Below are 56,911 nucleotides of genomic sequence, written 5' to 3'. Positions count from 1 at the left end.
CCTGCCGGGCTCCGAGCGCGCCAAGTACCTCTTCCGCATCGCCCGGATCATCCAGGAGCGCTCCCGCGAGCTCGCCGTCCTGGAGACCCTCGACAACGGCAAGCCGATCAAGGAGACCCGCGACGCCGACCTCCCCCTGGTCGCCGCGCACTTCTTCTACTACGCGGGCTGGGCCGACAAGCTCGACCACGCGGGCTTCGGCGCGAACCCCCGCCCGCTGGGCGTCGCGGGCCAGGTCATCCCCTGGAACTTCCCCCTCCTGATGCTGGCGTGGAAGATCGCCCCCGCGCTCGCCACCGGCAACACCGTGGTCCTCAAGCCCGCCGAGACCACCCCCCTCTCCGCCCTGTTCTTCGCGGACATCTGCCGCCAGGCGGGCCTGCCCAAGGGCGTCGTCAACATCCTTCCGGGATACGGCGACGCGGGCGCCGCGCTCGTCGAGCACCCCGACGTGAACAAGGTGGCCTTCACCGGCTCCACCGCCGTCGGCAAGGCGATCGCCCGCCAGGTCGCGGGCACGGACAAGAAGGTGACCCTCGAACTCGGCGGCAAGGGCGCGAACATCGTCTTCGACGACGCCCCCATCGACCAGGCCGTCGAGGGCGTCGTCACCGGCATCTTCTTCAACCAGGGCCAGGTCTGCTGCGCGGGCTCCCGTCTCCTCGTCCAGGAGTCGATCCACGACGAGCTGCTGGACTCGCTCAAGCGCCGTCTGTCCACCCTCCGCCTCGGCGACCCCCTGGACAAGAACACGGACATCGGCGCGATCAACTCCGCCGAGCAGCTGTCCCGTATCACCTCGCTCGTCGAGCAGGGCGAGGCCGAGGGCGCCGAGCGCTGGTCCCCGGCCTGTGAACTCCCCTCCTCCGGCTACTGGTTCGCCCCGACGCTCTTCACGAACGTCACCCAGGCGCACACCATCGCGCGCGACGAGATCTTCGGCCCTGTCCTGTCCGTCCTCACCTTCCGGACCCCCGACGAGGCCGTCGCCAAGGCCAACAACTCCCAGTACGGCCTCTCCGCCGGCATCTGGACCGAGAAGGGCTCCCGGATCCTCGCCGTCGCGAGCAAGCTGCGCGCGGGCGTCATCTGGTCCAACACGTTCAACAAGTTCGACCCGACCTCGCCGTTCGGCGGTTACAAGGAGTCGGGCTTCGGCCGCGAGGGCGGTCGCCACGGCCTGGAGGCGTACCTCGATGTCTGAGAAGACCGACAAGACCGAGCAGCAGCGACTGAGCGTCTTCAAGACCTACAAGCTGTACGTGGGCGGGAAGTTCCCGCGTTCCGAGAGCGGCCGGGTGTACGAGGTGACGGACTCCAAGGGCAAGTGGCTGGCCAACGCGCCCCTCTCCTCCCGCAAGGACGCCCGTGACGCGGTGGTCGCCGCCCGCAAGGCGTTCGGCGGCTGGTCCGGTGCGACGGCGTACAACCGCGGTCAGATCCTCTACCGCGTCGCCGAGATGCTGGAGGGTCGCAAGGACCAGTTCGTCCGTGAGGTCGCGGACGCGGAGGGCCTGTCGAAGTCCAAGGCTGCCGCGGTCGTCGACGCGGCGATCGACCGCTGGGTCTGGTACGCGGGCTGGACCGACAAGATCGCCCAGGTGGTGGGCGGCGGCAACCCGGTCGCGGGTCCCTTCTTCAACCTGTCCACCCCGGAGCCGACGGGCGTCGTCACCGTCCTCGCGCCCCAGGAGTCGTCCTTCCTGGGCCTGGTCTCGGTGATCGCCCCGGTGATCGCGACCGGCAACACGGTGGTCGTGATCGCGAGCGAGAAGTCCCCACTCCCGGCGCTGTCGCTGGGCGAGGTGCTGGCCACGTCCGACCTGCCGGGCGGTGTCGTCAACGTCCTCTCCGGCAGGACGGCGGAGATCGCCGCTCCCCTCGCCGCGCACCAGGACGTCAACGCGATCGACCTCGCGGGCGCGGACGACGTACTGGCGAAGGAGCTGGAGATCGCCGCGGCCGACAACCTGAAGCGGGTCGTCCGTCCACAGGCTGTGGATTATTCACGGACGCCCGGCATCGAGCGCCTGACGGCCTTCCTGGAGACGAAGACGGTCTGGCACCCGACGGGCGCGCTCGGCGCCTCCGGCTCGTCCTACTGAGCGGTTCCCCGTGCCCCGTCCCGGGGCACGGGGAAGCTCACCCCTCCCGGCGACTCACACACCCCCCAGCAACCCCAACGCCTGTCCCGCCACCGGCACGCTCCCCACCGACTGCGCCTGCGCCAGCGGCCCCGTCAGGGCCCGCGAGGTCAGCGGCTTGAAGTCCGCGAGCTGGGTGCCCACCCCGTTGTCGAGCGGGTCGACCCCCGTGCCGGCGAGCGGGTTGGGCTTGAGGCCCGCGATCGGACCGGTGACATATCCCACCGAGCCGGTCAGGACCCCCAGGCCCGCCTGCGGGTCGAGGTGTCCCAGCGAGGTCGGCTGGGTGCGCGTCAGATCCACGGCGGGGGCCGCGTCCGCGACGGCCGGACTCGCGGCGGCGGCCGCACCGGCGGCGACCACCCCGAGCGCGACGGCGACGCGCGCGGTGGTGCGGGCCAGGGGGGTCTGTTGGTGTGCGTGTCGCGCCATCGGATGTCCTCTTCGGTGAGCGTGAGCGAATGCGGGCGGAGAGCAACGGGAATCGCACGCAGAGTAGTTGAACCAGATGCCGCCGCGGGCGGCGATGGCGGCGGATTCCCCTGTGCGGGTCAACAGACATACGGACGTAACCCCGATAATCCTTCGGGATAATGTTCCGGAGGCCCGCCGAAGCGCGGCGTGGCCCGGCCGAGTCACAGAAGGTACAGAGAATTGGGTTCCCATCCTCCGATACCCACCCGTGTGGTGCTGCTCTGCGGCCCCTCCGGCTCTGGAAAGTCCCTTCTCGCGGCCGACTCCGGACTCCCCGTGCTCCGCCTCGACGACTTCTACAAAGAGGGCACCGACCCGACGCTCCCCCAGGTCGAGGGCAGCTCCGACATCGACTGGGACCATCCGCAGTCGTGGGACGCGGACATCGCGGTCGCGGCGATCGAGGAGCTGTGCCGTACGGGACGTACGACCATTCCCGTCTACGACATCTCGCTGAGCGCCCGTACCGGCGCGGAGGCGCTGCACATCGAGCGGACGCCGCTGTTCATCGCGGAGGGCATCTTCGCCGCCGAGATCGTCGAGCGCTGCCGGGAGCTGGGGATCCTGGCCGACGCGCTGTGTCTGTCGCGCGGCCCGCTGACCACGTTCCGCCGCCGCTTCCTGCGGGATCTGCGGGAGGGCCGCAAGTCGGTGCCGTTCCTGCTGCGCCGCGGCTGGCGCCTGATGCGCTCCGAACGTTCCATCGTGGCCCGGCAGAGCGCGCTGGGCGCGCACCCCTGTGACAAGGCCGAGGCCCTGGGCCGACTGGCCGCGGCTGCCGCAGGACGCTGCACGGCACCGGCGTAGTCAGAGTCCCTGCGCGAGGACACGTGAGGAGGCCCCTCGCCGAAGGGGGCCACCACACGAAAAGAGGCCCAGGCGGACCCCCCGTCCGCCCGGACCTTTTCTCGTTTCCCCCGTGCTCCTCAGGGGTCCCCCGACCCCGTTGGTTTTCCCCCCGGTACTGCTCCCCCGTACCAACCGGTACTACCGGTTGCCCGCTCCCCCACAGACCTTCAGGCGACGAGCTCCCCGAAGGACTCCTCCTCGTCACGGCCGAAGCTGAGGACCTCGTCCTCACGCATCCGGCGCAGCGACCGCCAGATGCTCGACTTCACCGTGCCGACACTGATGTCGAGGATCTCCGCGATCTCCGGGTCCGTGCGGCCCTCGTAGTAACGAAGGACCAGCATGGTGCGCTGGAGTTCGGGCAGCCGGGCCAGCGCCTGCCACAGCACGGCGCGCAGCTCGGTGCCGCGCATCGCGTCCGTGTCACCGGCGGTCTCCGGCAGTTCCTCGGTCGGGTACTCGTTCAGCTTGCGGCGGCGCCACGCGCTGATGTGCAGATTGGTCATGGTGCGGCGGAGGTAGCCCCCGACCGCGGCCTTGTCACTGATCCGGTCCCAGGCCCGGTACGTCGAGAACAGCGCGCTCTGCAGCAGGTCCTCGGCCTCGAAGCGGTCCCCGGTCAGGTGGTAGGCGGTTGCGTACAGGGAGGCGCGGCGCTCCTGGACGTAGGCGGTGAACTCCGCCTCCGACACCGAGCGACGTTCCCCCGTGGCCTCCCTGTACGCGGCTCCCCCGTGAGCTCCCCCGTTACCGCCGTTCTCCCCCGTGAAGGCGTCAACCACCGTCATGTACGTGGTGTGCTGACGCCCGGTGCCGCGAGCGCACCCCCGCCCGCTCACGGCACCGGACTTCTCCGAACCCCTGACGTCGTGGAGCCGCGTGACAACTGCGCTAGTGCTGGTGCTGTGCAGCGTGTTCATCTCGCGCCCCCCGTCGTGGAGTTCCGGTTCTTCGGTTCTTTCCGTCGTGCTGTGTTGCCGTCTTGCCGTCGTGCTCTCTTGCTTGTGTCGAAAAGCTTGCCCGGGCCACTTCATGGCCGTGTCCGCCGACTGTCACAGACCTGTCACAGGGCCCCTCCCCAGGCGCGTCACGGCACGATCACAGCGCGGTCACAGAGGAGCGCGGTACGGCTACGCGGACGCCCTTCGGGCGCCTCCTTCTGTGCGGGAGATGAGTGGGAGCGCTCCAACTGTCGAAAGAGTCCCTCGCCATGGGCCAGAATGACGTTCGTGCCTTCCCTGTTGCTGATCGAGGACGACGACGCCATCCGGACGGCCCTGGAGCTCTCTTTGACGCGCCAGGGACACCGGGTGGCCACCGCTGCCACCGGCGAGGACGGTCTGAAGCTGTTGCGTGAGCAGCGGCCGGATCTGATCGTGCTGGACGTGATGCTGCCCGGCATCGACGGGTTCGAGGTGTGCCGGCGCATCCGGCGAACGGACCAGCTGCCGATCATTCTGCTGACCGCGCGCAGCGACGACATCGACGTCGTGGTCGGACTCGAGTCCGGTGCCGACGACTATGTCGTCAAGCCCGTGCAGGGGCGGGTGCTCGACGCCCGTATCAGGGCCGTGCTGCGGCGCGGGGAGCGCGAGGCCAACGACGCGGCGACGTTCGGTTCCCTCGTCATCGACCGTGCGGCCATGACGGTCACCAAGAACGGCGAGGATCTGCAGCTGACGCCCACCGAGCTGCGGCTGCTCCTGGAGCTGAGCCGCCGGCCCGGACAGGCGCTGTCCCGCCAGCAGTTGCTGCGCCTGGTGTGGGAGCACGACTACCTGGGCGACTCGCGGCTGGTGGACGCGTGTGTCCAGCGGCTGCGCGCGAAGATCGAGGACGTTCCGTCCTCGCCCACCCTGATCCGTACGGTTCGCGGAGTCGGCTACCGACTGGACACTCCTCAGTGACCCCACCGCACGACGAGCTCCGCGGCTGGGCCGCGGCGCGCCGGGCGATCCTGGCGGGGGTGCGCTTCACGAGTCTGAGACTGCGGCTGGTCGTGGTGTTCGGACTCGTCGCGCTCACGGCCGCCGTGTCGGCGTCGGGCATCGCGTACTGGCTCAACCGCGAGGCCGTGCTGACGCGTACGCAGGACGCGGTGCTGCGCGACTTCCAGCAGGAGATGCGCAACCACGCGAGCATGCTGCCGGTGCACCCGGCGCAGGACGAACTGCAGCGCACGGCGGGCCAGATGGCCAACAGCAGCCAGCGCTTCAGCGTGCTCCTCGTCGCCCAGGACGGCACCGGCAAGACGGTCATCGGCAACTCCGCGCTGGACACCTTCACGCTGGACGACGTACCCAAGTCCCTCCAGAAGGCCGTGAACAAGGAGCAGTCGCTCTCCTCGAACAACAAGTCGGCCTATCACCTGTACTGGCAGCGCATCACCGACCACGACAAGCCGTACCTGGTGGGCGGCGCGAAGGTGATCGGCGGGACGACGACCGGCTACATGCTCAAGTCCCTGGAGCCCGAGGCCAAGGACCTCAACTCGCTGGCCTGGTCGCTGGGCATCGCGACCGGCCTGGCCCTGATCGGCTCGGCGCTGCTCGCCCAGGCCGCCGCGACGACGGTCCTCAAGCCGGTGCACCGCCTCGGCATCGCGGCCCGCCGTCTGGGCGAGGGCAAGCTCGACACCCGGCTGCGCGTCTCGGGTACGGACGAACTCGCGGATCTCTCCCGTACGTTCAACCACACCGCGGAGTCCCTCGAGAAGCGCGTGGACGACATGAGCGCCCGCGAGGAGGCGTCCCGCCGCTTCGTGGCGGACATGTCCCACGAACTCCGTACGCCGCTCACCGCGATCACCGCCGTGACGGAGATCCTGGAAGAGGAACTCGACGCGGAGACCGGCAGTGTCGACCCGATGATCGAACCGGCCGTCCGGCTGGTCGTCAGCGAGACCCGCCGCCTCAACGACCTGGTCGAGAACCTCATGGAGGTCACCCGCTTCGACGCGGGCACCGCCCGGCTGGTCCTCGACGACGTGGACATCGCCGACCAGATCACCGCGTGCATAGACGCGCGTGCCTGGCTGGACGCCGTCGACCTGGACGCCGAGCGCGGCATCATGGCGCGCCTCGACCCGCGCCGCCTGGACGTGATCCTCGCGAACCTCATCGGCAACGCGCTGAAGCACGGCGGCAGTCCGGTCCGTGTCTCGGTCCGCGTAGAGGCCGACGACCTGCTCATCGAGGTCCAGGACCACGGGCCCGGCATCCCCGAGGATGTCCTCCCGCACGTCTTCGACCGCTTCTACAAGGCGAGCGCCTCCCGCCCGCGCTCCGAGGGGAGCGGTCTGGGTCTCTCCATCGCCCTGGAGAACGCGCACATCCACGGCGGCGAGATCACCGCGGCCAACGCGCCCAAGGGGGGCGCCGTCTTCACGCTCCGCCTCCCCCAGGACGCCTCGGAGCTGCTCGCCGACGACGAGCGCGAGCGCGGACGGAACGGGAACGGTACGGAGGGCAGCGCCGGATGACGACCTTGGTACGAGGCCGAGACGGGCGCCGACGGACGCCTCTCGCTTCTCTCTCCCTCCTCTCCCTCCCTCTCCTCACCGTCCTGCTCGCGGGCTGCGGTATCCGCTCCACCCAGGTCCCGACGGACTTCGGCCCGGCGCCGTCCCGGGTCCCGTGCGCGCTGTCCGGCCAGGACATCACCACCCAGTCCTCCCGTGGCATCCCGGTCCAGGTCTTCCTGATCTGCTCCGGGCAACTGGTGACGGTCGACCGGTCCGTGCGGATTCCCGACGGTACGGCGGAGGGGGCGCGGCGGGTTCTGGTGGCGCAGGGGCTCCTCGACGAGCTCGCCGAGACGCCCTCCACGCCCGAGCAGCAGGCCGGCTACACGACCGATGTGCGGGGCGGGATGACGGTGAGCGGGCCTCGGCCCAAGGACCCCGAGGCCGCGCTCCGTCTCAGCACCCCTCCCCAGGACCTGACTTCGGCCGCCCTCGCCCAGATCATCTGCACCTTCTCCGACTCCGCCGCCGCGCAGGACGACGGTTCGGTCATCCTCGGCGGGCCCGACGCCACCCCGTTGCGCAGCTACGAGTGCCCCACCGACGTCCGCGCCAACCCCACCACCAAGTCCCCGCCGTCCACGAAGGTCGCCGGCGCGTAGTCAGGGGCGCGGGGATCCGGGGCGAAGCCCCGGGCTCAGGGGCGCGGGGAACTGCGCGGCCCGCCCCCACCGGCCCGCGGCCGAACCCCTACGCGCGGCGCCGAACCCCAACGCGCGGCGCCGAACCGTTCCCGCTCCGCCCCGTACGTGTGGCGCATCCCTCACCCCTCAGTCCCAAGCTCACCGACAACCCGGAACCGATCCTGCCGACCCCCGCGTCTTGGGAGGCGTGCAACGTCAAGGCGAAGGCGGCGGCAGCGCCGTGACCCGCGTCCGTGCGGCAGGAGCTCTCCTCCTCGTCGCACATCTCGCGCTCGTCGCCTGGATCACCCTGCGTCCCTTGGACGTCCCCTGGGTGAGCCCCGCCAACCTCCGCCCGTTCGCCGGCATCAGAGCCGATCTCGCGCTGGGCCCGACGGAAGCCGCCCGCCGGATGGGCGAGGGTCTCGGCCTGCTCGCCCCGCTCGGAGTCCTGCTCCCCATGGCCGGCGGCAAGCTGACGGCGTCCCCGCTCGGCTCCCTCGTCCGCACGGTCGCCGCGGGCGCCCTGATCTCGCTGGGCATCGAACTGCTGCAGACCGGCGTTCCCGGCCAGGTCGTGGACGTCGACTCCCTGCTGCTCAACACGGTCGGCGTCGCCCTGGCCCATCTCGCGATCGTGCCGGCCGCCAGGGTCAGGCTCCGCCGCCGGGCCGAGACCCGGCGCCGCGCGGCCCTCCCCCGGGAGGACACGGCTCAGGGTCGGACCCCGACGATTCCCAGGGTCGGCATCGCCCCATAGAGCGACGCTTCGCCCCCTTCGTCACCGTAGCGTTGAAGACATCGAAGCCGGAGACATCGAAGAAGACGCCGAAGAAGACGTCGATGTCCCAACACCCCGGCATCCCGCCACGGTTCACGAAGGAGCCATCATGACCGCCCTTGCCCGCCCCACCAACGGCCGCATGATCGGCGGAGTGTGCGCAGCGCTGGCGCGGCGCTTCGGCACCTCCGCGACCACGATGCGCGTGATCTTCGTTCTCTCCTGCCTGCTCCCGGGCCCGCAGTTCCTGCTCTACATAGCGCTGTGGATCCTGTTCCCCTCCGAGGACAAGGCCCGCACGGCCTGGTGACCCCCGGCCTCCACCCACGGCATGACACGCCGGTGGGGCGCACCCCCAACAGGGTGCGCCCCACCGGCGTTCGTACAGGCGAAAGACCGAAACAAGCGGAAGGCGTCAGCCGAGCGGCAGCCCGTTCACCGGCAGACCGTGCGTCGGCAGGCCCTGCAGCGGCAGCCCCCCGAGCAGCCCGGCCACCGGCGCCGCCGGCCCGTCGGCAAGGACCTTCGCGACGGCGGGCTGGGCCGCGGCCACCCCCGCGCCGAGCGCGCCCTGCCCCTGAGTGAGCGCTTCTCCCGCACCCGGGAGCGCCGCCGCGGCGTTCTGCGCGGGCAGCGTCTGGGTAACGGTGTCCAGCGCCTGGGAGGCATCCGGCACGGCCGGGGCGGCGTTCGCGGCGCCCGCGCCGACGGCGGCGAATGCGGCACCGAGAGCGGCGACGCCGAGGGTCTTGGCAGCAGACTGCTTCATATTGAATGCGTCCTTGGATCCGTGTGACGGGGATGTGAGCGGTCCAAAAACGTAAACACGCCGAGCCACCCTCCGCAAACATCAGAAAGCAGCCGAGTCATGGAGAACAAGTGAAGACCCGGCTGCTTTTCGCTCCTCCGATCAGCCCTGTTCCCCCACGGAACCGCTGGTGGAGGCGGTCTGCTGGAACAGCCATTCGGACTTGAGTTCTGCATATCCAGGCTTGATCACGTCATTGATCATGGCCAGTCGTTCATCGAAAGGAATGAATGCTGACTTCATAGCATTGACAGAGAACCACTGCATATCATCGAGCGAATAACCGAACGCCTCGACCAGGTGCTCGAATTCGCGCGACATGCTCGTCCCCGACATGAGCCGGTTGTCCGTGTTCACGGTCGCCCGGAAGTGCAGGCGCCGCAGCAGACCGATCGGGTGCTCCGCGTAGGAGTCGGCGGCGCCGGTCTGGAGGTTGGAGCTGGGGCACAGTTCCAACGGGACGCGCTTGTCACGGACGTACGAGGCCAGCCGTCCGAGCTTCACCGAGCCGTCCGCCGCGACCTGGATGTCGTCGATGATCCGCACACCGTGGCCGAGCCGGTCCGCACCGCACCACTGGAGCGCCTGCCAGATGGAGGGGAGCCCGAAGGCCTCGCCCGCGTGGATGGTGAAGTGGTTGTTCTCGCGCTTGAGGTACTCGAAGGCGTCGAGGTGACGGGTGGGCGGGAAGCCCGCCTCGGCGCCCGCGATGTCGAAGCCCACCACACCCAGGTCGCGGTAGCGGTTGGCCAGTTCGGCGATCTCCAGGGCACGGGCCGCGTGCCGCATGGCGGTGAGCAGGGCGCCGACCCGGATGCGGTGACCGTTCTCCCGGGCACGCCGTTCGCCCTCCCGGAAGCCCTCGTTGACGGCCTCGACGACCTCTTCGAGGGTGAGCCCGGTCTCCAGGTGCTGCTCGGGCGCGTAGCGCACCTCGGCGTAGACGACCCCGTCCTCGGCGAGATCCTCGGCGCACTCGGCGGCGACCCGGACCAGCGCCTCGCGCGTCTGCATGACGGCGCAGGTATGGGCGAAGGTCTCCAGGTACCGCTCCAGGGACCCGGAGTCGGCGGCCTCGCGGAACCAGACGCCGAGTTTGTCGGGGTCGGTCTCGGGGAGCCCGGAATAGCCGGTCTCCTGGGCGAGTTCCACGATCGTCCCGGGGCGCAGGCCCCCGTCGAGGTGATCGTGCAGCAGGACCTTGGGCGCCCGGCGGATCTGTTCCGAGCTCGGGGTGTTCCGGATCTGGCTCGTCATTTTCGCACTGTAGCCCCTACGCGCGTAGATCTCCTGTCGTGCCGTCCGTCGATACGTAACGGTGACCAGGCGGACGGGTGGCGTACACGGTCACTTCTGACACTGTTCTGTCATGGCACAGCAAGCGACGCCGGTTCGCAGGGCCCGGCTGGGGAGGACGATCGGCCCGGAGCCGACGGCCGTCAGCGGAGTGGTTCTGCTGCTCCCGGGCGGCGACGAGGTCTCCGCGCGCAGACCGTCCCCGATGTTGGCGACCGCCTCCGTACGCGCGCTCGGCCGCCGGCTCATGCGCGCGGGACACGCGGAAGGCCTGGCCGCCCATGTCGTGCACTACCGCTTCCGCGGCTGGAACGGCAGCGAGGCGCATCTCGCGAACGACGCGTCCTGGGCCGCCGACGAGGTCGTACGCCGCTACGGAGACGTGCCGGTGTGCCTCGCCGGTGTGGGCATGGGAGGCCGGGCGGCGCTGCGCGCGGCCGGGCACACCGCCGTCAACTCCGTTCTGGCGCTCGCCCCCTGGCTCCCCGAGGACGACGTGGCGGCGCCACCCGAACCGGTGAAGCAGCTCGCCGGGCGGCGCGTGCTGATCGTGCACGGCACCAACGACGAGCGCACCGACCCGGAGTTGTCCTTCCGGCTCGCGGCGCGGGCGAAGAAGTCCAACCGGGACATCTGCCGGTTCGAGGTCCACTCCGACGGGCACGGGTTGCACCAGTACCGGTCCGAAGTGCATGCGCTGGCGGAGGACTTCGTGATGGGGGCGTTGTTCGGGCGCGGGTTGGCGCGGCCGTTGGAGGATGCGTTGGCTGCTCCGCCGCCGTTGGGGTTGCGGATGCCGCTTGCCTCCGGCTTCGGGAAGGCGTTGCGTCGTTAGGTTGGGTTTTGTCTGCGGCACGGTGGGGGCTTGTCGCGCAGTTCCCCGCGCCCCTAAGACAGCGGCACTGCTCGTGCCGTCAGTCAGGAAGGAGCCGTCCCCTTCGCGACAGTAGGAACCTTTTGAAGGCTGCCACCGGGGGCGTGTCCGGGTGGCCGTCCAGCCATGCCACGCCGATCTCGCGGACCGCTCTCGGGGCCGTGACCGTCAGTTCGACCACCCCTGGGCGGGGCACGGCCGGTGGGGGCAGGAGGGCGACTCCGAGGCCGGCGGCCACCAGGCCCCGTAGGGTCTCGGCCTCCTCGCCCTCGAAGGCGATGCGGGGCTTGAAGCCGGCCTCCTGGCAGAGGTCGTCGGTGATGCGGCGCATGCCGTAGCCGGGTTCGAGGGTCACGAAGGTCTCGTCGGCGGCCTCGGCGAGGCGGATGCGCTTGCGGGCGGCGAGGCGGTGGTCGGCCGGCACGACGAGCCGGAGCTTCTGCTCGTCGAGGAGGCGGCCCACCAGGTCGGGCGCGTCCGGCACCGGCGAGGTGAGGCACAGGTCCAGCTCGCCCGAGCGCAGCCCCTCCAGCATCGCCTCGCCGTAGTTCTGGACGAGGCTGAAGCGGACCCGGGGGTGGTCGGCGCGGAAGGCGCGGATCAGGCCGGGGACGGTCTCCGAGCCCATGGTGTGCAGGAAGCCGAACGCGACCTTGCCGGTGGCCGGGTCGGCGTCCGCGCGCACCTCCTCGGCGGCGCGCTCGATCTCGGCGAGGGCCCGCTCGACGGAGGAGAGGAACGTACGGCCCGCGGGGGTGAGGGAGACCGTGCGGCCCCGGCGTGCGAACAGCTCGACGCCCAGGTCCTGTTCGAGCCGGACCATGGCGCGCGAAAGGGTCGACTGGGGGACCCGCATCTCCTGCGCGGCGCGTGTGACGTGCTCCGTGCGGGCGACCCCGGCGAAGTACGCGAGGCGTGGGGCGAGCAGCCTCGACATGCCCGCGCTGTCTTCTGTGTCACTGGACGGTGACAGGTGAGGCCCTGACCTTTGCTGATGCACCATGGGAACGATTATGGCGATTCCATGCATTGGACGGATGAACGGCGGCTCTTTAGTTTCGAAGTATGCCTTCCGCCAGTACCGGGGCGTCCACCACCGTGGGCGCCACCTCCTCCGTCACGTCCCCCACCGCCGCCGTCGACTCCCGTCTCACCCCGGGTGGGCCCGGCTACCGCCGCATGAGCTTCGCGCTCTTCCTCGCGGGTGTGGCGACCTTCGCGCTCCTCTACTCCACGCAGGCCCTCCTCCCGCTCGTCTCCACGGACTTCGGGGTCAGCGCGAGCGAGGCGAGCTGGACGGTGTCCGCGGCGACGGGTGCGCTGGCACTGTTCGTCCTCCCCATGAGCGCGCTGTCGGAGCGGTTCGGACGGCGTACGTTGATGACGGCGTCGCTGGCGGTCGCGGTGACGGTCGGGCTCCTGGTCCCCTTCGCCCCGTCGATCGGCGCGCTGGTCGCGCTGCGGGCGGTGCAGGGCGCGGCGCTGGCGGGCCTTCCGGCCTCCGCGACGGCCTATCTGGCGGAGGAGGTCCGCCCCAAGGCCCTGATCACGGCGATCGGCCTCTTCGTGGCGGGCAACAGCGTCGGCGGGATGAGCGGCCGGGTCATCACCGGCTGGGTCGCGCAGGAGTGGGGCTGGCGGGTGGCCGTCGCCGCGATCGGGATCATCGCGGTGGCCTGCGCGGTCGCCTTCCGTATGCTCCTGCCCGCGCCGAAGCACTTCACGCCCGGCTCGCTGCGGCCGCGGGTGCTGGCCCGTACGGTCCGTGACCACCTCGCGAACCCGCTGCTGCGCCGGCTGTACGCGATCGGCGCGCTGTTCATGATGGTCTTCGGCGGGGTCTACACGGTGATCGGCTACCGCCTGACCGAGGCCCCGTTCTCCCTCCCCCAGGGCATCATCGGCTCGATCTTCCTGGTGTACCTGGTCGGTACGGTGTCGGCGTCCACGGCGGGCAGGCTGGTCGCCCGCCTGGGCCGACGCGGCTCCCTGTACCTGGCGGGCGGCACCACGACCGCCGGCCTGCTCCTCTCCCTGGTCGACTCCCTGCCCCTCGTCCTGCTCGGCCTGGTGCTGATCACCGCGGGCTTCTTCGCGGGCCACGCGGTGGCGTCCTCGTCGGTCAGCCACACCGCCAAGCAGGGCCGCGCCCAGGCCTCCGCCCTCTACCAGTCCGCGTACTACATCGGCTCCAGCGCGGGCAGCACGCTCGGCGCGGTCGCCTTCCACGCGGGCGGGTGGGCCGGGACGGTGGCACTCGGACTGTTCGCGGTCCTCGGCGTCGTCACGATCACCCTGCTCGGCTCCCACGCGGCCCGCACCCAGCCCCACCGCGAACCGGCCCTGGCACACTGAGCGTCCCTGACACTCCTACGTTCCCCCTGGGGGTCCGTTCTCTGGACGCCCTGAACTCCTTCGAGCAGCCGGGAGTGAAGCGGGCGGTGTGCAGCGGCAATTGCTCATGTCCGTGAAGCAATTGGTCTGAGCTCCGCTTTTTCCCACTCCGGGGGCCATTGTCAGTGGGCTGCGGTAGCTTCCGAAGTGCCGGCGCAACGACGCGACGGTGCGACGGGAACGGCCACAGGGGTGGGTTGGCTATGAGCGACGGTACGGCGACGACAGATCTGGACGTGCGGCTGGAGAAGCACCGGGTCGAGCTGACCGGGTACTGCTATCGGATGCTCGGCTCCTCCTTCGAGGCGGAGGACGCGGTGCAGGACACGATGGTCCGCGCCTGGCGGAGCTACGACAAGTTCGAGGGCCGTTCGTCGATGCGGTCCTGGCTGTACCGGATCGCCACCAACGTCTGCCTCGACATGCTGAACGCGGGCAACCGAAGGGCGCGTCCGATGGATCTGAGCGGTCCCTCACCCCTGGCCCAGGCGGCGCTCACCCCGCGCCCGGACAACACCTGGCTGGAGCCGGTGCCCGACGCGCGCGTGCTGCCCACGGTCAGTGACCCGGCCGAGGCCGCGGTGGCCAAGGAGTCGGTGCGTCTCGCCTTCATGGCCGCCCTGCAGCAACTGCCGCCCAAGCAGCGCGCCGTGCTCATCCTGCGCGAGGTCCTGGCCTGGAAGGCGTCGGAGGTCGCCGAGCTGCTCGGGACGACGGTCGCCTCGGTCAACAGCGCGTTGCAGCGGGCCCGCGCGACCCTCGCGGAGAGCGACGGCGCCGAGGCCGCCGTCTCCGACCCGCTCGACGAGGAGCAGCAGAAGCTGCTCGAGCGCTATGTCGCCGCGTTCGAGGGGTACGACATGACGGCGCTGACCGCGTTGCTCCACGAGGACGCGATCATGACGATGCCGCCGTTCGACCTGTGGCTGCGCGGCACCGGCGACATCACCGGTTTCATGACGACCCTCGGTGCCTCCTGCGCGGGTTCGCGCCTGCTGCCGGTCGCGGTCAACGGTCTGCCGGGATTCGCGCACTACAAGCCGGATCCGGAGGAGGGCGGCTTCAGTGCCTGGGCGATCCAGGCCCTGGAGATCTCAGACGGTCGCATCACCGGGTTCCACTGCTTCCTGGACACCAAGCGCTGGTTCCCGCTCTTCGGCCTCCCCCTCCACCTCGAAGCAAAGTCCGACTAGATCGAGAAGCAGGAGGAGGGACGGGTCCGGGGCGCGCAGACGGACACGGCCCCCAGCCCGGCGGGCGGCGAGCTGCATCCTGGCCAGGGCGTCGACGGTGGCCAGGCCGGGTGGACCGAGGCCCCCGACATCGCAGACCACCACCCCGGCACCGCTCGCCGCCAGCCGCGCGCGCACGTCGTCACAGAGCCCCGGCACCTGGTCACGAGTGACGGGGCCGGGCAGCACGAGTACGGCGGGTGTCGTGGCGTCCACGGTCAGTAGACCGGCCGGGGGCACGGAACTCATCGCGGAGAACCGACCGGTTCGAGCCGCGCGCCCGCAAAGGATCACATTGACCTGCGCCCCTCCCGCCCCAGAGGGTTGGGTGTATGCCCCATGAATCAGCGCCTTCCGTGATACCCGACGGCCTCCTCCACGCGAAGGAGGCACCGTGCAAGGCGTGCTGACGGGCTTCGCGGTCATCGCCGTCGTCATCGGGGTCGGTTACGTCATCGGACGCCGCGGCTATCTCGGGGAGAACGGGCGGGAGGTGCTGACGAAGCTCGCCTTCCACGTGGCCTCCCCCGCGCTGCTGTTCACCACGCTCGCCCGGGCCGACCTGTCGGTGATCTTCTCCAGCCGGCTCCTGGTGACGGCGATGAGCACGGCCGCGGCGGCCGGCGTCTTCGTCGCGATCGGGGTCGTACGCGGCTGGGGCGTGGGCCGGACGACGATCGGCGCGCTCTGCTCCAGCTACGTCAACTCGGGCAACCTCGGCATCCCGATCGCGGTGTACGTGCTGGGGGACGCCTCGCTCGTCGCGCCCGTACTGCTCTTCCAGCAGATCATGGTCACGCCCATCGCACTCACCGTCCTCGACCTGTCGGGGGACGGCGAGAAGGGCTCTCTGTGGCAGCGGCTGATCACTCCCCTGCGCAATCCCATCGCGGTCGGCTCGCTGAGCGGGGTCGCGGTGTCGGCGACCGGTCTGACGCTGCCGGGACCGGTCATGGACCCGCTCACACTGATCGGCAACATGTCGGTGCCCGCGGTCCTGCTGGCGTTCGGCATCTCGCTGTGCGGCAGCACGCTGCCCGGCCGGGGCGCGGACCGGTACCCGGTGCTGCTGTCCGTCGTCCTGAAGTCGGTGGGCCAGCCGCTGGCCGCCTGGGCCCTGGCCGTGGGCCTGTTCGGGCTGCACGGCGCGCCGCTGCTCGACGTCGTGGTCACCTCGGCGCTGCCCGCCGCCCAGAACCTCTTCACCTACGCCTCGCGTTACCGGGTCGGCGAGACGCTGGCCCGGGAGTCGATCCTGCTGTCGACGATCCTGTCGGTGCCGGTGCTGGTGGTGATCGCGGCCGTACTCGGCTGACGGCACGCGAAAGGGGCCGGCGCAGACGCGTCGGCCCCTCCACCGCCGTACGGAATCAGCTGCCGGACGGGGCAACTGCCGTACGGAGTCAGGCGATACGTTCCAGCACGACCGGCGCGGCCTTGAAGTCCGTGCCCGCGGCCGCGATGTCGTAGGAACCCTCGACCGACTCCAGGGCGTACTCGAAGCGCTCGGGGGTGTCGGTGTGGAGGGTCAGCAGGGGCTGGCCCGCGGTGACGGTGTCGCCGGGCTTGGCGTGCAGCTCGACGCCCGCGGCGGCCTGCACCGGGTCCTCCTTGCGGGCGCGGCCCGCGCCCAGGCGCCAGGCGGCGATGCCGATGTCGTAGGCGTCCAGACGGGTCAGGACGCCGGAGGACGGGGCCGTCACCACGTGCTGCTCGCGGGAGGTGGGCAGCGCGGCGTCCGGGTCACCGCCCTGCGCGGCGATCATGCGGCGCCAGACGTCCATCGCGGAGCCGTCCGCGAGGGCCTTCGCCGGATCGGCGTCCTTGATGCCCGCCGAGTCCAGCATCTCGCGCGCCAGGGCGATGGTGAGCTCGACGACGTCGGCCGGACCGCCGCCCGCCAGGACCTCCACCGACTCCCGTACTTCGAGCGCGTTGCCCGCCGTCAGGCCCAGCGGGGTCGACATGTCCGTGAGGAGCGCGACCGTCTTCACGCCGTGGTCGGTGCCCAACCCGACCATCGTGGAGGCGAGTTCGCGGGCGTCCTCGATGGTCTTCATGAAGGCGCCGGTGCCGACCTTCACGTCCAGGACCAGCGAGCCCGTGCCCTCCGCGATCTTCTTCGACATGATGGAGGAGGCGATGAGGGGGATCGCCTCGACCGTGCCGGTGACGTCGCGCAGCGCGTAGAGCTTCTTGTCCGCCGGGGCCAGTCCGTCGCCCGCCGCGCAGATGACCGCACCGGTCGTGTCGAGGACGTTCAGCATCTCCTCGTTCGACAGCAGGGCGCGCCAGCCCGGGATCGACTCCAGCTTGTCCAGCGTGCCGCCGGTGTGGCCGAGGCCGCGTCCGGACAGCTGCGGGACCGCCGCGCCGCAGGCGGCGACCAACGGCGCCAGCGGAAGGGTGATCTTGTCGCCGACGCCGCCCGTGGAGTGCTTGTCGGCGGTCGGGCGGGAGAGGGAGGAGAACTCCATGCGCTCGCCGGAGGCGATCATCGCGGCGGTCCAGCGGGCGATCTCGCGCCGGTTCATGCCGTTGAGCAGGATCGCCATGTTGAGGGCGGCCATCTGGTAGTCGGCGACCTCGCCGCGGGTGTACGCGTCGATGACCCAGTCGATCTGCGCGTCGCTGAGCTCGGCGCGGTCCCGCTTGGTGCGGATGACGGAGACGGCGTCCATGGCCATGGCTTTCCTTCCGAAGACTTCCGAAAATCCGCGGCCCCTCCCGATCGGTCGTTCATCGTCCGGTCGTCGGGAGGGGCCGCGCAGGCGTTACTTGATGAGATTCTCCGGCCCGAAGGCCTGCGGCAGCATCTCGGAGAGCGGCAGGATTCCGGCCGGGGTCTCCAGGAGCAGATCGGCCCCACCGAACTCGTACAGCAGCTGGCGGCAGCGTCCGCACGGGACGAGGATCTCGCCCTGTCCGTCGACGCAGGTGAAGTGCGTCAGCCGACCGCCACCGGTGTTCAGCAGCTGGGAGACCAGACCGCACTCGGCGCACAGGCCGAGCCCGTACGAGGCGTTCTCGACGTTGCAGCCGGTGACGGTCCGGCCGTCGTCGACGAGCGCCGCGACACCGACCGGGAAGCCCGAGTAGGGGGCGTACGCCCGGGACATGGCGTCCCGCGCGTGCTCCCGCAGAGCCTCCCAGTCGACGGCCGTGGACCCGGCGTCGGCGGACGTCACTTGCCCTGTCCTCTCCGGTACGGCATGCCGTCCGCCTTCGGCATCCGCAGGTGCTGTGCGGACAGCGAGAGAACGAGCAGGGTCACGATGTACGGGGTCGCGGTCACGACCTGCTTGGGCACCTCGTTGGTGGAGGTGTACCAGACGAACATCAGCGCCGAGATCAGGGCGGTGATGACGGCGGGGGTGTACCGCTTCTTCCACACCAGGTAGGCCGCGCCGAAGACCAGCAGGATCGCCAGCAGCAGGATCAGCGCGTGGACGTTCGTACCGCCGCCGCGCAGGTTGAGGCTGTCGGTGTAGCCGAACAGGCCCGCGCCGAGGGCCAGGCCGCCCGGCATCCAGTTGCCGAAGATCATCGCGGCGAGACCGATGTAACCGCGGCCGGCCGTCTGGCCGTCCAGATACACGTTGGACGCCACGATCGACAGGAAGGCACCGCCGAGGCCGGCGAAGCCGCCCGAGATGATCACGGCGATGTACTTGTACTTGTAGACGTTGACGCCGAGGGACTCGGCGGCCACCGGGTTCTCACCGCAGGAGCGCAGCCGCAGGCCGAAGGCCGTGCGCCACAGCACCCACCAGGTGATCGGTACGAGGGCGACCGCGACGACGGTGAGCGGCGACAGGTCGGTGATCAGACCCGCGAGCAGACCGGCGATGTCCGAGATCAGGAACCAGCCCTTGTGGTTGAGCGTGTCCAGACCGCTGGAGAGCCCTGGGATGGAGAACGTGCCGAGCGAGTCGACCGGGGGCGACTGCTTGGAGGAGCCCTGCGGGACGCCCTCGAAGGTGAACTTCGACAGATAGCGGGTGGTGCCGAGCGCCAGGATGTTGACGGCCACACCGGAGACGATGTGGTTGACGTTGAAGGTCACCGTGGCGATGGCGTGCAGGACGCCGCCGAGGCAGCCGCCGATGATGCCGAAGGCGACACCGGTCCACGGGCCCCACTGGTAGCCGGCCCAGGCGCCGAACCAGGTGCCGAGGATCATCATGCCCTCGAGGCCGATGTTGACGACGCCCGCGCGCTCGGCCCACAGACCGCCGAGGCCCGCGAGTCCGATCGGCACCGCGAGGCGCAGCGCCGTGGACATCTGTCCGGTCGAGGTGATGCCGTCCGCACCGGTGATCAGGCGGACGACCGAGGTCAGGATCAGTACGCCCGCGATGATCAGCAGGAGTACGGGGAGCGAGAATCGGCGGCTGCCCTTGCCGGGCTGCTGCGCCTGCGGCTTGGCGACGGTCGCGGTGCTCATCGGGCAGCCACCTCCTTCGGGGAGTTGTTGTTGGCGGCGGCCGCGGCCAGTTCCTCACCGACCTGCTTCTGCTGGCGGCGCAGGCCCCAGACGCGTACGGCCTCGTAGGAGATGACGACCGCGAAGACGATCAGGCCCTGCATGATCGTGGCGATCTCCTTCTCGTACGCCACCGGGGTCGCGTAGTCGAGAGCGGGGGACGCCTTGTCGAGGAAGGCGATCAGGAGGGAGGCGAAGGCGATGCCGACGGGGCTGTTGCGGCCGAGCAGGGCGATGGTGATGGCGGTGAAGCCCAGTCCCGTCGGGAAGGTCAGGCTGTAGGTGTGGGCGTCGCCGAGCAGCAGCGGCAGACCGGACAGGCCCGCGACCGCGCCGGAGATCAGCATCGCGGTGAGCACCATCTTCTTGGCGTCGACGCCGGAGGCCGCAGCGGCGGTCTCGGAGGCGCCGGTGGCGCGCAGGTCGAAGCCGAAGCGGGTGCGGTTGAGGACGAGCCAGTACAGGACGCCCATGAGGATCGCGAGGAAGACGAGGCCGTAGATCTCGCCGACGTCCGAGCCGAGGTTGATGCCGGGGAACCAGCCGGACTTCTTCATGACGCCGGTGGTCATGTTGTTGCCGAGCTGCACACCGAACTTGTCGGAGAGGGTGAGGTAGCCGATGACGCTGGTGGCGATCGCGTTCAGCATGATCGTCGCGACGACCTCGCTGACACCCCGGGTGACCTTGAGGACGCCCGCGATACCGGCCCACATGGCGCCGGTGAGCATGGCGACCAGCATCAGCACGGGGATCTGCAGGAAGGACGGGAACGCGAGGTGCGCGCCGACCACCGCGGTCATCATCGCGGCGAGGCGGTACTGGCCGTCGACACCGATGTTGAACAGGTTCATCCGGAAGCCGATGGCCACCGCCAGCGCGGCGATGTAGTACATCGACGCCTGGTTGAGGATCAGGACCTGGATGTCGGAGTAGGTGGCCTGCTCCAGCATCAGGGAGTACGGCTCGAACGGGCTCTTGCCCGAGGCGAGCAGCACGATCGACGTCAGGGCGACCGCCGCGACGAGCGCGATGACCGGGCCGGCCACCGCGAGGAGCACGCGCTCCTTGTCGAACTTCTTCATCGGGCCTCGTCCTCCGGGGCGGCGCTTTCCGCTACGTGCTCCAGGTGTCCGGAGGCGGCGCCGGTCATGGCCGAGCCGAGTTCCTCCGGGGTGATGGTCGCCGGGTCGGCGTCCGCCACGAGCCTGCCGTTGTAGATCACCCGCAGGGTGTCCGACAGACCGATCAGCTCGTCCAGGTCGGCCGAGATCAGCAGCACGGCCAGGCCCTCGCGGCGGGCCTCGCGGATCTGGTCCCAGATCGCGGCCTGCGCGCCGACGTCCACACCGCGGGTGGGGTGGGCGGCGATCAGGAAGCGCGGCTTGTGGCTCATCTCGCGGCCGACGATCAGCTTCTGCTGGTTGCCGCCGGAGAGCGAGGCGGCGGTGACGTCGATGCCGGGGGTGCGGACGTCGTACTCCTTGACGATCCGCCTGGTGTCCTCCTGGGCGCCCTTGATGTCGAGCCAGAAGCCCTTCGCGTTGGGGGCCTCGGTGACATGGCCGAGGATGCGGTTCTCCCAGAGCGGGGACTCCAGCAGCAGGCCGTGGCGGTGCCGGTCCTCGGGGATGTACCCGATGCCCTTCTCACGGCGCTTGCGGGTGGCCCACCCCGTGATCTCGTCGCCGAGGAAGGTGATGGCTCCCGAGTCCGCCGCCTTGAGGCCGATCAGCGCGTCGATGAGCTCGGTCTGACCGTTGCCCTCGACACCGGCGATGCCCATCACCTCACCCGCGTGGATGGTGAAGGTGACGTCGTCGAGGATGCGTTTGGCGGCGCCGGGGGCGGTGGCCTCGGTGAGCACGTCGGCGCCCGCCGTCGCACCGGCCGAGCCGGGGGTCGCGGTCTCGGGCTGCGCGCCGACCTCGCCGAGGGAGGCGCCGCCGCTGGCGTAGACAGTGAGGTTCTTGACGGTGAGCACGGCCTTGTCGGTGACCGTGGACTCGGCGGTCTCCGGAGTGGGCAGCTCGCTGCCGACCATCATCTCGGCGAGCTGGCGGGGGGTCGTCTCGGCGGGGACGGCCGTGCCGACCGTCGTACCGCGCCGGATGACCGTGATCTCGTCGGCGACCGACAGAACCTCGCCCAGCTTGTGCGAGATGAAGATGACGGCCAGGCCCTCGGACTTGAGCTCGCGCAGGTTGTCGAAGAGCGCGTCCACCTCCTGCGGCACCAGTACGGCGGTGGGCTCGTCCAGGATCAGGATGCGAGCGCCGCGGTAGAGGACCTTGAGGATCTCGATCCGCTGGCGCTCGGCGACACCGAGGCTCTCGACCAGGACGTCCGGGCGTACGTTCAGCCCGTACCGGTCGGAGATCTCCTTGATCTTCTTACGGGCGCCGCCACCGATGCCGTACAGCTTCTCGCTGCCCAGGACGACGTTCTCCAGGACGGTGAGGTTGTCGGCGAGCATGAAGTGCTGGTGGACCATGCCGATGCCGCGCACGATGGCGTCGGCGGGCGACGAGAAGCCGACCTGCTCACCGTCGACGGCGATGGTGCCCTCGTCCGGCTTCTGCATGCCGTAGAGGATCTTCATCAGCGTCGACTTGCCGGCACCGTTCTCGCCGACGAGGGCGTGGACCGTGCCCTTGCGGACCGTCAGGTGGATGTCGTGGTTGGCCACCACACCCGGGAAGCGCTTGGTGATCCCCACCAGCTCGACCGCGGTCGACTGCGCGGTGAGCGGAGGGCTGCTGGACGCGTCGATGGCGCACTCTCCTTGGAAAAGGGGCCGATCTACGCGCGTAGCGCCCCTGCTTTAAATAGTGCTCGGACTGGCCGGGCCCGATTCGATCTCATTCTCGATCGAGTTCGATCTGGTTCGACCGGATTCAATCGGGTTCTCGATCTGATTCGGCTACGTCCGGTCCGAGCATTCTGCCGCGCGAACGGGGCGCGGGAAGGTCATCCTCCCCACACCCCGTTCCGTGGCCGTAACGCTTCCATTACAGCGTTGCCTTGGCCATGGTTTCGACGTCCGGTGATGGCGAGTGGTTATCGCCCGGTGATGACGTCTTGACCTTGGCCGGGAGTCAGCGCGTTCAGGAGGTCTTGACCGTGATCGAGCCGTCCTTGATGCCCGCCTCGGCCTTCTTCAGCGCGGCCTGCAGGTCGGCGTTGTTCTTGAACACCGGGTTCGAGTCGGCGAGGCTGACACCGCCGGTGGCGAGGCTGGCGCGGACGACGCCGGTCTCGGGCTTGCCGTCGTGGACCGACTTCGCGAGGTTGTACACGGCCCCGGCGACGTCCTTCATGGCCGAGGTCAGGATGGCGTCCTTGTACTTCGCCAGCGCGTCCTGCTTGTACTGGTCGGAGTCCACGCCGATCGCCCAGACCTTGTCCTTGGACGCGGTCTGGATGACGCCCTGCCCGGACAGACCCGCGGCGGCGTAGACGACGTCGGCGCCCGCGTCGATCTGGCCCTGCGCGGCGCTCGCACCCTTGTCCGGGCTGGAGAAGCCACCCTCGGCGGCAGTCTCGGTCAGGTACTGCGACTTGACCTTGACGCCCTTCTTGGTGTCCTCGACGCCCTGCTTGAAGCCCGCCTCGAACTTGTGGATCAGCGGGACGTCCACACCGCCGATGAAGCCGACGGTGTTCGACTTGGTGGTCTTGGCGGCGGCGACACCGGCGAGGTAGGAAGCCTGCTCCTCGTGGAAGACCAGGTCGGCGATGTTGGCCGCCTTGTCCTGCTCGTCGTCGATGATGCCGAAGGTGATCTTCGGGTACTTCGCCGCGACCTCCTTGACGGCCGGCGCGTAGGCGAAGCCGACGCCGATCACCGGGTTGAAGCCCTGCTTGGCGAGCTGCTCGAGGCGCTGCACCTTGTCGGCGTCCGACTCACCGTCGGTCGGCTCGACGGCCTGCGAGGTGTAGCCGAACTCCTTGTCGGCCTTCGTCATGCCCACGGTGGCGGCATCATTGAAGGACTGGTCGCCCTTGCCGCCGACGTCGTACGCGAGGGCGAGACCCTTGGTCTTGCCGCCGCTGGAGCTGGAGCTGGTGGCGTCGCTGGACGTTCCGCCACAGGCGGAGAGAGCAACGGCGAGGGTAGCGGTCGCAACGCCCGCAACTGTGATTCGGGACACCCGGCGCATGGAACTTGACTCCTTTGTGCAAGCGCCCATACCAGGCGCTGATTCCGCCGCAGCGTAACGCGCGTAGACCAGACGGAAAACCCCTTCTGTCCGGTCCGTTACCGAGCTGTGGCCACAGATGCCGCCCAGATTACGGAACGCGTCGGGGCGCTTGCGGGAGGCAAAGCAAAGGGGGGCGGGGGCTGTGCGGTGGCATGGGGGGTGCGGGGAGGGGGTGAGGGGTGGGATGCGCGGCGGTACCGGGGGGCGGGCGGCCCGGGAACCATCCCCGGCCCCACCCACCGACCCCACCCACCGGTCCGGCCCTCGGGGGCGTCCGCAGCCTCCCCCGTCTCCGCTACCCCGGACAGACGCCCCTCAGGGGTTACGTCGGTCGTGGCCACGTCCATGTCGTGAAAGCGCCCCGCCCCCGGCGTGCCCATGGGGGCGCGTCCGGGGGCGGGGCGTGGTTGATCCGCTTGATCCGCCTGGCCGACGGAGTTACTTCGTGTTGACGGTGACCTTGCCGCCGATGATGTCCTGCTTGGCCTTGTCGACCGCCGCGACGGCGTCCGTCATGGCCTTGTACTTCGGGTTGGTGTCCGCGAAGCCGACGCCGCCGGACTTCAGGTCGCCGCGCACGACGCCCGAGAGGGGCTTGCCGTCCACGACCGACTTCACCAGGTCGTAGACCGCGCCGCCGACGTTCTTCAGCGCCGAGCCCAGGATGTAGTCCTTGTACTTGGCGAGGGCCGACTGCGCGTACTGGTCGGAGTCGACGCCGATGGCCCACACCTTCTTGGCGGCGGCCTCGGAGATCACGCCCTGACCGGACAGACCGGCGGCGTGGTAAAGCACGTCGGCGCCCTTTTCGATCTGGCCGGCCGCCGCGTCCTTGCCCTTGTCGGGGCTGGAGAAGCCGCCCTCGGCGGGGGTCTGCGTCAGGTACTGCGACTCGATCTTGATGCTCGGGTTGACCGACTTGGCGCCCTGGTCGAAGCCCGCCTCGAACTTGTGGATGAGGGGGATGTCCACGCCGCCGATGAAGCCGATGTGGTTCTTCTTGGTCGCCTTGGCCGCGGCCACGCCCGCGAGGTAGGAGGACTGCTCCTCGGAGAAGACCATGTCGGCGACATTGGCCGCCTTGTCCTGCTCGTCGTCGATGATGCCGAAGGTGGTCTTCGGGTACTTCGCGGCGACCTCCTTGATGGCCGGCGCGTAGGCGAAGCCGACGCCGATCACGGGGTTGTAGCCGGTCTTGGCGAGCTGCTCCAGGCGCTGCACCTTGTCGGCGTCCGACTCACCGTCGGTCGGCTCGAGGTCCCGGCCGCCGATTTTGAACTCCGTCTCGGCCTTCTGGAACCCGGCGTACGCGGCGTCGTTGAAGGACTGGTCGCCCTTGCCGCCGATGTCGTACGCGAGACCGATGCCCTTTCCGGTGTAGCCCGACGAGTTCTTGGACGAGCTCTTGTTCGAGTCGCTACTCGTGTCGGTGCTCGACTTGCCACAACCGACCGCCGCGAGGGCGATGACCGAGACGGCCACCGCTGCTTGGGAGAACCTGGTCCTCCGAGACATCAGACGCACAGCAAGCACCCTTCATCCCCACGGCCGTCGCCGGTCCGCTTCCCCAACACGCCACCAACGCAGCGATTTCGGCGCACAGTAACGCGCGTAGAAGGGGAGGGGAACGGGGTTTCTCCGGGCCGTTATCGAACCGTGCCGCCACCGGGTTACGTTTGCGCGCCACCCGTTACGGCGGGGTGACGCAAGCGGACGAAGGGGTGCCGATCGGGGCATCGGGCGGACCGGCGGCCCGGGTACCCCTGCGTCACTTGTGCGCCGCCATGGAGGGGGCCTAGCGGATCGCGTCCAGCAGGGCCGCCGCGGTGAAGAGCTCGACTCCGACCGTGATGGCCGACTCGTCGGCGTCGAAGTCGCCGCGGTGCAGGTCACGGGTGGTGCGCTCGCCCGGCGTACGGACGCCGAGGCGCGCCATGGCGCCGGGCACGTGCTCCAGGTACCAGGAGAAGTCCTCGCCGCCGAGGCTCTGCTCGGTGTCCTCGACGGAGTGCGCGCCGCGCCGCGAGGTCATGGCGTCATGGAGGAGTTCCGTGACCGCCGGGTCGTTGACGACCGGCGGGACGCCCCGGATGTAGTTGATCTCGGACTTGGCGCGGTACAGGTTCGCGATCTCGTCGATGGCCGCGTGCACCAGGTCGGGCGCCTGCCGCCAGGCCTCGAGGTCGAGGCAGCGGACGGTCCCGGAGAGCTCGGCGTGCTGCGGGATGACGTTGCAGGCGTGCCCGGACTCGACCCGTCCCCAGGTCACCGCGAGCCCGCTGCGGGCGTCCACACGCCGGGCGACGAGGGACGGTACGTCGGTGACGACGCGCGCGGCGGCGGTGACGAGGTCGGTGGTGAGGTGGGGGCGCGCGGTGTGGCCGCCGGCGCCGTCGAGTGAGACTTCCAGCCGGTCGCAGGCGGAGGTGATGGGACCGTGGCGCAGTCCGATCCGTCCGGCGTCGACCTTCGGGTCGCAGTGCACGCCGATGATCCGCCCCACGCCCTCCAGCACTCCGGACTCGATGGCGTCGGGCGCGCCCCCGGGCAGGACCTCTTCGGCGGGCTGGAAGATCAGCCGTACGGGATGCGGCAGGAGCCCCTGGCGATGCAGCTCGGCGAGGACGAGCCCGGCGCCGAGGACGACGGTCGTGTGCACGTCGTGGCCGCAGGCGTGCGCGCGGTCGGGCACGGTCGAGCGGTACGCGCAGTCACTCTTCGCGTCCGGGATGGGCAGCGCGTCGATGTCGGCGCGCAGGGCGAGCATGCCGCGTCCGCCGTCGACCGCACGGTCCCGTACGCGGTCCCGTGCCCCGTCCCCTTCGCCCTCCCCCGCACCTTCACCGGCGTCGATCCCGATGTCACAGATGAGCCCGGTCCCGATGTCGAGCACGCGGGGCTTGAGGCCCGCCTGCTCCAGGCGTGCCTTGAGTGCCGCGGTGGTGCGGAACTCCTGGTTGCCGAGCTCCGGGTGCATGTGCAGGTCGCGCCGGAACGCGATCAGCTCGGCACGCAGGGCGTCGGGCAGGGTGCCGGGGAGCGCTGCTCCCCCGGGGACATCGGCCTCGTACTCTCGGGACATCAATTGGTTCACCCTTTGAAGGGTAGGGCGGCGGGGCGGCCAACTGACCCACGATCAACAAAACTTCAGCCCGTTAGGGGAAGAAACTTGGCCACGCGCCGCATAGGTTTCCGGTGGGATGGGTAAGCTCGCCCGCCTTTCCGGACGATGGGATCTTGAGCCAGACGGTATGCGCGCCCTGCCCGGACCGCATCCGGGCCGAAGGCCGACTGTCGCGTCCGGGACGATGGCCGACTGCCATGTCCGCCACGATGGCCGACTGCGGTGACGGTCCGTGACCACGGGGTGACGCGGGCCCTTGATGCGGGCCGCCGCCCCTCTCTCGATCCAGTCCACCGGGGCTGCCGGCGAACTCCCATAGGGGAACGCTCGGGGTGACCGAGCTCATTCCCGTCCCCTACGGTCCCACAGACCCGACCAAGATCATGCGCACGAATGCCGGAACACCACTCCCTGTCGACCCGGGCACGAGGGGCCCCGCCGGGGTCCGCGTCGGAGGGGCGTGGGGATGACCTGGGGCTCCTGATCGGTCGACGACGTCAGGCGGCCGTGGTGCCGACCATGAGGATCTTGATCGCGACGGTGACTCCGTCGATTTCATACGTGGCTCTGTAGACACCCACGCGCAGCCGCCGCAGGTTGGTGCTGCCGAGCTTGCTGCTGGCGGCGGGTTCGGGGTTCCCAGCCAGCGCGTTGATTGCGTTGACCAGGGGTTTCACCGCGTCGCCGTCGCGAGCCCGGAGTCGTTTGAGGCCTTCGGTGGCCGCCCGCTCCCAGACGATCGTGTGGCTCAAGAGGCTTCCGCTCCGGCGACGAGGGCGTCGATCTCGGCCTGCGTGACAGTCGGGCCGCCCACGGCCCTCGCATACACGGAGACGGCCACATCGGCGAAGTCGACAGCCTCCTCGCGCGCGTCTCCGTTCGGAGCCGAGTCGGCGAGCGCCTGGGTCCACCAGTGATTGAGGAACGCCTCGAAGCCGCCGGAGTCGGCCAGGGTGCCGAGTTCCGCGTAGAAGTCGGCGCGGTGATCGAGCCGCAGGGCTGTCCCGATACCTTCGACGGTACGTCGGACGATTTCACCCGTGAACCCGGTGGCCTCCTGAGCCTCGGCCACCGCGTTCTGCCACTCGGCTGCCATCCGCGTCTCCTTTCGCCGTGCGGCCAAGGTACCGCCGCGGCACCAACGCAGACGGCTCAGCAGGTTAGGCATCGAGGCCCCCGCGCGTTTCCAGCTCCGCCCAGACGGTCTTACCGACGGTGAGTTTCTCCACGGCCCAGCGGTTCGCGAGCGCGCGGACGATGAGGAGGCCGCGGCCGAACTGGTCATCGGCGACGGGCGTGGGGATATATGGAAGCCGCTCACCCCTCGGGTCGGTCACGGCGACGCGCAGCGCGTTGCCGGTCAGCGACGTCTCGACGCGGAACAGGCGGTCCCGTAAGCACCCGTGGAGCAGGGCGTTCGTGCACAACTCGCTTGCCAGCAGCGCCGCGTCCCCGGCGACGTCGGGGTGACCCCAGTCGACGGCGAGTTGAGCGACGTGCCTACGGGCGCGGGGGATGTTGCTCGGGTAGGGGGTGTAGTCCACGGAGTCGTAGCGGTCGTCGCCCTTGGGGAAGCGAGGGGGAGGGCAGGAGTTGGTCACGGGGTGCGTCTCCTTGCGCGAGGGTGCCAGATGGGGTGACTCTGCCGCGCGGTGCCGGTTTGGGCAGCGCGGTGCACTTCCGCCAACCGGTGTCGTTGGGTAGTCGCTTGAAAACTGACAGTAGTTGACTGGCGGCATGACAGGCAAGGAGTCTCAGGGAAATATGTCCCCTCGCTTTGCGACCCTGTTCGACGACCTGCACACTGGCCGCGACCCGGGAGGTAATCCGACGTGACCGCAGTCCCGTTCACGCGCGGCAACCGCGTATCCACCGTCCTCGCCCGCAAGTTGGGCGGTGAGCTGCTGACGCTGCGCGACACAGCCGGCCTGACGCAGCCACAAGCCGCGGAGGCGCTGTCGGCAACTGCGGCCAAGGTCGCCAAGATGGAGCGCGGCTGGGTCCCCTTCCGCGATCCCGACATCCAGATCCTGTGCGACCTGTACGGCGTGACCGACCCCAAGGTCGTGGAGCGGCTGCTGAACCTCGCCAAGACCGACCGGGGGCGCCGTAAGGCCAAGGGGTGGTGGAACCAGTACCCCGAGCTTCGCTCTCTGGTTGAGTACGTGGCCCTCGAGGACATCTCGACCGGAATCCGTACCTGGCAAGGCGCCTTCGTTCCCGGCCTCTTGCAGACTCCGGACTACGCCCGGGCTCTCGCGATCGGCAACGCCGACTGGGATGACCCCGACGACATCGAGCGTTTCGTCGAGGCGAAGATCGCGCGGCAGGCACGCTTGACGGACACGAACCCTCTCAACCTGTGGGCTGTCGTGGGCGAGGGCGCTCTGCGCCAACTTGTCGGCGGCCGCGAGGTCATGCGCGTACAACTGGCGCACCTGGCGGAAGCGTCCCGCCTGCCCAACGTCAGGCTTCAGGTGCTTCCCTTCCTCGCCGGTTCCCATCCCGGGATGACCAGCGCCTTCAGCGTCGTCTCGTTCGCCGAACCCGGCGCGATGGACGTGGTCTACATGGACACCACCTCGTCTACCCTGTGGCTGGAGAGCGAGGCCGACGCCGCGCGCCACAACGCCACATTCGAGCGGATTGTCCGGAGCGGACTCGCTCTTCGCGATTCCACCGCCCTGATCGAACGCATCCGCAAGGAGTTGTGAGCTGTGCTGCAGTTCGAGTTCACCAAGTCCAGTCACAGCAGCGGCAACGGCGAGTGCGTCGAAGTCGCCCGCAACATACCCGGCACCGTCGCGGTCCGTGACTCAAAGGACGTGACGGGGCCCATGGTCGCGGTCGCCCCGTCCGCCTGGGCGGCGTTCGCGGTGTACGTGGGGCAGCGAACGAGCCGTGCGCCTTACTGACCGGCGTCCGGCCCGTAGTCCGCTCGCGGCACCGCGAGCCGTTCGGCGACGAGGGTGAGCCAGCCGCTGGGGCTCTAGGGAGCCGGTGGGTCGACCTCCATGCCCAGTTCGGCGACTGCCAGGGCGTAGTCGGACTCGTCCAGCTCCAGGGCGAGGAGTTCGCGCAGTTCGCCGACCAGGCGGGCGACAAGCTGGGGATGGGTGTCGGCGGCGTAGTCGTCGAGGGCAACTCTGCGACCGTGCCGAGAGTCTGGTGGGTGCACCACTCGACTCGAGGGGAACGGCCAGAGATGTTCGCTCACCGCACCAACCCGGGCGGACGCCGTGCGTCATCGCTGAGGCGTGCCATGCGTGTGCCGCTCGGTGTTGCCGCGACGGTGGTCCTGACCACCCTGGGAGCGGCCAATCCCGCAACGGCCCTGCCCGCACAGCGGTCCGAGCCCGCCAAGCCCGACTACGGGCTCTCGCTGGAGCAGCCCTATCTCACCAGCGACGTGGGCGGGACCCTTACCGCGCGGCCCAAGGTCTTCACGAGCCGGCCGGACGGTTCGCGTGTCTACGTGCCGGAGGGGGCGCCCCTCGGGGCGGGCATTGCGATCAAGTACAGACTGCCCGAGGACACCTCACCGGTCGGGCTTGACGAGCACAAGAGCTGCCGCAAGGTGAAGAGTGCTACGGATCCGGGTCGTCTGCGCATCAGATGCGACACGGTGTCCCCGCTGACGTTCCACGTGGACAAAGCCTTCATAGGTCACATGGGCAGCGTGGTCTTCGTCCCCATGGCCAGAGGAGCGGACGATGGGAGGAACCGGCAGGACGACGGTGCGAGCTTCCTCGTCACGGCCCCGGCGCCCCAGGAGGAGGGCGAGACCGAGGAGAGTCGAGCACGCCGGGAGACCGTCGGCGCCGCCCTGCTCGGCGTGGCCGGCGGTTTCGGTGTCCTCGCTGTCCTCGTACTGTTCCTGACCCGCGCCCGTGCGCGCCGGACGATGTGGGCGTTGTGCACCGCGGCGGCTCTCTGCGCGGGGCTGGGCACCTGGAGCGTGGTGCACGGCCCAGTGCTCGGTACCAAGACCTTCACCCGGGGGTACCCGGCCGGCCCGGCCACCCTCGAAACCCCTGAGCTGATCTGGGACAGCGGCGCGATCCTGGAGGAGAAACGGCCGGACTACGTCCCGACCATCGCCACCGCGCCGGATCCGGACCACGAGAGCGTGACGGAGGTGTCCGCTCTGTACAGGCCGGCTGTGTCGGGGTATCCGTATGACTGGCTGACTCTGGACGGCGCCTACGGCCGGATCGAGGACCCTCGACGGGCCCGGAACCACATGCTGGAGACGGCCGCCGGGGCACCTGGGGTGAAGGTGGTGAAAAAGCCGGAGCTGATCGTCTTGAGGGACGACACCCAAAAGAAGCAGCCCGTGCTCTTCAAGTGCCAGGCGCTGTCCATCCGGAATCGGACCTTCGCCATGTGCGCCTGGGCCGACAGCGGTGTCCGCGCCCTGGTCACCATCGCCGGCGACAGCCTGCTCACGGCGGCGGGCAAAGCCAACTCCCTACGTCACTACGTACAGTTGGGCGATGGCTTCTAGTGCCGGGGCCTAGGCTCTCTCCGCCTCAGGTCGTACCGGACATTCTTCTTCGGCCCGTCGCCCCTGGGTGCGGTATGCCTGGGGGATAGCGGCGGTCCGGCCGGATCCGGGGTGTTCGCAGCTTGTTCGAAGGCCTGCATGTCGAGGACGAGGTGGACAGGGACCACGCGCCCGTACGCGTCCAGCTTGTCGAGCCAGTCGACGTCCTTGGTCGACGTGGAGGTCAGCTCGGCGACCAGGGAGAGAGCCTCGCCATCGGCGTGACGGCCTTCGGCGTCGAAGGCCGCTTCGTCGGCGACGTGCAGATCGGGGCCGAAGCCCCGCTCCGCGCCGGGGAAGACGAAGAGGAACGGCGCCACGTCGACGTCGTGCCCTTTGGGTGCGTGGGGCTCCAGCTGTCGGCGCAGCGACTTCATCGCCTTCTTGTAGCGCAGCTTCGACCCCGGTGACACGACGATCTTCCCCCCGGATGAGCTCGGCCTTGTAGCCGTCAGGTGTGTCCAGCTGCTCGACGATTCGGAGCAGGTCCTCGAACGCTCCGGCCGTCGGTGTCGGCTCTATGGCCATCGGCCGTTCGATCATGCTGGTCTCCGCGGCCCTCCGCTGATTACAGGGCGTATCGCTGCCTCCACGGTAGCGCCGGACGGTGCCACCGGCCCGGCCTGGACCTCCGTCCATCTCGACGAGGCAGCTCACAGTGACCGCCCCGGGCCCGCGCAGGCCGGTGCGGTCCCCAGCTCGGCGAAACGTGATCAACATCCTCAGACGTTACGGTTTGTTCTGATCACGGTCCGATAAAGACCGGTACCCCCCTTGGCGGGTCGATTTCGCGGCTGATAAAGATTCAGTTCTGGCTGTCGTCCGCCGCGCAGGAGCGGTGACACCGCCGGGGGGGCTTACGTAGTTCTGGTCCTGGGCCGGTCATGCCCGGACCTCCTGGACGGACTCTTCACGCTTTCGCCGTGCCCGCATACCCGCACGGTCGCACCCCTCCGCGGTTTCACCTGCCCGCGCACACCCGGGCGACAGGGATCGCAAAGGGGAGTGTGCATGGGCAATATCGCCCGTGAGAAGGCATTTAGATGGGGCACGGCAGCCGTTGCCGCGCTGGCCGTGGCCGCCACCGTGACGCCGGTGTCGTACGCGGCCACGACGGACAAGCCGGCCCCGCAGCGGGTCGGCTCGGCGCCGAAGGTCCCGCAGGGCGCCGTCCGTTCGGCGGACCCGGCGGCAGGGCGGATGCTCGACCTGAGCGTCGTCCTGGAGCCGCGCGACCCGGCCGCGCTGAACCGTTTCGTCGCCGAGGTCTCCAACCCAAGGTCCCCGAACTTCCACCAGTACCTCGGTACGGGCGAGTTCGCGGCCGCCTTCGGCGCGCTGCCGCAGACCGTGGGGCGGGTCCGCACCGAACTGGAGGCGAAGGGCCTCACCGTCGGCGAGCTGGAGTCCGACGGGCTCACGCTGCCGGTGCACGCGACGGTCGCGCAGGCGGCGAAGGCCTTCGCGACCGAGTTCGACGGCTACAAGCTGAAGAACGGCACGACCGGTTTCACCAACACCCGCGCGCCGCAGTTCGACGGCGCGACGGCGGGCGGCGTCCGCGCGGTGGTCGGCCTGAACACGCTGGGGGCGTACCAGCCGAGGAACACCGGCGCGAAGGGCGCGGCCCGCAAGCAGCGGACCACGGTTTCAGGCGACGGCGCCCGCGAGTCCCGCCTGACGGGGACCACCCCGGCGATGTGCACGGACATCAAGGACCTGTTCGCGTCGCCCCCGGCCGCCTACGACACGCAGGACTACTGGAGCGCCAGGTCCCTGGCGCTCCAGTACAACATGGCGGACCAGCCCAACGTACAGACCGGCACCACGATCGCCGTCTACTCGCTGGAGAACTACGACCTGCGGGACATCGCGAGCTACCAGGCGTGCCACGGCACGAAGGTTCCGGTCAGCTCGGTCCGGGTCAACGGCGGTCCCACGGAGCCGGCGAGCATGGACACCGGCGTGGGTCTGGAGACCGCGCTGGACGTCGAGACCATCGCCGGCCTCGCCCCGCAGTCCAAGATCCTGGTCTACCAAGGCCCGAACACCTGGGAGGACGGCACGGACGTCTTCCGCAGCATCGTCACGGAGAACCGGGCCAAGGTCGTCTCGGTCAGCTGGGGCAGCTGTGAGCGGAACACGCCGACCGAGGTGATGGACGCCGAGAACCTGCTGTTCCAGCAGGCCGCCGCCCAGGGCCAGACCGTCGTCGCCGCCTCCGGCGACAGCGGCTCCACCGACTGCTACAGCCCCTCCTACAGCGCGCCCAACGCCGACCAGCTGGCCACCGACAACCCGGCGAGCTCGCCGTACGTCCTCGGCGTCGGCGGCACCACCATGCGGACCTCGGTCTCCTCCCAGACGACCTGGACGGGCTCCGGCGGCGGCGTCTCTCAGCACTTCCCGCTGGCCGCCGACGGCTTCCAGGCCGGCAGGACCGGCCTCGGCTACACCGACGCCTGCGTCGCCGGAGAGGGCAGGACCTGCCGTCAGGTCCCGGACGTTTCCGGCGTGGGCGACCCGGCCACCGGCTACCCGGTCGCCTTCGGCCAGGACGGCGCCGGCGGCCAGTACTGGTCGATCATCGGCGGCACCAGCGGCGCCGCCCCGGTGTGGGCCGCGCTCATGGCGCAGGCCGACCAGGATCTCGCCTGCCAGGCCAACGGCTCCGTCGGCTACGTCCACCCGGCGCTGTACAAGCTCCCGGCCACCGCGTTCCGTGACGTCACCACCGGCAACAACAACGTGACGGACTCCGGCAACGTCAGCGGCCTGTACCAGGCCGGCACCGGCTACGACCTGGCGACCGGCCTCGGCGCCCCGAACGGCCGCGAGATCGTCAAGGGCCTGTGCCAGGCCGTCCCGCGCTCCCCGGCCGGCACCTTCAACGCGCTGACCCCGGCCCGCATCCTCGACACCCGCTACGGCATCGGCCGCGCCGGCACCTCCCCGGTCGCCGCGAACGGCACAGTCAAGCTGAAGGTGACGGGCGCCGGCGGCGTCCCGGCCACCGGTGTCACCGCGGTCGTCGTCAACGTCACGGCCGCCGCGCCCACCGCGACCGGTCACCTCATCGCGTACCCGAGCGGCACCACCCGCCCGGCCTCGTCCAACATGAACTGGCTCAAGGGCGAGATCGTCCCGAACCTGGTGACCGTCCCGGTCGGCAAGGACGGCTCGATCGACCTCTTCAACGCCGGCAGCGGCACCGTGCACTTCATCGCGGACGTCTCCGGCTACTACTCCACCGAGGTCGGCGGCAGCACCTACCTGCCCAAGGGCCCGGCCCGGATCCTCGACACCCGCAACGCCATCGGCGTCCCCGGCAAGACCCCGGTCGCCGGCCAGGGCAGCGTGTCCCTGACGGTCGCGGGCGTCGGCGGCGTGCCCGCCACGGGCGCCACCGCCGTGGTCCTCAACGTCACGGCCACCGCGCCGACCTCGACCGGCCACCTGATCGCGTACCCCAGCGGCGCGACCCGCCCGACCGCGTCGAACATCAACTGGCTCAAGGGTCAGACTCGTCCGAACATGGTCGTCCTGCCCATCGGCGCGGACGGCAAGGTGAACCTGTACAACGCCGGCCTCGGCACCGTGCACTTCATCGCGGACGTCTTCGGCTACTACACGCCCACGACGGAGGGCTCGTCCTTCCACACCGCGGGCCCGAGCCGGCTGCTCGACACCCGGTACGCCCTCGGCACGTCCGGCACCGCGCCGGTCGCCGGCGGCTCCACCCAGGTGCTGAACATCAACGACGGCCACACCCTGGCGAACGCCAAGGCCGTGGTCCTCAACGTCACCGTCACGGCCCCGACGACCAACGGCTTCCTGACCGTCTGGCCCGACGGGACCACGCTGCCGAACGCGTCCAACCTCAACTGGACCGCCGGCCAGACCGTGGCCAACCTGGTGACCGTGCCCGTCGTCAACGGAAAGATCGACTTCCGTCCGAACGCCGGCAGCGCGCACGTGATCGCCGACCTGTTCGGGTACTACCTGTAGTCCACTGCGAGTAGTCCGCTCGGCAGAGGCCCTGCCCCCACCGCTTCGGTTCGCGGTGGGGGCAGGGCCTTTTCAGGAGGCGTGCGGCATCAGGCCGATGCCCAGCCTGACACGTCGCGAACGCGGCGCTGAGCCGGAGTCCCCTCCCCCGCCGGGGCTGAGCGGCACCGCCGATGCGGCGCGCCGAGGCAGCACGGCCGAGGCGGAGAGTGGTCCAAGGCGCCTCCCGGTGTGCGCAAGCCCGTACAACTCTGCGACCGTGCCGAGAGTCTGGTGGGTGCACCACTCGACTCGAGGGGAACGGCCAGAGATGTTCGCTCACCGCACCAACCCGGGCGGACGCCGTGCGTCATCGCTGAGGCGTGCCATGCGTGTGCCGCTCGGTGTTGCCGCGACGGTGGTCCTGACCACCCTGGGAGCGGCCAATCCCGCAACGGCCCTGCCCGCACAGCGGTCCGAGCCCGCCAAGCCCGACTACGGGCTCTCGCTGGAGCAGCCCTATCTCACCAGCGACGTGGGCGGGACCCTTACCGCGCGGCCCAAGGTCTTCACGAGCCGGCCGGACGGTTCGCGTGTCTACGTGCCGGAGGGGGCGCCCCTCGGGGCGGGCATTGCGATCAAGTACAGACTGCCCGAGGACACCTCACCGGTCGGGCTTGACGAGCACAAGAGCTGCCGCAAGGTGAAGAGTGCTACGGATCCGGGTCGTCTGCGCATCAGATGCGACACGGTGTCCCCGCTGACGTTCCACGTGGACAAAGCCTTCATAGGTCACATGGGCAGCGTGGTCTTCGTCCCCATGGCCAGAGGAGCGGACGATGGGAGGAACCGGCAGGACGACGGTGCGAGCTTCCTCGTCACGGCCCCGGCGCCCCAGGAGGAGGGCGAGACCGAGGAGAGTCGAGCACGCCGGGAGACCGTCGGCGCCGCCCTGCTCGGCGTGGCCGGCGGTTTCGGTGTCCTCGCTGTCCTCGTACTGTTCCTGACCCGCGCCCGTGCGCGCCGGACGATGTGGGCGTTGTGCACCGCGGCGGCTCTCTGCGCGGGGCTGGGCACCTGGAGCGTGGTGCACGGCCCAGTGCTCGGTACCAAGACCTTCACCCGGGGGTACCCGGCCGGCCCGGCCACCCTCGAAACCCCTGAGCTGATCTGGGACAGCGGCGCGATCCTGGAGGAGAAACGGCCGGACTACGTCCCGACCATCGCCACCGCGCCGGATCCGGACCACGAGAGCGTGACGGAGGTGTCCGCTCTGTACAGGCCGGCTGTGTCGGGGTATCCGTATGACTGGCTGACTCTGGACGGCGCCTACGGCCGGATCGAGGACCCTCGACGGGCCCGGAACCACATGCTGGAGACGGCCGCCGGGGCACCTGGGGTGAAGGTGGTGAAAAAGCCGGAGCTGATCGTCTTGAGGGACGACACCCAAAAGAAGCAGCCCGTGCTCTTCAAGTGCCAGGCGCTGTCCATCCGGAATCGGACCTTCGCCATGTGCGCCTGGGCCGACAGCGGTGTCCGCGCCCTGGTCACCATCGCCGGCGACAGCCTGCTCACGGCGGCGGGCAAAGCCAACTCCCTACGTCACTACGTACAGTTGAACAGGGGCTTCTAGGCCCTCTGCGAAAGACCCGCGCATCCTGCTACACCACGTTCACCGACGGCAGCCGCTCCACATCCCGCGCCGTCCCCGTCACCCCCGACAGAAAGCCCTGCGCCCGCGGTGACGCGTTCTCCGTCAGCCACGCCGGGTCGATGTCGCAGACGGCCACCCGGACCTCCGTGCCGACCAGGGCCAGCGGCAGGGTGTGGACGACCGTGGACGGGAAGCTGAGGATCGTACGGCCGATGGGGCCGCGGCGGGCGATCAGTTCCAGGGGGAGGTCGGGGCGCACCACCTCCAGGCCCGTCTCGACCGCCAGGCGGTGCAGTTTCTCCGAACTCTCGCGGCGGTGGGCGAAGTAACGCGTCGCGCCGTGCGCCCTGGCGAGGGACTGGACCGCCTCCAGGTAACGCTCGCCGTCCACCACGCCCGTTTCGACCAGGGACGTGCCGACCAGGTCCGCGCCCTTCGTGAGGCGTGGCGGGCCGAAGCGGGAGCGGGTCCAGGCGAAGTCGTTCGCCGTCACCGTGACTCCGGCCGGGGTCTCGTCGATCGGCATCGAAGAGAAGATCTCGACCGTGCGCCGGGCGCTCGGCGTCAGGCGGCGGCGCGCCGAGGAGGACACCGGGGCGAAGAGCAGGTCGCGGGGGCCCGGGCGGCCGCCCTTGCGGTGCCAGCGCACCAGGCGTTCGCCACGGGCGAGCTGGGCGACGAACTCCATCGTCGCCGTGCCGTCGTCCACCACCACCAGCTCGCGCGCCCGGGTGATCGTCAGCAGGAGCTGTACGTAGCGGGAGAAGGGGTCTCCCATCACCACCCGGTGCGCCCGGCGCAGCAGCGGGGCGAGGCCGCCCACCGTGTGGAAGGGCGCCGTCGGACCGCCGCGCGCCTCCTCCCAGCGGACCTCGTGGCCCTCTTCGCGGGCCAGTTCCGCCATGCGGCGGAGCTGACCGCGGGTCATGGGGTCGGTCGGGGACAGCACCACGAGGGTGATGCCCTTGTGCGCCGGGTGGACCGCCCCCGCGCCGGTGTCCGCCGTACACTCCGCCCCGGACCGCCGGCCACCCTGCGCGGGGATCACCGCTCCGCGCCCGGGCGCACCGCTCCCCGTCGCGCGGAGCGCGTGCGCATGGGCCCACTCCAGCATGTTCAGGAGCTGTACCGGGCTCTCGACGAAGGCAAGCGTGTGGTGGCCGGCGGATCCGGCGCGGGGGCTCATCGGCGTACGACCGTCCCGTAAGGCGCTCAAACCGAAACGGGCTCGCCGGCGGCCGCGGCGATCTCCGCCTCGGAGACCACACCGGCGACGCGGCGCAGCTTCTTCATGGGGCCGAGCTCGGACTCGTAGACCTTCTTGACGCCGTCGCCGAGGGAGGCCTCGATGGTGCGGATGTCGCGGACGAGGCGGGTGAGGCCCTGCGGCTCGACGGAGGCGGCCTGGTCGGAGCCCCACATCGCGCGGTCGAGGGTGATGTGACGCTCGACGAAGGTGGCGCCCAGGGCGACCGCGGCCAGCGTGGTCTGCAGGCCCGTCTCGTGGCCGGAGTAGCCGATCGGCACGTTCGGGTACTCGGCCTGGAGGGTGTTGATGACGCGGAGGTTGAGCTCCTCGGCCACCGCCGGGTACGTCGACGTGGCGTGGCACATGAGGATGTTGTCCGAGCCGAGGACCTCGACCGCGTGGCGGATCTGCTTCGGGGTCGACATGCCGGTGGAGAGGATCACCGTGCGGCCGGTGGCGCGCAGGGCGCGGAGCAGCTCGTCGTCGGTGAGGGAGGCGGAGGCGACCTTGTGGGCGGGGACGTCGAACTTCTCGAGGAAGGCGACGGCCTCGGTGTCCCACGGGGAGGCGAACCAGTCGATGTTCTTGCTCTTGGCGTACTCGTCGATCTGGCGGTACTCGTCCTCACCGAACTCCACACGGTGGCGGTAGTCGATGTAGGTCATGCGGCCCCAGGGGGTGTCGCGCTCGATGTCCCACTGGTCGCGCGGGGTGCAGATCTCCGGGGTGCGCTTCTGGAACTTGACCGCGTCGCAGCCGGCCTCGGCGGCGGCGTCGATCAGCTTGAAGGCGTTCTCGAGCTCGCCGTTGTGGTTGATGCCGATCTCGCCGACGACGTAGACGGGGTGGCCGGGGCCGGCGGTCTTCGAACCGAACTGGCGCAGACGGGAGTTGGTGCTCATGGTGGAGAAGTTCCTTACTTGTCGAGGGAGTCGAGAGAAGGGCCGAGGATCCAGCTGGCGATCTCTCGGATCGCGCCGTCGCCGCCGGGGACGGTGGTGACCGCGCGTGCGGCGCCGCGCACGACGTCGTGGGCGCTCGCGACCGCCACGGGCCAGCCCACGAGGGCGAAGCACGGGAGGTCGTTGACGTCGTTGCCGACGTAGAGCACGCGCTCAGGCGCGATGCCCTGCTCCTCGCACCACTGCTTCAGTGCGAGGTCCTTGCGGTCGATGCCGTGCAGGACCGGAATCTTGAGCTTCCGGGCCCGGGCGGCGACCACCGGGTTCTGTTCCGAGGACAGGATCAGCATCTTCAGCCCGCTCTTGCGGAGGGCGGCGATACCGAGGCCGTCTCCGCGGTGCACGGAGACGAGCTCCCTTCCGTCGGAGTCGATCAGCACCCTGTCGTCGGTCTGGGTGCCGTCGAAGTCGAGGACGACCGCGTCGATGTCTTCCGCGGTCGGGAGCGAACCGGGTCGGTTCGCGTCGAAGAGGGGGGCCAGCGCGCGGGCGCGGGCGAGGTCGTGCGGGTCGTCGATCTCCAGCACGCGGGCCGGGTCGGTGCGGACGAGCTCCGTGCGGCCGAAGAAGCGGTGCTGGTGCTCGCGCAGGCCCGTCGCGTCCATGGCGTAGGCCGCTCCGGTCTCCAGGAGGTCCTGGGGCCGGTCCTGGCGGCGGGGCCGGAAGGACTTGTCGTGGTTGACGCCGTTGCCGCCCTCGGTGGACTCCTCGGCGGCGTCGCGCCAGATGAAGCCGTGGAAGTTGGCCACCGTCAGTGCGGTGTCGGCGCCGTTCTCGACGACCGCGCCCGCGACCCCGTCGATGTCCTCCCGCGTGATGAACGGGCTGGTGCACTGGACGAGCAGGACCACGTCGACCGCGGATCCGTGCAGCGCCTCGTGGGCGTCCAGGGCGTGCAGGACGGCGGCCTCGGAGGTGGCGGTGTCACCGGCGATGGCGGCGGGGCGCAGGACGACCTCGGCGCCCGCCTCGCGGGCGGCGGCGGCGATCGCCTGGTCGTCGGTGGAGACCACGACGTCCGTGACGAGCCGCGTCGCCCGGCACTCGCGCACCGCGCGGGCCACCAGCGGCACTCCGCCGACCGGGAGGAGGTTCTTGGCGGGGACGCCCTTGGAGCCGCCGCGCGCGGGGATCACCGCGAGCACCCGGCGCACCGGCGCCGCGTGACCCGCTTCCGAGTTGGTCATGCGCTGTTCTCCTTGACGAGGGACACGGGGAAGGCTTGGGGGATCGGCGGAAGACCTGAGGGATCGGTGGTGGTCACAGCTCCCCCATCCGCCGGATCACGGGGGCCACGCGCTGCACTCCGTGGCGGTAGGCGCCGCGGGCCGCCCGGCGGACGATCTGCCGTACGGGGCTGGGCTCCTTGTCGGCCGCGGGGGCGCCGGGCAGCGGGCTGCCGTCCGGGGCGAGGTGGTGGCGGGCGAGGATCCCGGGGAGGTAGCCGGGGGCGGTGACGGGCGTGTAGTAGGGGGCGAGGGGCAGCAGTCCGGGGGCCGCCAGCAGGCCGGTGATCCGGGCGCGCGCCTCGTCGAAGGCCGTCTCGTACGAGCCTCCCCCAGAGGGGGGACCCCCAGCTGCGACGCCCTGCCGGGCCACCCAGGCCGGGTCGGGCGCCGGCTCGTACCCGGCGTCGAGCTGGTCCCAGGAGGCGAGGCAGCCGGAGCCCACGAAGTGGTGGTTGCCGAGCGCCTCGCGCACCCCGAGGTCGCTGAGGACGACGGTGGGGATGCGGCGGTGCAGGGACTCCAGGGCCGCCGTGGAGCTGATGGTGACCAGCAGGTCGGTGCGGTCGAGCACCTCGCCCATGTGGCCGTACACCAGGCGGAAGTTGGCGGGCAGGTCGGTCTTCTGCGCCAGCTTCTGGTAGGGCAGCTCCTCGATGTGCGTGGTGTGCTCGCCCGGCTTGGAGCGCAGCTTCAGCAGCACCTCGCGGTCCGGGTGGAGGCGGGCGTGCTGGATCAGCCGGTTCAGCAGGTACGTACGGTCCTTGCGGTTCTCCGGGACCGAGGGCTGGGCGGCGAAGACGACCGTGTACGGGTCGTGCTTCTCGTAGGCGGCGCCGCCCAGGAAGGGCAGTGCCACCTCCGTCACCGAGGAGGCGTCGGCGCCCACTCCCTCGTACACGGCCCGGAACCGTTCCGCGTCCTGTCGGGAGTTCGCGAGGACGAGGTCCGCGCCGTGCCGCAGCAGCAGGCCGTCGGCGAGCTTCTCGTAGACGACGCCGACGTAGCCGGTGACGACGACGGGCCGCTTGCTCCGCCCCTCCCAGACATGGGCCAGGCCGTGCAGGATCGCCTGCACACCGCCGCCCACGAGGGCGATGACGAGGACGTCGTACGGCTCCCCTTCCATGGCGCGCAGGAATTCGACGGCGGTGACCTCACGGAGGGAATCCGCGCGGACGCCGACTTCTTCGAGCTGGCGGGCGGTGGGGGTGGCTCGGCCGCGCAGGAGATAACCGTCGAGCAGAATGTCCGATTCAGCCGGTGAAATGCGATTCGCGGTGAGCGAACCCCATTTCCACCGGGTATCGGAATCCGCGAGAACGGCGACCCGCAGGGACTTCCTGGTACTTGCTGGCACGTCCAAGACGCTAGGAAGCCATTCCGAGTTGCGGCCCAACCTGAATGCAACAAACGGTTAACAGCACATCGACGAATGGCGAATCAGGCCGTGATCGAGCCGGAAATCAGCTGGGTTCACTGCTTCGCCACGCGTCGTTCACCTGACATCTCACCAACGGTCAAGACGAATGCCGGGCCGCCGCCTAACGTCACGTGGGTGGTCAAGCTCTCCGTCATCGTGCCGTTCTACAACGTGCAGCAATATGCACCCGACACCTTGAAGAGCCTGCGTGCGAACGCACGTGAGGACTTCGAATTCGTTCTCGTGGACGACTGTTCACGAGACGAAACTCCGGACATTCTCGCGCGCGCGGAGCGCGAGCTCCCCGGCGCGGTGTATGTCAGACACGAGAAGAACGGAGGACTGGCGACCGCGCGCAACACGGGCATCGACGCGGCGCACGGCGAATACCTCACGTTCCTCGACGGGGACGACTGGCTCGCCCCCGGCTACTACGAACAACTTGTTGCCTCCATCGAACAGCTGGGCTGCGACTTCGTCCGTACGGACCATGTCCAGTGCACCGCGCGGGCCCGCACCATCCACAGGGTCCCGCACGGCCGGCGCGGAGTGGTACTGAACCCCCGCGACGCGATACTGCCCGCCGACCGCTCCACCTCCGTCGACTACGCCTACGCCTGGGCGGGCATCTACCACCGCCGGCTGGTCGACCGGGGGCTGCTGCACTTCACCGACGGCCTGCGGACGGCCGAGGACCGGCCCTGGATCTGGAAGCTGCACCGGGAGGCGGAATCCTTCGCCACGGTGGGGCTTCTCGGTGTGTTCTACCGGCGTGGTGTGGCCTCTTCCCTCACCCAGATCGGGGACGTGCGCCAGCTCGACTTCATTCGCGCGTTCGACCAGGTGGTGGCGGAAACCGCGGCGGACCGCGACGCCGAAAAACTCCTGCCCAAGGCCGTGCGCACCTATTGCGCGATTATTTCCCATCATCTGGGATCCATCGAAAGGTTCGAGCCGGCAGTGGCACGGAAACTGAAGTCGATGAGCGCCGTCGCTCTGCGGAACATGCCGCAGGACGTGCTCGACGACGCCCTCGACTCGATGGACGTGCAGCGCGCCACGCGGCTGCGCCGGCTGCGCCGCCGTCCGGCTTCCACCACGGGAGTGGCCGCGTGACCACCCAGATCTTCATGGCGTCCACGCTGTACGGCACGGCCACGCTCGCCGCGGCCCTGGACACCGACTGCTTCCGCCCCGCCGACCGGCGCATCCTGCTCGTCTCCAACAACGCGGCGACGCCCGAGACGACGCCCGGCCTCGACGAGATGCCCGGGTTCGAGCAGCTGCGCGGCCGCTTCGACGACGTGATCTCGTGGAACGAGACCATCTCGCCCTTCCACCCCGGCGGCTGGGCCCCGCGGCTCGACGACGTCCCCCTGTGGGAGCGGCATCTGCGGCTCGCCTGGAACCTCGGCGACGACGACATCGAGCTGGCCGTGGAGTCGATCCAGGTCAACCCGGCGCTCGGCATCTCGCAGATCTTCATGGGCGCGCCCGTCACCGTGTACGCGGACGGCCTGATGAGCTACGGCCCCACCCGCAACAAGATCGACCCGCTGGTCGGCACGCGGGTGGACCGCCTGCTCCACCTGGACCTGGTCCCCGGCCTCAAGCCGCTGCTCCTGACGGAGTTCGGCGTCGAGCCCGAGATCGTACCGACGGACGCGTTCGTGAAGGTCCTCGCCGAACTCGTCGACACCGGTGACGAGCTGCCGTCGATCGACGAACCGGCCCTCCTGCTCGGCCAGTACCTCTCCGCGCTGGACATCCTCACCGCCGAGGAGGAGGAGAACCTCCACGTACGGATGCTGAAGGGCGCCCTCGCGCTCGGCCACACGCGCGTGGTGTTCAAGCCGCATCCTTCGGCCCCGGCCCGCTGGTCGCGCCTGCTGGAGAAGGAGGCCGAGAAGCTCGGCGCCGACCTCACCGTGCTCGACACCCCGGTCCTCGCCGAGGTGCTCTACCAGCGGATGCGCCCCGCCCTGGTGGTCGGCTGCTTCTCCACCGCGCTGCTCACCGCGTCGGCGCTGTACGGCCTGCCGGTCGCCCGCGTCGGCACCGGCCCCCTCCTCGACCGTCTCACGCCGTACGAGAACAGCAACCGCGTCCCCGTCACGATCGTGGACGCGCTGCTGCCCGAACTGACGGACGAGTCGGCCGTCAACGAGCAGCGCCGGAGCATGGACGTGACGGCACTGACGGACCTCGTCCGGGCCGTCGGCTTCGCGATGCAGCCGAAGATCTACCCGGACCTGCGCCCGGCCGCCGAGGCCTACCTGACCAGGCATCTGAACCACCACACCCGGCGCTACTTCAAGCGCAAGCGCCTCACCTCGCTGGCGCTGCCCGGCGCGGTCCCGGCGCAGCTGGCGTTCATCCCGCGCAACGCCACCGTGCGCCGCGTGGCACGCCGCGCCCGTTCGCTGAAGCGGGCCGTGGGTCGCTGAACCGGTGTCCTGGGCCGGGCCGTCGCGGGCCGGCCCGGGAACCCGAAACGACATACAGGTGAACACGCACGGACCGTCGGGCGAATCGTCGGTCGGACGGCCAGGTAAACCTTATTAATCGGATTAGTGTGCTGGGGTCCACTGAGTCCCGTTGAGGGGAAACCTGTGATCGACTCGCGCGAGGCCGTCCAAGTGGCCTCCACGGGCACCGTGGCCCGCACCGTCCTGCCGCCCACGGACGCACCGCCCCCCGCGATACCGGCCAAGCGCCGGGAGACGCGGCTGCGCGCACTGGACGGACTGCGGCTGGTCGCCGCGCTGATGGTGGCCGCGTACCACTACGGCGGGCGCGACGGCGAGGTCGCGAAGGCCTGGGGCAGCTCTCCGCGCCACCAGTTCCCCGTGCTGCACGGGTACTTCGCTTACGGCTGCCTGGGCGTCCAGGTGTTCTTCGTGATCAGTGGCTTCGTCATCTGCATGAGCGGCTGGGGCCGCCCGCTGCGCTCGTTCTTCGCCTCCCGCGCCTCCCGGCTGCTGCCCGCGTACTGGGCCGCCATCATCCTGGTGACGGTGGTGTTCGCACTGCCGATGGTCGCGTTCAAGACGGTCTCGCCGAGCGACACCCTGGTCAACTTCACGATGCTGCAGTACCCGCTCGGCGTCGACCGGGTCCTGGGCGTGTGCTGGACGCTGTGGGCGGAGGTCCGCTTCTACGCCCTCTTCGCGCTGTGCATCGTCCTGCCCGGCGCGAACCGCCGCCGCGTGATCATGTTCTGCGCCGGCTGGACGCTGGCCTACGTCATCGCGCAGGGCGCCAAGATGCCGCTGCTGGACATCGTCCTGATGCCCGAGTACGCGCCGTACTTCATCGGCGGTGTCGGCCTCTACCTGGTGCACCGCGACCGCAAGGACGTGTACGCCTGGGGCATCGTGGCCGTGAGCTGGCTGATCGGCCAGCACTACGCGGTGCAGGGGCTGTGGCACGCCCCGCAGGCGAACGGCTTCTCCTACCGCACCACCTACGGCATCGTCCTCGTCGTCACCTTCGGCTACGTCGCGGTCGCCGCGATCGCCCTGGGTTGGCTGCGCTGGGCCAACTGGCGCTGGCTGACGGTCGCGGGCGCGCTGACGTACCCCTTCTACCTCGTCCACGAGCACCTGGGCTGGGTCGTCATCAAGGCCCTCCACCAGGGGCTGCACATCCCGTCGTACGCCACGTTCCTGCTGACGGCGACGAGCATGCTGGTCCTGGCCTGGCTCCTCAACCGGTACGTGGAGAACTGGCTGACGCCCAGACTGCGCACGGCGCTGGCGAAGCCCCGGCCGACCGTGGGGGCGTCCCGGCCGTAGGGCGCACCGCGGGTTCAGCCGATCCCGTACCGCGTCCCGATCCCCTCGATCACCAGGGCCAGCCCTTCCTCGAAGTGCCGGTCGTAGTCCTCGAACATCTCCGCGCCCGCCGCGGCCGACAGAGGGAAGTCGGCCATCCGGCGGGCGCGGTCGTCCACGTCGTAGCCCTCGCGGCGCTCCCCGGGGAGCGGCTGGACGCCCTGCTCCTCGGTGACGAACCCGAGGGTGTAGAGGTAGGCCGTCGTGGCCGCCCGGACCGCCTGGGCGAGGGTGAAGCCCGCGTCCGTGAGCAGGCGCAGGTTCTGCTCCATCTCGACCGCGTGCAGAGTGCCGGTGAAGCGTGAGCCGCTGAAGACCCTGGCACCGTCGCGGTAGCTCAGCAGCGCGGCGCGCAGTGCGCGGTTGGCCGTCAGGAGCCGCTCCTGCCAAGTGGCGCCGGGGTCGACCGGCGCGGCCTCGGTCATCCGGCGGTACATCTCCGTCGCCATCTCGTCGAGCAGCGCCTGTTTGTCCTTGAAGTGCCAGTACAGGGCGGGCGCCTTGACGTCCAGCTCCTTGGCGATGGCGCGCAGGGTCAGGCCCTCCAGTCCCCCCTCGTTCAGGAGTTTCAGGGCGGTGTCCGCGACGCGCTTGCGGTCGAGCGGCGCTCTTCGTTCCGTACTCACACTTGACAACTTAACACCGTTAAGGCCACGCTCGGAAACGCCAGCACTTAACAACGTTAAGGAGAGTGTGGTCATGGCAGCACAGGCAACGGCGGCGGGCGCGGGCGCGGGCGCGGGCCGGAACATCGGCTCGGACGTGGACGTGGACGTTCTGATCGTGGGGGCGGGCCCCGCCGGTCTCGCCCTCGGCGTCGATCTCGCCCGGCGCGGGGTGGACGCGCTCGTCGTGGAGCGGACCGACGGTCTGTTCCCCGGGTCGCGCGGCAAGGGCATCCAGCCGCGCACGAGGGAGGTCTTCGAGGACCTCGGCGTACTCGACGCGATCCACGCGGCCGGCGGCCCCTACCCGGTCGGGATGATCTGGCAGGACGGGAAGCCGCAGGGCGAGCACCGGATGTTCGACCCGGCCGAGGCGAGCGACGATTCGCCGTACGCCGAGCCGTGGATGGTGCCGCAGTGGCGTACGCAGGAGATCCTCTTCGCGCGCCTCGTCGAGCTGGGCGGAAGCGTCGCCTTCGGGCGCGAACTGCTGACGATCACCCAGGACCCGGACGGGGTGACGGCCCACTTCGCCGCCGGCTCCCCCGTCCGCGCGCGGTACCTCGTCGGCGCCGACGGCGGCCGCTCGACCGTGCGGCGCACGCTCGGGATCGCCATGACCGGCGAGACGGTCGACCCGCATCCGGTGCTGGTGGCCGACGTCCGTGTCACGGGCCTGGACCGCGACCACTGGCACGTGTTCCCGCCCCGGGGCGACGACGACGGCTTCCTGGCGATCTGCCCGCTCGCCGGCACCGAGGACTTCCAGCTCACCGCCCAGTTCCCGGAGGGGACCGAGCCCGATCTGTCCCTGGAGGGCGTACGGAAGGTCGTCGCCGCCCGCTCGCATCTCGCCCCCGAGGCCGTGACCGAGGTGCGCTGGGCCTCGGACTTCCGCCCGCGGGCGGCGCTGGCGGACCGCTTCCGCGCGGGGCGCGTCTTCCTCGCCGGGGACGCGGCACACATCCACTCCCCGGCCGGCGGCCAGGGCCTCAACACCAGCGTCCAGGACGCCTACAACCTGGGCTGGAAACTGGGCGCGGTGCTGGGCGACGGCGCCCCCGAGGCGCTCCTCGACTCCTACGAGGAGGAACGGCGGCCCGTTGCCGCGCGCATGCTCGGCCTGTCCACGGCCGTCCACCGCGGCGAGGCCCGGCGCAGCACGCAGACGACGGGTCAACTCGGCCTGGGCTACCGGGACTCGTCACTCTCGACGGACCTGCGCGAGGGCTTCCCGGAGAACGCCCTGCGGGCCGGCGACCGCGCCCCGGACGCCCCTCTCCCCGACGGCACCCGGCTCTTCGACGCCTTCCGCGGCCCCCATTGGACCCTGCTCGCGGCCGGGCCGGAAATCCAGGCACCGGCACTCCCCGTCCGCACGGTCGGCATCCCCGCGCACGAGTCGTACGGCACCGGCCTCTTCCTGATCCGCCCCGACGGTTACGTGGGGTGGACGGGCGACACGGCTTCGGGGCTGCGGGAGTACGCGACGCGCCTGGGCGTCCTGGGCCAGGGCCTCTCCCAGGACCTGGCCGAGGAACTGTCCTAGGCGCTGGCCAGGGTGAGCTTCACGGCGAAGCCCAGGAACAGGGCGCCCGCCGCGGTCGTGGCCCCCGCCGAGAGCCGCTTGCGCCGCCGGAAGGCCGCCGCCAGCCTCGTCCCGCTGAAGATCAGCGCGGTGAGGTACAGGAAGCTGGCGAGCTGGGCGAAGGCGCCGAGGACGACGAAGGAAAGGGCCGGGTAGGCGTAGCCCGGGTCCACGAACTGCACGAAGAAGGCGACGAAGAACAGGATCGCCTTCGGGTTGAACAGGCTGATCACCAGCGCCCGCCGGAAGGGCCGCTCCTCGGCGGCCGGCGCGGCGGCGGCCTCGCTCTCCTCGGCCCGTTCGTGCCGGGTGCGCCACATGCCCCACGCGGCGCGCAGCATCCCGAACGCCAGCCATGTCAGATATCCGGCCCCGGCGTACTTCACGATCCCGAACAGCACGGCGTTGGCCTGCAGCAGCGAGGCGACTCCGGCCGCGGACAGGGTCATCAGGACGGTGTCCCCGCACCAGACACCCGCGGCGGCCGTGTATCCCGTGCGTATGCCCTTGCGGGCGGCGACGGACAGCACGTACAGCGAGTTCGGACCGGGAAGCAGAACGATCAGCACGAGTCCCGCGAGATAGGTCGGGAGGTCGATAACACCAAGCATGAGGTGGAGTGTCGCACGAGAGTACGACACTCCATCTTCGGGCGTCGGTGGTCAGTCGCCGTCGAGGAGGGTGTCGACGGCGAGGTCGAGTGCGACACCGACGGAGTCGGGGACCGGAACGCTCTGGCCACGTTTGAAGCGCTGGGGCACGTCGTACTTCCCGTCGACCGGGTTCTGGTGGAGCAGCACCTCGTCGTGTTTGCGGTCGACCACGATGTAGACCGGGATGCCGGCCTGCGCGTAACTCTCGACCTTGGGGCCCAAGTCGTCGGACCAGTTCGAGGACGTCACTTCCATGACCAGGCGGAAAGCGTTCGGGGCGTAGCAGTTCTTCTGAACCAGAGCCTCGCGGAAGTCCTCGTCGACGACCGAGAAGTCCGGGATCGCGTAGTCGTCAGGCAGCGCAGGCAGCCAGAGGCCAATGCCTTGGACATATCTGAGCCCGGCTTTCCGTGCACCCGCCCCTCCAAATGCTTCAACCAGCCAAGACAACGACAGCGCATGCGAGCCATCCGGCGGCGGTGTCACAACGAGCCTCCCCTGGAGAATCTCCACGCGGTGCCCAGGCAGTGCACGGGAGAGCTGTTCGGCGGCTTCGCCCAGCGTCAGCTCGTGTTGCAGTACGGCCACGGCATCCTCCTTTTCAGGGGTCACTCTTCATGAGCGTAACCGGGGGCGTGCGCTTTCCACCCCCGATCACCCAAACGGGGCAATCGGCCAGCTCAGAACGCATCGCTCGGCACATACGTCCCCCAAACCCCCCGCAACGCGTTGCACACCTCGCCCACCGTCGCGCGGGCGCGCAGGGCGTCCTTCATGGGGTAGAGGACGTTGTCCGTGCCCTCGGCCGCCTTCCTGAGGTCGGCGAGGGCCGCGTCCACCGCCGACTGGTCACGCTCGGCGCGGAGCTTGGTGAGGCGTTCGGCCTGCTGGGCCTCGATGGCCGGGTCGACGCGGAGGGGCTCGTACGGCTCCTCCGCGTCGAGCTGGAAGCGGTTGACGCCGACCACGACCCGTTCACCGGAGTCGGTCTCCTGCGCGATCCGGTAGGCGCTGCGCTCGATCTCGCCCTTCTGGAAGCCGTGCTCGATCGCGGCCACCGCGCCGCCCAGCTCCTCGACCCGCGCCATCAGTTCGACCGTGGCCGCCTCGACGTCGTCGGTCATCTTCTCGATGACGTAACTGCCGGCGAAGGGGTCGACCGTCGCCGTCACGTCCGTCTCGTACGCCAGGACCTGCTGCGTCCGCAGCGCCAGGCGCGCGCTCTTGTCCGTCGGGAGCGCGATCGCCTCGTCGAAGGAGTTGGTGTGGAGCGACTGCGTGCCGCCGAGAACCGCGCCCAGGCCCTGGACCGCGACGCGCACCAGGTTCACCTCCGGCTGCTGGGCGGTCAGCTGGACCCCGGCGGTCTGGGTGTGGAAGCGCAGCATCAGCGACTTCGGGTCCTTCGCGCCGAACTCCTCCCGCATCACCCGCGCCCAGATGCGCCTGGCCGCGCGGAACTTCGCGACCTCCTCCAGGATCGTCGTACGGGCGACGAAGAAGAAGGACAGGCGGGGGGCGAAGTCGTCGACGTCCATGCCGGCGGCCACGGCCGTGCGGACGTACTCGATGCCGTCGGCGAGGGTGAACGCGATCTCCTGCGCGGGCGAGGCACCGGCCTCGGCCATGTGGTAGCCGGAGATCGAGATGGTGTTCCACTTCGGGATCTCGGCCTTGCAGTACTTGAAGATGTCCGCGATCAGCCGCAGGGAGGGCTTGGGCGGGAAGATGTACGTGCCGCGCGCGATGTACTCCTTGAGCACGTCGTTCTGGATCGTGCCCGTCAGCTGATCGGCCGGGACGCCCTGTTCCTCCCCCACCAGCTGGTACATGAGCAGGAGCAGCGCCGCGGGCGCGTTGATCGTCATCGACGTGGACACCTTGTCCAGCGGGATGCCGCCGAACAGGATCCGCATGTCCTCCACCGAGTCGATGGCCACCCCGACCTTGCCGACCTCGCCGTGCGCGATCGGCGCGTCCGAGTCGTGGCCCATCTGGGTGGGCAGGTCGAAGGCGACCGACAGGCCCATCGTGCCGTTCGCGATCAGCTGCTTGTAGCGCGCGTTCGACTCCACGGCCGTGCCGAAGCCCGCGTACTGACGCATCGTCCACGGGCGGCCCGTGTACATCGACGGGTAGACACCGCGGGTGAAGGGGTACGCGCCCGGCTCGCCCAGCTTCTCGGCCGGATCCCAGCCCTCCAGAACCTCGGGTCCGTAGAGGGGCTCGATGGGCAGTCCGGACTCCGACTCGCGCGCCATTGGTGTGCCTCCCGCTGAAGTTACTTACTGGTAGGTCCGACCCTCGCCACGGACTGTAGCGGCGGCCGTGCGCGGGATGGAGAGGACCGCGCTGGGACCTTGCTCACAGGCTTCATCGCTCTCAGGATTCATTGCTCACACGCTTCATTTCCCAGGATGGCGCGTCGTTCGCAACCGGGCGCGCCTGGGGAGCATCTCAGGGGACACGACGACGCACCGGGGGTTGGAATGCGTACGACTGGTATGGGGAGATCGCTGGCCGCCCTCGTGGCACTCGTCGCGGTGGGTGGCTGTACGGCCCAGGCCGTGGACGCGAACGGGAGCACGCACGGGAGCACGCGGGGAAAGACGCCGGGCAGCACGCGGAGCAGCACGCCGCCGTCCGCCTCGAAGACGGACCGTTCGGCCACGCCCGGGGACGACAAGCCGGGCACGACGCCGTCCGCCGCCCCCAAGGTCCTCTGGTCCCGCGGCGACAAGGGGAACGACGTCCGCGAGGTCCAGGCCCGGCTGCACCAGCTCGCCTGGCTCATCCCGGCGCCGACGGGGAGGTACGACACCTCGACGGTCACCGCGGTGAAGGGGTTCCAGGGCAAGCGCGGGCTGCCGCGGACCGGCGAACTGGACGCCGTCACCTGGGAGCGGCTGCGGGGGATGACGCACAAGCCGGCCGCGTGGGAGTTGTACCCGTACGGCGGGCAGCCCGCCGCGCGGCCCGACCCGCGCTGTATGACGGGCCGGGTGCTGTGTATCAGCAAGACGAGCCGCACCCTGCGCTGGATGATCGACGGGAGGACGGTCTCGGAGATGGATGTGCGGTTCGGCTCGCAGTACACGCCGACCCGCGAAGGGGTCTTCAGCGTCTACTTCAAATCGCGCTACCACGTGTCGACGATCTACCACACGTCCATGCCGTACGCGATGTTCTTCAGCGGCGGCCAGGCGGTCCACTACTCCCCCGACTTCGCGGCCCGCGGCTACTACGGCGCCTCGCACGGCTGCGTCAACGTACGGGACGAGGGGAAGATCGCGGCGCTGTTCGCGCAGGTCCGAGGCGGGGACAAGGTCGTCGTCTACTGGTGACGGCCGGCCCGGAGAGGGCGGAAGAGGTGATGGGGCGCGGGCGGGACCGGGGGAACGTGTCCCGCCCGCGCCGATGTGCACCAGGCCTGGGTACGGGGGGAACCCCGGCTCGGTGCGACGGCCGATGACCAGTCGGCTCACCCAGTACTGCGTCGGCGCGACCGAAAACGTCACACCTGGGGGGAAGAAAATTCCGAGGGAGTGAGAAACCGCAGTTCAGAGAGCAGATTGCAGGGTTCGCCGGAGTCCGGGTGGCTGAGAACGCACCCGGGACGGATGACCGAAAGCCTGCTCGGGAGGTCGGCGGCAGCGGGTGCTCAGGAAGTCGGCGGGAGCGGGTGCTCAGGAAGTCGGCAGCAGCGGCGCGACGACCGAACGCGGCGACGGGGCGAGGATCCCGTTGTGGCCGTGATGGCCCCCCGAGCCGCCCGAGCCTGTGTGGCCGTCGCCGTCGCCGCCGTTGTCCCCGCCACCGGAGCCGTCGCCGGAACCGCCCCCGGCCCCCTGGTCGGAGCCGGAGTCCGAGCCCTCGTCGCCCTGCCGGCCCTGGTCGCCCCGGTCCTCGCCCGCGTTGGCGCCCGTCCGGCCCAGAATGCCCTTGCAGTACTTCGTCACGCGCCGGACGCCGCCCGCGGCGTCCACCAGGACACGCCTGCGGCCGGACTCCAGGGTCTTGCCGTCCAGCACGTCGCGGCAGTTCGCGCGTGTCTTGGCCCACCACTCGCGGGCGCGGGCCGACCGCCCCGCATCGGAGGAGTCGGGCTGTCCGCTCGGCGCGCCGGGCCCCTGGGCCTCGTCGTCGCCGGGGGCACCGGCGCCGGTTGGCGCGCTCGTGGTGGCGGCCGGGACCGGCACCTCGGAACCGTCGGTCTTCGACGCTCCCGGCGACGGCGTGAGGAACGGCTGTCGCGGTGTCTGTGCCGCGGAAATCGTCGCGGCCGGGTGTGGCGAGTCGTCACGGAACGGAGTCGGCAGCACTCCGGTTCCGGCCGCGACGGCGACCCCGCCGATCATGCCCGCGGCCAGCGCGGCAACGATCCCGAGGCGCACCGGACGGCCCCAACGGGGCCCCCGCGGGGCCGGAGCCGGACGGCCCAGCCGGATGAGATCCGAGTCGGCGGAGTGGGCCGCGGCCCTCGCGCGCACCCGTCCGCCGCGCTGGGCGACCTCGCCGTTCCGGCCCGCGCGCGCCTGCTGGAACGCGGCCAACGCGGCAGCCTCGCCGGGGAGTTCGGCACTGGTCGGCGCGGGTTCGTGGGCCAGCGCACCGAGCACGTCGGCGAGCCGCTTGGCCCGGCCCTGGGTGTCGGCGTCGACGGCTTCCAGCGGCTCACCACGCAGCAGACGCTCCGCGGCGTCACGGTCCAGCCACTTGTCCTGCTCGTCGGCCATCACATGTCCTTCTGCGTCCGCGAACGCGTATGCGTCACACCCGCGGACGTCACCGCGCGTGTGCGCGACTCTCTTCGTGACTCTCTTTGTGGGGGGACGGCACCGAGGCCGCCCGCGGATTCCGGATCCGCGCCGAGCAGCTCCGCGAGCCGCTTGAGACCGCGGTGGGCCGCGGTGCGGACGGCTCCGGGGCGCTTGCCGAGGGTCTCGGCCGCGGTCTTGGCGTCGAGGCCGACGACCACGCGCAGCACGACGGCCTCCGCCTGGTCCTGGGGGAGTTGGGCGATCAGCGAGAGGGTGCTGTCGGTGGCCAGCGCCTCGATCGCCTCGCCCGCGGTGTCGGAGTCCCCGGCCTTCGTGGTCAGTTCCGTCTCGTCACCGCCGATCGCGGGGCGGCGCCCGCGCATGCGTATGTGGTCGAGGGCGCGGTTGCGGGCGATCCGGGCGGCCCAGCCACGGAAGCGGTCCGCGTCACCGCTGAACCTCTCCAGGTCACGGGCGATCTGCAGCCAGGCCTCGGACGTGACGTCCTCCGCGTCCGGGTCACCGACCAGCGTCCGTACGTATCCGAGCAGCCGTGGGTGCACCGAGCGGTACACAGTCCGGAACGCGGTCTCGTCCCCGTCCTGTGCCGCAAGCACCGCGGCGGTCAGCCCCGCGTCGTCCCCCAGCACCGCGCGCCCTTCTGCGCCTCAGCCGGCGCCGCTTTCGCGGACCGGGTTGCTCGCCGTTGTGGTTCCTCAATTGGTGGTTGCGGTCCTAGGCCCCTCATGGGTGCGGTTGTCGGTCCTCCGCACCCCGGCGCGAATGGCACGTTACGGCCTGAAACCGCTCCCCGTCCATGTTCGTACAGGATGCAACTAACTGGTGACACAGCGAGGTGTGACAGAAAACGCAGCCGCGGCGCTGTAGAGAGTACGGGTCGCCGCGCGGCCCGTGCCGCGCGACGGTCGGGGCCTCTCCTGTGGGGGGTGGCGGCCCCGGCCGTTGCCATCGGCCCCTTGACTCTCCTCGAACTCGCGCCCCGGTCGGCGCTGCTCGCGCGGTCGCCAGTCGTCGCGCCGCCGGGTCCGCGCCCCGCTCGCCCCGAATCCCTTGGCGTCCAGAGGCCGTTGGGCGTCACACCCCGGACTCCCCGTCGGCGCCGAGCTGCTGCGCCAGGCGCTTGAGGCCACGGTGGGCGGCGGTGCGGACCGCGCCCGGACGCTTGCCGAGGACACGGGCGGCGGCGGGACCGTCGAGGCCGACGACCACCCGCAGCAGTACGGCCTCGGCCTGGTCGCGGGGCAGCCGTGCGACCAGTTCCAGGGCGCGCTCCGTGGAGAGGCTCTCCAGCGCCTGGTCGTGGGTGCTGTGGGTGCCGGGCAGTTCCAGTAGGTCGTTCTCGAGCCCGGTGGCCCGGGGCCGTACCTTCTGCCTCCGCAGATGGTCGAGCGCGCGGTGCCGTGCGATGGTCGCGGTCCAGCCGCGGAACCCCGCCCCGTCCCCCTTGAACCGCCCGAGGTCCCGCGCGATTTCCAGCCAGGCGTCGGACGCCACGTCCTCCGCGTCGTCCCCGACGATCCCGCGCACGTACCCGAGCAGTCCGGGCTGCACGATCCGGTACGCCAGCGCGAAGGCCGCCTCGTCCCCCTGCTGCGCCCGCGCCACGGCCGCACCGAGCTCACCGTCGTACGCCTGTACGCGGCGGGGTTCCCCTCCCTGGCCCAACGCTGTCCTCGTTCGCCCCGAGTCGGTCAGAATGCGCACCGTGCGGCACGGTCGGCCGTGCCAACGCCCACGTGGTCATCTGCGTCGGGCCCCACAGAAACGTCACAGCCCGTCAGGCGCCCCGGGCGTCCCTCGGAACACGTCCTGGCTCAGGCGTCCGTCTCCACCGGTTCGGGCAGCGGCGCCGACCGCGCCTGCGGGGCCGGCATCCGGTCCGCGTTCACCACGATCCCGGCGATCAGCGCGGCCAGCAACAGCGCTCCCATCGCCCACCAGGTGGCCACGTTGAAGCCGTGCACGGCGGCCCGGGAGGCGAGGGCGCGACGGTCGACGCCGGGGGCCGCGTGCGCGGTCACGTACCGGGTCGTCACGCTCGCGGCGATGGTGTTGAGCAGCGCCGTACCGATCGAACCGCCGACCTGCTGGGCGGTGTTGAACGTGGCGGAGGCCGCGCCCGCGTCGCGGGGCGCGACGCTCACCGTGGCCAGCGAGATGGAGGTCATCATCGCCGTGCCCATGCCGAGGCCGAGCATCAGCATGCCGGGCAGGATGTGCGAGGCGTACGCGGGTGCCACCCCGACCTGCGCGATGATCGCCAGCGCGCCCGCGGCCAGCAGCAGCCCGGGGACGATGAGGGCGCGCGGCGGCACCCGGTTCAGGAGGCGGGCCGCGACCTGCGTGGAGCCGGTGATCATGCCGACGGTGATGGGGAGATAGGCGAGCCCGGTCTTCATCGGCGAGTACCCGAGCACGCGCTGCATGTAGTAGGTGAGGAAGAGGAAGACCCCGAACATCCCGATGGTCACGAAGAGGATGGTGAGGAACGCCCCGACCCGCTGCCGGTCCCTGACCACCGACATCGGCAGCAGAGGCACCCGGGCGCGGGTCTGCCAGAAACCGAACACGCCGAGCAGCACGACCCCGGCGGCCAGCAGTCCGAGGACCAGTCCGTCACCCCAGCTCCTCGACTCCGCCTCCGAGAAGCCGTAGACCAGCGAGAGCATTCCGGCGGAGCCGAGCACCGCGCCCGGCACGTCCAGGCGCGCGTCCTCGTAGCGGCCGCCGCCGCTGAGCACCGCCAGGGCGCCGGCGAACGCGACCAGGGCGATGGGCACGTTGACGTACAGGCACCAGCGCCAGTCCAGGTACTGGGTGAGGAAGCCGCCCGCGAGCAGCCCGAACGCCGCGCCCGCGCCGACGATCGCGCCGAACACGCCGAACGCCTTGCCGCGTTCCCCGGGGTCGGTGAACGTCGTGGTGAGCAGCGACAGGGCGGCGGGAGCGAGCAGCGCGGCGAACACGCCCTGGAGGGCGCGCGCCCCGAACAGCATCCCGGAGTTCGCGGCCGCGCCGCCCAGCGCGGACGCGGCGGCGAAGCCCAACAGGCCGATCATGAAGGTGAGCCGGCGACCCGCGAGGTCGGCGATCCGGCCGCCGAGCAGCAGCAGTCCGCCGAAGGCGAGGGTGTACGCGGTGATGACCCACTGCCGGTTGCCGTCCGACATGTGCAAGTCGCTCTGGGCGGAGGGCAGGGCGATGTTCACGATGGTCATGTCGAGGACGACCATCAACTGGGCGAGCGCGATGACAACGAGCGCCCACCAACGGCGGTTGTCGGCCACGAGGCCTCCCGGGTCCGGCGGTTGCCCTCATGTTCACTCCGGAGACCGCCGTTTGGGAACGGTCGCGTACCTTAAGAACGGGCAATCTCGCCGCCGTTCGGCGCGCGTCCCCCTATCCCACGGCCTCGCGGCACAGCAGCCGCAGCGAGCCTTCGCCCGCGTAGCAGCGGCGGGCCTCGTCGATGGGGTCCCACAGGCGCCCGTCGGGGGTGCGCAGCCAGTGCTCGCCGCCCGTCTCCCA

Annotated in this window: 53 protein-coding genes and 1 pseudogene (2 of these 54 cut by a window edge); 22 read left to right on the top strand and 32 right to left on the bottom strand. The window is 70.2% G+C overall.

All coding sequences use genetic code 11. The annotated features are described in order from the left end of the window. Positions 1-1,204, top strand: partial view of an aldehyde dehydrogenase family protein gene (locus OG798_RS33020; protein ID WP_054233636.1) — the 3' portion only. Its footprint begins 239 nt before the window's first position; 1,204 of the gene's 1,443 nt are visible here — the last part of the coding sequence; its start codon lies beyond the left edge, outside the window; the stop codon is at positions 1,202-1,204. Then, the gene (locus tag OG798_RS33015; protein WP_121415198.1) at positions 1,197-2,105 is read left to right on the top strand and encodes an aldehyde dehydrogenase family protein; all 909 of its coding nucleotides are present in this window, start codon (positions 1,197-1,199) and stop codon (positions 2,103-2,105) included. The genes OG798_RS33020 and OG798_RS33015 overlap by 8 nt, the downstream gene beginning before the upstream one ends. 54 nt (positions 2,106-2,159) lie before the next feature. Here OG798_RS33015 and OG798_RS33010 read toward each other — a convergent pair whose 3' ends face one another. Next, the gene (locus OG798_RS33010; RefSeq protein ID WP_095852922.1) at positions 2,160-2,576 is read right to left on the bottom strand and encodes a hypothetical protein; all 417 of its coding nucleotides are present in this window, start codon (positions 2,574-2,576) and stop codon (positions 2,160-2,162) included. Between the two features lie 222 nt (positions 2,577-2,798). Here OG798_RS33010 and OG798_RS33005 point away from each other — a divergent pair, with 222 nt between their 5' ends. Further along, positions 2,799-3,425 carry a uridine kinase family protein gene (locus OG798_RS33005; RefSeq protein ID WP_095852923.1) on the top strand — a complete coding sequence of 209 codons (627 nt, stop codon included), beginning with the start codon at positions 2,799-2,801 and terminating at the stop codon, positions 3,423-3,425. Between the two features lie 209 nt (positions 3,426-3,634). Here OG798_RS33005 and OG798_RS33000 read toward each other — a convergent pair whose 3' ends face one another. Then, a complete protein-coding gene (locus OG798_RS33000) occupies positions 3,635-4,387 on the bottom strand; it encodes a SigE family RNA polymerase sigma factor (RefSeq protein ID WP_075028321.1) in 753 nt (250 codons plus the stop codon). A 309-nt stretch (positions 4,388-4,696) separates the two neighbouring features. Here OG798_RS33000 and afsQ1 point away from each other — a divergent pair, with 309 nt between their 5' ends. The 5 genes from afsQ1 (at position 4,697) to OG798_RS32975 (ending at position 8,704) form a co-directional block, all read left to right on the top strand. Next, entirely contained in the window at positions 4,697-5,374 is a 678-nt protein-coding gene (gene afsQ1 / locus OG798_RS32995) for a two-component system response regulator AfsQ1 (protein WP_095857824.1), read from the top strand. After that, positions 5,371-6,948: a sensor histidine kinase gene (locus tag OG798_RS32990; protein WP_095852924.1), complete on the top strand. Its 1,578-nt coding sequence runs from the start codon at positions 5,371-5,373 to the stop codon at positions 6,946-6,948. The genes afsQ1 and OG798_RS32990 overlap by 4 nt, the downstream gene beginning before the upstream one ends. Continuing rightward, positions 6,945-7,592 carry a hypothetical protein gene (locus OG798_RS32985; protein ID WP_267062684.1) on the top strand — a complete coding sequence of 216 codons (648 nt, stop codon included), beginning with the start codon at positions 6,945-6,947 and terminating at the stop codon, positions 7,590-7,592. Before OG798_RS32990 ends, OG798_RS32985 begins: the two co-directional genes overlap by 4 nt. Positions 7,593-7,821: 229 nt before the next feature. Next, positions 7,822-8,373 (top strand): VanZ family protein, encoded by a 552-nt coding sequence (locus OG798_RS32980; protein ID WP_095852926.1) that lies wholly within the window; start codon positions 7,822-7,824, stop codon positions 8,371-8,373. A 130-nt stretch (positions 8,374-8,503) separates the two neighbouring features. Continuing rightward, a complete protein-coding gene (locus OG798_RS32975) occupies positions 8,504-8,704 on the top strand; it encodes a PspC domain-containing protein (RefSeq protein WP_054233643.1) in 201 nt (66 codons plus the stop codon). A gap of 105 nt (positions 8,705-8,809) precedes the next feature. Here OG798_RS32975 and OG798_RS32970 read toward each other — a convergent pair whose 3' ends face one another. Further along, positions 8,810-9,163: an ATP-binding protein gene (locus OG798_RS32970; protein WP_095852927.1), complete on the bottom strand. Its 354-nt coding sequence runs from the start codon at positions 9,161-9,163 to the stop codon at positions 8,810-8,812. Between the two features lie 141 nt (positions 9,164-9,304). Continuing rightward, the gene (locus OG798_RS32965; protein ID WP_095852928.1) at positions 9,305-10,459 is read right to left on the bottom strand and encodes an adenosine deaminase; all 1,155 of its coding nucleotides are present in this window, start codon (positions 10,457-10,459) and stop codon (positions 9,305-9,307) included. A gap of 112 nt (positions 10,460-10,571) precedes the next feature. Here OG798_RS32965 and OG798_RS32960 point away from each other — a divergent pair, with 112 nt between their 5' ends. After that, positions 10,572-11,333, top strand: coding sequence for an alpha/beta hydrolase family protein (locus OG798_RS32960; RefSeq protein WP_121415200.1), 762 nt, complete (start codon positions 10,572-10,574; stop codon positions 11,331-11,333). 79 nt (positions 11,334-11,412) lie between these two features. Here the strand turns inward: OG798_RS32960 and OG798_RS32955 are convergent, their stop codons facing one another. Next, positions 11,413-12,375 carry a LysR family transcriptional regulator gene (locus tag OG798_RS32955; RefSeq protein WP_179436457.1) on the bottom strand — a complete coding sequence of 321 codons (963 nt, stop codon included), beginning with the start codon at positions 12,373-12,375 and terminating at the stop codon, positions 11,413-11,415. Between the two features lie 62 nt (positions 12,376-12,437). Between OG798_RS32955 and OG798_RS32950 the strand changes: the two genes are divergently transcribed. Further along, entirely contained in the window at positions 12,438-13,727 is a 1,290-nt protein-coding gene (locus tag OG798_RS32950) for an MFS transporter (RefSeq protein ID WP_267062683.1), read from the top strand. 242 nt (positions 13,728-13,969) lie between these two features. Continuing rightward, positions 13,970-14,959, top strand: coding sequence for a sigma-70 family RNA polymerase sigma factor (locus tag OG798_RS32945; RefSeq protein WP_121415203.1), 990 nt, complete (start codon positions 13,970-13,972; stop codon positions 14,957-14,959). On the opposite strand, the gene OG798_RS32940 is transcribed toward OG798_RS32945, so the two are convergent. Next, on the bottom strand, positions 14,861-15,247 hold the full coding sequence (locus tag OG798_RS32940; RefSeq protein WP_267062682.1) for an STAS domain-containing protein: 387 nt from the start codon (positions 15,245-15,247) through the stop codon (positions 14,861-14,863). The two genes, OG798_RS32945 and OG798_RS32940, sit on opposite strands and share 99 nt — an antisense overlap. Before the next feature lie 145 nt (positions 15,248-15,392). Between OG798_RS32940 and OG798_RS32935 the strand changes: the two genes are divergently transcribed. Continuing rightward, on the top strand, positions 15,393-16,313 hold the full coding sequence (locus OG798_RS32935) for an AEC family transporter (RefSeq protein ID WP_097224964.1): 921 nt from the start codon (positions 15,393-15,395) through the stop codon (positions 16,311-16,313). Between the two features lie 88 nt (positions 16,314-16,401). Here the strand turns inward: OG798_RS32935 and OG798_RS32930 are convergent, their stop codons facing one another. The 11 genes from OG798_RS32930 to OG798_RS32880 form a co-directional block, all read right to left on the bottom strand. After that, the gene (locus OG798_RS32930) at positions 16,402-17,685 is read right to left on the bottom strand and encodes a thymidine phosphorylase (RefSeq protein WP_328758124.1); all 1,284 of its coding nucleotides are present in this window, start codon (positions 17,683-17,685) and stop codon (positions 16,402-16,404) included. 87 nt (positions 17,686-17,772) lie between these two features. Continuing rightward, entirely contained in the window at positions 17,773-18,186 is a 414-nt protein-coding gene (locus OG798_RS32925; protein ID WP_095852935.1) for a cytidine deaminase, read from the bottom strand. Then, positions 18,183-19,445, bottom strand: a complete 1,263-nt coding sequence (locus OG798_RS32920) for an ABC transporter permease (RefSeq protein WP_095852936.1) — start codon at positions 19,443-19,445, stop codon at positions 18,183-18,185. Before OG798_RS32920 ends, OG798_RS32925 begins: the two co-directional genes overlap by 4 nt. Beyond that, positions 19,442-20,569, bottom strand: coding sequence for an ABC transporter permease (locus OG798_RS32915; protein WP_095852937.1), 1,128 nt, complete (start codon positions 20,567-20,569; stop codon positions 19,442-19,444). Before OG798_RS32915 ends, OG798_RS32920 begins: the two co-directional genes overlap by 4 nt. Continuing rightward, positions 20,566-22,257: an ABC transporter ATP-binding protein gene (locus OG798_RS32910; protein ID WP_095852938.1), complete on the bottom strand. Its 1,692-nt coding sequence runs from the start codon at positions 22,255-22,257 to the stop codon at positions 20,566-20,568. Before OG798_RS32910 ends, OG798_RS32915 begins: the two co-directional genes overlap by 4 nt. 334 nt (positions 22,258-22,591) lie before the next feature. Beyond that, complete coding sequence (locus tag OG798_RS32905; protein WP_095852939.1) at positions 22,592-23,647, bottom strand: BMP family lipoprotein; 1,056 nt, start codon at positions 23,645-23,647, stop codon at positions 22,592-22,594. Positions 23,648-24,127: 480 nt separating this feature from the next. Next, on the bottom strand, positions 24,128-25,204 hold the full coding sequence (locus OG798_RS32900) for a BMP family lipoprotein (RefSeq protein ID WP_179436458.1): 1,077 nt from the start codon (positions 25,202-25,204) through the stop codon (positions 24,128-24,130). A 280-nt stretch (positions 25,205-25,484) separates the two neighbouring features. Beyond that, positions 25,485-26,771 (bottom strand): amidohydrolase, encoded by a 1,287-nt coding sequence (locus tag OG798_RS32895; protein ID WP_095852941.1) that lies wholly within the window; start codon positions 26,769-26,771, stop codon positions 25,485-25,487. Positions 26,772-27,310: 539 nt separating this feature from the next. Continuing rightward, positions 27,311-27,565 (bottom strand): type II toxin-antitoxin system RelE family toxin, encoded by a 255-nt coding sequence (locus OG798_RS32890; RefSeq protein WP_121415206.1) that lies wholly within the window; start codon positions 27,563-27,565, stop codon positions 27,311-27,313. Further along, on the bottom strand, positions 27,562-27,909 hold the full coding sequence (locus tag OG798_RS32885) for a hypothetical protein (RefSeq protein WP_267062679.1): 348 nt from the start codon (positions 27,907-27,909) through the stop codon (positions 27,562-27,564). Before OG798_RS32885 ends, OG798_RS32890 begins: the two co-directional genes overlap by 4 nt. A gap of 64 nt (positions 27,910-27,973) precedes the next feature. Beyond that, a complete protein-coding gene (locus OG798_RS32880; RefSeq protein WP_328758123.1) occupies positions 27,974-28,414 on the bottom strand; it encodes an ATP-binding protein in 441 nt (146 codons plus the stop codon). Between the two features lie 231 nt (positions 28,415-28,645). Between OG798_RS32880 and OG798_RS32875 the strand changes: the two genes are divergently transcribed. Beyond that, complete coding sequence (locus OG798_RS32875) at positions 28,646-29,527, top strand: DUF5753 domain-containing protein (protein WP_095852944.1); 882 nt, start codon at positions 28,646-28,648, stop codon at positions 29,525-29,527. Positions 29,528-29,530: 3 nt separating this feature from the next. Beyond that, on the top strand, positions 29,531-29,728 hold the full coding sequence (locus tag OG798_RS32870) for a DUF397 domain-containing protein (protein ID WP_267062676.1): 198 nt from the start codon (positions 29,531-29,533) through the stop codon (positions 29,726-29,728). On the opposite strand, the pseudogene OG798_RS32865 reads toward OG798_RS32870, so the two are convergent. Beyond that, positions 29,722-29,955, bottom strand: a pseudogene (locus OG798_RS32865) (contact-dependent growth inhibition system immunity protein); the annotation flags it as partial. The gene OG798_RS32870 and the pseudogene OG798_RS32865 overlap by 7 nt on opposite strands. Before the next feature lie 120 nt (positions 29,956-30,075). On the opposite strand from OG798_RS32865, the gene OG798_RS32860 reads away from it, so the two are divergent. Then, on the top strand, positions 30,076-31,320 hold the full coding sequence (locus tag OG798_RS32860) for a hypothetical protein (protein ID WP_328758121.1): 1,245 nt from the start codon (positions 30,076-30,078) through the stop codon (positions 31,318-31,320). Here the strand turns inward: OG798_RS32860 and OG798_RS32855 are convergent. Continuing rightward, on the bottom strand, positions 31,317-31,772 hold the full coding sequence (locus OG798_RS32855; RefSeq protein ID WP_267062674.1) for a Uma2 family endonuclease: 456 nt from the start codon (positions 31,770-31,772) through the stop codon (positions 31,317-31,319). The genes OG798_RS32860 and OG798_RS32855 overlap by 4 nt on opposite strands. Positions 31,773-32,370: 598 nt before the next feature. Here OG798_RS32855 and OG798_RS32850 point away from each other — a divergent pair. Both OG798_RS32850 and OG798_RS32845 read left to right on the top strand, forming a co-directional pair. Continuing rightward, a complete protein-coding gene (locus tag OG798_RS32850; protein WP_267062673.1) occupies positions 32,371-35,367 on the top strand; it encodes a S53 family peptidase in 2,997 nt (998 codons plus the stop codon). A gap of 367 nt (positions 35,368-35,734) precedes the next feature. Further along, on the top strand, positions 35,735-36,979 hold the full coding sequence (locus OG798_RS32845) for a hypothetical protein (RefSeq protein ID WP_328758120.1): 1,245 nt from the start codon (positions 35,735-35,737) through the stop codon (positions 36,977-36,979). 28 nt (positions 36,980-37,007) lie between these two features. On the opposite strand, the gene OG798_RS32840 is transcribed toward OG798_RS32845, so the two are convergent. The 4 genes from OG798_RS32840 to OG798_RS32825 all read right to left on the bottom strand — a co-directional run bounded on the left by OG798_RS32840 (position 37,008) and on the right by OG798_RS32825 (position 41,797). Beyond that, positions 37,008-38,186, bottom strand: coding sequence for a hypothetical protein (locus tag OG798_RS32840; protein ID WP_267062671.1), 1,179 nt, complete (start codon positions 38,184-38,186; stop codon positions 37,008-37,010). Positions 38,187-38,212: 26 nt separating this feature from the next. After that, positions 38,213-39,151: an N-acetylneuraminate synthase family protein gene (locus OG798_RS32835; protein WP_267062670.1), complete on the bottom strand. Its 939-nt coding sequence runs from the start codon at positions 39,149-39,151 to the stop codon at positions 38,213-38,215. Positions 39,152-39,165: 14 nt separating this feature from the next. Continuing rightward, positions 39,166-40,398, bottom strand: a complete 1,233-nt coding sequence (locus tag OG798_RS32830; RefSeq protein WP_328758119.1) for an N-acylneuraminate cytidylyltransferase — start codon at positions 40,396-40,398, stop codon at positions 39,166-39,168. Between the two features lie 73 nt (positions 40,399-40,471). Continuing rightward, complete coding sequence (locus OG798_RS32825; protein WP_121418337.1) at positions 40,472-41,797, bottom strand: DUF6716 putative glycosyltransferase; 1,326 nt, start codon at positions 41,795-41,797, stop codon at positions 40,472-40,474. Between the two features lie 198 nt (positions 41,798-41,995). Between OG798_RS32825 and OG798_RS32820 the strand changes: the two genes are divergently transcribed. From OG798_RS32820 to OG798_RS32810, 3 genes are all read left to right on the top strand, one after another. Then, complete coding sequence (locus OG798_RS32820; RefSeq protein ID WP_054233676.1) at positions 41,996-42,976, top strand: glycosyltransferase family 2 protein; 981 nt, start codon at positions 41,996-41,998, stop codon at positions 42,974-42,976. After that, positions 42,973-44,307, top strand: coding sequence for an alpha-2,8-polysialyltransferase family protein (locus OG798_RS32815; protein WP_097224981.1), 1,335 nt, complete (start codon positions 42,973-42,975; stop codon positions 44,305-44,307). Before OG798_RS32820 ends, OG798_RS32815 begins: the two co-directional genes overlap by 4 nt. Before the next feature lie 165 nt (positions 44,308-44,472). Then, a complete protein-coding gene (locus OG798_RS32810; protein WP_382125365.1) occupies positions 44,473-45,657 on the top strand; it encodes an acyltransferase family protein in 1,185 nt (394 codons plus the stop codon). Between the two features lie 14 nt (positions 45,658-45,671). On the opposite strand, the gene OG798_RS32805 is transcribed toward OG798_RS32810, so the two are convergent. Continuing rightward, positions 45,672-46,322, bottom strand: coding sequence for a TetR/AcrR family transcriptional regulator (locus OG798_RS32805; RefSeq protein WP_097224982.1), 651 nt, complete (start codon positions 46,320-46,322; stop codon positions 45,672-45,674). 136 nt (positions 46,323-46,458) lie between these two features. Between OG798_RS32805 and OG798_RS32800 the strand changes: the two genes are divergently transcribed. After that, a complete protein-coding gene (locus OG798_RS32800) occupies positions 46,459-47,910 on the top strand; it encodes an FAD-dependent oxidoreductase (protein WP_328760109.1) in 1,452 nt (483 codons plus the stop codon). Here OG798_RS32800 and leuE read toward each other — a convergent pair. From leuE to OG798_RS32785, 3 genes are all read right to left on the bottom strand, one after another. Then, entirely contained in the window at positions 47,907-48,560 is a 654-nt protein-coding gene (leuE, locus tag OG798_RS32795) for a leucine efflux protein LeuE (protein ID WP_095852963.1), read from the bottom strand. The genes OG798_RS32800 and leuE overlap by 4 nt on opposite strands. A gap of 51 nt (positions 48,561-48,611) precedes the next feature. Then, positions 48,612-49,190, bottom strand: coding sequence for a Uma2 family endonuclease (locus OG798_RS32790; RefSeq protein WP_267062667.1), 579 nt, complete (start codon positions 49,188-49,190; stop codon positions 48,612-48,614). A gap of 92 nt (positions 49,191-49,282) precedes the next feature. Beyond that, a complete protein-coding gene (locus tag OG798_RS32785; RefSeq protein ID WP_097224984.1) occupies positions 49,283-50,863 on the bottom strand; it encodes an acyl-CoA mutase large subunit family protein in 1,581 nt (526 codons plus the stop codon). 228 nt (positions 50,864-51,091) lie between these two features. Here OG798_RS32785 and OG798_RS32780 point away from each other — a divergent pair, with 228 nt between their 5' ends. Continuing rightward, entirely contained in the window at positions 51,092-51,946 is an 855-nt protein-coding gene (locus OG798_RS32780; RefSeq protein WP_121415232.1) for a L,D-transpeptidase family protein, read from the top strand. Positions 51,947-52,288: 342 nt separating this feature from the next. Here OG798_RS32780 and OG798_RS32775 read toward each other — a convergent pair whose 3' ends face one another. The 5 genes from OG798_RS32775 to OG798_RS32755 all read right to left on the bottom strand — a co-directional run. Continuing rightward, on the bottom strand, positions 52,289-53,338 hold the full coding sequence (locus OG798_RS32775; RefSeq protein ID WP_097224986.1) for a hypothetical protein: 1,050 nt from the start codon (positions 53,336-53,338) through the stop codon (positions 52,289-52,291). After that, on the bottom strand, positions 53,338-54,012 hold the full coding sequence (locus tag OG798_RS32770) for an RNA polymerase sigma factor (RefSeq protein ID WP_095852967.1): 675 nt from the start codon (positions 54,010-54,012) through the stop codon (positions 53,338-53,340). Before OG798_RS32770 ends, OG798_RS32775 begins: the two co-directional genes overlap by 1 nt. A 445-nt stretch (positions 54,013-54,457) precedes the next feature. Further along, on the bottom strand, positions 54,458-55,048 hold the full coding sequence (locus OG798_RS32765; protein WP_095852968.1) for an RNA polymerase sigma factor: 591 nt from the start codon (positions 55,046-55,048) through the stop codon (positions 54,458-54,460). A 149-nt stretch (positions 55,049-55,197) separates the two neighbouring features. Beyond that, entirely contained in the window at positions 55,198-56,670 is a 1,473-nt protein-coding gene (locus OG798_RS32760) for an MFS transporter (RefSeq protein WP_095852969.1), read from the bottom strand. Positions 56,671-56,782: 112 nt separating this feature from the next. Beyond that, positions 56,783-56,911: the 3' portion of a hypothetical protein gene (locus OG798_RS32755; RefSeq protein ID WP_095852970.1), read on the bottom strand. The gene runs 267 nt beyond the window's last position; the window shows 129 of its 396 coding nt (coding positions 268-396); its start codon lies off the right edge, out of view; it ends in the stop codon at positions 56,783-56,785.

This window comes from Streptomyces sp. NBC_00271 (assembly GCF_036178845.1).
GTDB lineage: Bacteria > Actinomycetota > Actinomycetes > Streptomycetales > Streptomycetaceae > Streptomyces.
Note: the sequence above shows the minus strand (reverse complement) of the source record. Positions and strands in the feature narration are given on the sequence as shown.

What these genes read in the sequence shown, in the direction of transcription:
- OG798_RS33015 (WP_121415198.1), top strand. Translation starts at nt 1,197, where the DNA reads ATGTCTGAGAAGACCGACAAGACCGAGCAGCAGCGACTGAGCGTCTTC.
- OG798_RS33010 (WP_095852922.1), bottom strand. Translation starts at nt 2,576, where the DNA reads ATGGCGCGACACGCACACCAACAGACCCCCCTGGCCCGCACCACCGCG.
- OG798_RS33000 (WP_075028321.1), bottom strand. Translation starts at nt 4,387, where the DNA reads ATGAACACGCTGCACAGCACCAGCACTAGCGCAGTTGTCACGCGGCTC.
- OG798_RS32985 (WP_267062684.1), top strand. Translation starts at nt 6,945, where the DNA reads ATGACGACCTTGGTACGAGGCCGAGACGGGCGCCGACGGACGCCTCTC.
- OG798_RS32975 (WP_054233643.1), top strand. Translation starts at nt 8,504, where the DNA reads ATGACCGCCCTTGCCCGCCCCACCAACGGCCGCATGATCGGCGGAGTG.
- OG798_RS32970 (WP_095852927.1), bottom strand. Translation starts at nt 9,163, where the DNA reads ATGAAGCAGTCTGCTGCCAAGACCCTCGGCGTCGCCGCTCTCGGTGCC.
- OG798_RS32965 (WP_095852928.1), bottom strand. Translation starts at nt 10,459, where the DNA reads ATGACGAGCCAGATCCGGAACACCCCGAGCTCGGAACAGATCCGCCGG.
- OG798_RS32960 (WP_121415200.1), top strand. Translation starts at nt 10,572, where the DNA reads ATGGCACAGCAAGCGACGCCGGTTCGCAGGGCCCGGCTGGGGAGGACG.
- OG798_RS32955 (WP_179436457.1), bottom strand. Translation starts at nt 12,375, where the DNA reads ATGGTGCATCAGCAAAGGTCAGGGCCTCACCTGTCACCGTCCAGTGAC.
- OG798_RS32950 (WP_267062683.1), top strand. Translation starts at nt 12,438, where the DNA reads ATGCCTTCCGCCAGTACCGGGGCGTCCACCACCGTGGGCGCCACCTCC.
- OG798_RS32945 (WP_121415203.1), top strand. Translation starts at nt 13,970, where the DNA reads ATGAGCGACGGTACGGCGACGACAGATCTGGACGTGCGGCTGGAGAAG.
- OG798_RS32940 (WP_267062682.1), bottom strand. Translation starts at nt 15,247, where the DNA reads ATGAGTTCCGTGCCCCCGGCCGGTCTACTGACCGTGGACGCCACGACA.
- OG798_RS32930 (WP_328758124.1), bottom strand. Translation starts at nt 17,685, where the DNA reads ATGGCCATGGACGCCGTCTCCGTCATCCGCACCAAGCGGGACCGCGCC.
- OG798_RS32920 (WP_095852936.1), bottom strand. Translation starts at nt 19,445, where the DNA reads ATGAGCACCGCGACCGTCGCCAAGCCGCAGGCGCAGCAGCCCGGCAAG.
- OG798_RS32915 (WP_095852937.1), bottom strand. Translation starts at nt 20,569, where the DNA reads ATGAAGAAGTTCGACAAGGAGCGCGTGCTCCTCGCGGTGGCCGGCCCG.
- OG798_RS32905 (WP_095852939.1), bottom strand. Translation starts at nt 23,647, where the DNA reads ATGCGCCGGGTGTCCCGAATCACAGTTGCGGGCGTTGCGACCGCTACC.
- OG798_RS32900 (WP_179436458.1), bottom strand. Translation starts at nt 25,204, where the DNA reads ATGTCTCGGAGGACCAGGTTCTCCCAAGCAGCGGTGGCCGTCTCGGTC.
- OG798_RS32895 (WP_095852941.1), bottom strand. Translation starts at nt 26,771, where the DNA reads ATGTCCCGAGAGTACGAGGCCGATGTCCCCGGGGGAGCAGCGCTCCCC.
- OG798_RS32885 (WP_267062679.1), bottom strand. Translation starts at nt 27,909, where the DNA reads ATGGCAGCCGAGTGGCAGAACGCGGTGGCCGAGGCTCAGGAGGCCACC.
- OG798_RS32860 (WP_328758121.1), top strand. Translation starts at nt 30,076, where the DNA reads ATGCGTGTGCCGCTCGGTGTTGCCGCGACGGTGGTCCTGACCACCCTG.
- OG798_RS32850 (WP_267062673.1), top strand. Translation starts at nt 32,371, where the DNA reads ATGGGCAATATCGCCCGTGAGAAGGCATTTAGATGGGGCACGGCAGCC.
- OG798_RS32845 (WP_328758120.1), top strand. Translation starts at nt 35,735, where the DNA reads ATGCGTGTGCCGCTCGGTGTTGCCGCGACGGTGGTCCTGACCACCCTG.
- OG798_RS32840 (WP_267062671.1), bottom strand. Translation starts at nt 38,186, where the DNA reads ATGAGCCCCCGCGCCGGATCCGCCGGCCACCACACGCTTGCCTTCGTC.
- OG798_RS32835 (WP_267062670.1), bottom strand. Translation starts at nt 39,151, where the DNA reads ATGAGCACCAACTCCCGTCTGCGCCAGTTCGGTTCGAAGACCGCCGGC.
- OG798_RS32830 (WP_328758119.1), bottom strand. Translation starts at nt 40,398, where the DNA reads ATGACCAACTCGGAAGCGGGTCACGCGGCGCCGGTGCGCCGGGTGCTC.
- leuE (WP_095852963.1), bottom strand. Translation starts at nt 48,560, where the DNA reads ATGCTTGGTGTTATCGACCTCCCGACCTATCTCGCGGGACTCGTGCTG.
- OG798_RS32785 (WP_097224984.1), bottom strand. Translation starts at nt 50,863, where the DNA reads ATGGCGCGCGAGTCGGAGTCCGGACTGCCCATCGAGCCCCTCTACGGA.
- OG798_RS32780 (WP_121415232.1), top strand. Translation starts at nt 51,092, where the DNA reads ATGCGTACGACTGGTATGGGGAGATCGCTGGCCGCCCTCGTGGCACTC.
- OG798_RS32775 (WP_097224986.1), bottom strand. Translation starts at nt 53,338, where the DNA reads ATGGCCGACGAGCAGGACAAGTGGCTGGACCGTGACGCCGCGGAGCGT.